Annotated in this window: 42 protein-coding genes and 1 tRNA gene (1 of these 43 only partly in view); 33 read left to right on the forward strand and 10 right to left on the reverse strand. The window is 67.9% G+C overall.

All coding sequences use genetic code 11. The features are described 5' to 3' along the window. From IEY58_RS22600 to IEY58_RS22610, 3 genes are all read right to left on the reverse strand, one after another. A protein-coding gene (locus IEY58_RS22600) for a glucan biosynthesis protein (protein ID WP_189050014.1) crosses the window boundary here: on the reverse strand, positions 1 to 93 show its start. 1,479 nt of this gene lie to the left of the window's left edge; the window shows 93 of its 1,572 coding nt (coding positions 1-93); it begins with the start codon at positions 91 to 93; its stop codon lies beyond the left edge, outside the window. A gap of 148 nt (positions 94 to 241) precedes the next feature. Further along, a complete protein-coding gene (gene mdoH, locus IEY58_RS22605) occupies positions 242 to 2,164 on the reverse strand; it encodes a glucans biosynthesis glucosyltransferase MdoH (RefSeq protein ID WP_189050016.1) in 1,923 nt (640 codons plus the stop codon). Positions 2,165 to 2,207: 43 nt separating this feature from the next. Next, positions 2,208 to 3,755 carry a glucan biosynthesis protein gene (locus IEY58_RS22610; protein WP_189050017.1) on the reverse strand — a complete coding sequence of 516 codons (1,548 nt, stop codon included), beginning with the start codon at positions 3,753 to 3,755 and terminating at the stop codon, positions 2,208 to 2,210. Between the two features lie 291 nt (positions 3,756 to 4,046). On the opposite strand from IEY58_RS22610, the gene otsB reads away from it, so the two are divergent. From otsB to IEY58_RS22705, 19 genes are all read left to right on the forward strand, one after another. After that, positions 4,047 to 4,826, forward strand: coding sequence for a trehalose-phosphatase (otsB, locus tag IEY58_RS22615; RefSeq protein ID WP_189050018.1), 780 nt, complete (start codon positions 4,047 to 4,049; stop codon positions 4,824 to 4,826). Between the two features lie 11 nt (positions 4,827 to 4,837). Next, complete coding sequence (locus tag IEY58_RS22620) at positions 4,838 to 6,700, forward strand: glycoside hydrolase family 15 protein (RefSeq protein ID WP_189050019.1); 1,863 nt, start codon at positions 4,838 to 4,840, stop codon at positions 6,698 to 6,700. Then, a complete protein-coding gene (locus IEY58_RS22625; protein ID WP_189050020.1) occupies positions 6,697 to 8,067 on the forward strand; it encodes an alpha,alpha-trehalose-phosphate synthase (UDP-forming) in 1,371 nt (456 codons plus the stop codon). The genes IEY58_RS22620 and IEY58_RS22625 overlap by 4 nt, the downstream gene beginning before the upstream one ends. A 64-nt stretch (positions 8,068 to 8,131) precedes the next feature. Further along, positions 8,132 to 9,703: a S53 family peptidase gene (locus IEY58_RS22630; protein WP_189050021.1), complete on the forward strand. Its 1,572-nt coding sequence runs from the start codon at positions 8,132 to 8,134 to the stop codon at positions 9,701 to 9,703. 75 nt (positions 9,704 to 9,778) lie between these two features. Next, complete coding sequence (locus tag IEY58_RS22635) at positions 9,779 to 10,603, forward strand: DeoR/GlpR family transcriptional regulator (RefSeq protein WP_189050022.1); 825 nt, start codon at positions 9,779 to 9,781, stop codon at positions 10,601 to 10,603. A gap of 326 nt (positions 10,604 to 10,929) precedes the next feature. Next, entirely contained in the window at positions 10,930 to 12,426 is a 1,497-nt protein-coding gene (gene glpK / locus IEY58_RS22640; RefSeq protein WP_189050023.1) for a glycerol kinase GlpK, read from the forward strand. A 78-nt stretch (positions 12,427 to 12,504) separates the two neighbouring features. Then, positions 12,505 to 13,230 (forward strand): MIP/aquaporin family protein, encoded by a 726-nt coding sequence (locus IEY58_RS22645; protein WP_189050024.1) that lies wholly within the window; start codon positions 12,505 to 12,507, stop codon positions 13,228 to 13,230. A 55-nt stretch (positions 13,231 to 13,285) separates the two neighbouring features. Next, the gene (locus IEY58_RS22650; protein WP_229743883.1) at positions 13,286 to 13,666 is read left to right on the forward strand and encodes a methylglyoxal synthase; all 381 of its coding nucleotides are present in this window, start codon (positions 13,286 to 13,288) and stop codon (positions 13,664 to 13,666) included. A 103-nt stretch (positions 13,667 to 13,769) separates the two neighbouring features. Continuing rightward, the gene (locus IEY58_RS22655) at positions 13,770 to 13,967 is read left to right on the forward strand and encodes a DUF3311 domain-containing protein (RefSeq protein ID WP_189050026.1); all 198 of its coding nucleotides are present in this window, start codon (positions 13,770 to 13,772) and stop codon (positions 13,965 to 13,967) included. Further along, positions 13,964 to 15,499, forward strand: coding sequence for a monocarboxylate uptake permease MctP (gene mctP, locus IEY58_RS22660; protein ID WP_189050027.1), 1,536 nt, complete (start codon positions 13,964 to 13,966; stop codon positions 15,497 to 15,499). The genes IEY58_RS22655 and mctP overlap by 4 nt, the downstream gene beginning before the upstream one ends. 100 nt (positions 15,500 to 15,599) lie before the next feature. After that, positions 15,600 to 15,770: a DUF6726 family protein gene (locus IEY58_RS22665; protein WP_189050028.1), complete on the forward strand. Its 171-nt coding sequence runs from the start codon at positions 15,600 to 15,602 to the stop codon at positions 15,768 to 15,770. Positions 15,771 to 15,920: 150 nt separating this feature from the next. Further along, entirely contained in the window at positions 15,921 to 17,228 is a 1,308-nt protein-coding gene (locus IEY58_RS22670) for an MFS transporter (protein WP_189050029.1), read from the forward strand. 130 nt (positions 17,229 to 17,358) lie between these two features. Continuing rightward, a complete protein-coding gene (locus IEY58_RS22675; RefSeq protein WP_229743884.1) occupies positions 17,359 to 17,808 on the forward strand; it encodes a MaoC family dehydratase in 450 nt (149 codons plus the stop codon). 30 nt (positions 17,809 to 17,838) lie between these two features. Beyond that, positions 17,839 to 19,098: a DUF445 domain-containing protein gene (locus IEY58_RS22680; protein ID WP_189050030.1), complete on the forward strand. Its 1,260-nt coding sequence runs from the start codon at positions 17,839 to 17,841 to the stop codon at positions 19,096 to 19,098. 135 nt (positions 19,099 to 19,233) lie between these two features. Beyond that, the gene (locus IEY58_RS22685; protein WP_189050031.1) at positions 19,234 to 19,701 is read left to right on the forward strand and encodes a hypothetical protein; all 468 of its coding nucleotides are present in this window, start codon (positions 19,234 to 19,236) and stop codon (positions 19,699 to 19,701) included. A gap of 83 nt (positions 19,702 to 19,784) precedes the next feature. Beyond that, complete coding sequence (locus IEY58_RS22690) at positions 19,785 to 20,423, forward strand: HD domain-containing protein (RefSeq protein WP_189050032.1); 639 nt, start codon at positions 19,785 to 19,787, stop codon at positions 20,421 to 20,423. A gap of 156 nt (positions 20,424 to 20,579) precedes the next feature. Further along, entirely contained in the window at positions 20,580 to 21,986 is a 1,407-nt protein-coding gene (locus tag IEY58_RS22695) for a cytochrome ubiquinol oxidase subunit I (protein ID WP_189050033.1), read from the forward strand. Beyond that, on the forward strand, positions 21,983 to 22,999 hold the full coding sequence (cydB, locus tag IEY58_RS22700) for a cytochrome d ubiquinol oxidase subunit II (RefSeq protein WP_189050034.1): 1,017 nt from the start codon (positions 21,983 to 21,985) through the stop codon (positions 22,997 to 22,999). The genes IEY58_RS22695 and cydB overlap by 4 nt, the downstream gene beginning before the upstream one ends. A 34-nt stretch (positions 23,000 to 23,033) precedes the next feature. After that, a complete protein-coding gene (locus IEY58_RS22705) occupies positions 23,034 to 23,789 on the forward strand; it encodes a substrate-binding domain-containing protein (protein ID WP_189050035.1) in 756 nt (251 codons plus the stop codon). A gap of 5 nt (positions 23,790 to 23,794) precedes the next feature. Here IEY58_RS22705 and IEY58_RS22710 read toward each other — a convergent pair whose 3' ends face one another. Beyond that, on the reverse strand, positions 23,795 to 24,688 hold the full coding sequence (locus IEY58_RS22710; protein ID WP_189050037.1) for a LysR family transcriptional regulator: 894 nt from the start codon (positions 24,686 to 24,688) through the stop codon (positions 23,795 to 23,797). Positions 24,689 to 24,805: 117 nt separating this feature from the next. Here IEY58_RS22710 and IEY58_RS22715 point away from each other — a divergent pair, with 117 nt between their 5' ends. The 3 genes from IEY58_RS22715 to IEY58_RS22725 are packed head-to-tail and all read left to right on the forward strand — an operon-like array spanning position 24,806 to position 27,498. After that, positions 24,806 to 26,032, forward strand: a complete 1,227-nt coding sequence (locus tag IEY58_RS22715) for an MFS transporter (RefSeq protein WP_189050039.1) — start codon at positions 24,806 to 24,808, stop codon at positions 26,030 to 26,032. A gap of 41 nt (positions 26,033 to 26,073) precedes the next feature. Then, the gene (gene pcp / locus IEY58_RS22720) at positions 26,074 to 26,715 is read left to right on the forward strand and encodes a pyroglutamyl-peptidase I (protein ID WP_189050041.1); all 642 of its coding nucleotides are present in this window, start codon (positions 26,074 to 26,076) and stop codon (positions 26,713 to 26,715) included. An 18-nt stretch (positions 26,716 to 26,733) separates the two neighbouring features. Next, entirely contained in the window at positions 26,734 to 27,498 is a 765-nt protein-coding gene (locus IEY58_RS22725; RefSeq protein ID WP_189050043.1) for a crotonase/enoyl-CoA hydratase family protein, read from the forward strand. A 6-nt stretch (positions 27,499 to 27,504) separates the two neighbouring features. On the opposite strand, the gene IEY58_RS22730 is transcribed toward IEY58_RS22725, so the two are convergent. Then, positions 27,505 to 28,257, reverse strand: a complete 753-nt coding sequence (locus IEY58_RS22730) for a phosphoadenylyl-sulfate reductase (RefSeq protein WP_189050045.1) — start codon at positions 28,255 to 28,257, stop codon at positions 27,505 to 27,507. Positions 28,258 to 28,580: 323 nt separating this feature from the next. On the opposite strand from IEY58_RS22730, the gene IEY58_RS22735 reads away from it, so the two are divergent. Then, complete coding sequence (locus tag IEY58_RS22735; RefSeq protein ID WP_407648427.1) at positions 28,581 to 29,126, forward strand: methylated-DNA--[protein]-cysteine S-methyltransferase; 546 nt, start codon at positions 28,581 to 28,583, stop codon at positions 29,124 to 29,126. Between the two features lie 21 nt (positions 29,127 to 29,147). Here the strand turns inward: IEY58_RS22735 and IEY58_RS22740 are convergent, their stop codons facing one another. Together IEY58_RS22740 and IEY58_RS22745 are read right to left on the reverse strand one after the other, a co-directional pair. Then, complete coding sequence (locus IEY58_RS22740; protein ID WP_229743885.1) at positions 29,148 to 30,728, reverse strand: DEAD/DEAH box helicase; 1,581 nt, start codon at positions 30,726 to 30,728, stop codon at positions 29,148 to 29,150. A 240-nt stretch (positions 30,729 to 30,968) separates the two neighbouring features. Continuing rightward, a tRNA-Arg gene (locus IEY58_RS22745) sits at positions 30,969 to 31,045 on the reverse strand. Positions 31,046 to 31,302: 257 nt separating this feature from the next. Between IEY58_RS22745 and gpt the strand changes: the two genes are divergently transcribed. Then, the gene (gene gpt, locus IEY58_RS22750) at positions 31,303 to 31,785 is read left to right on the forward strand and encodes a xanthine phosphoribosyltransferase (protein ID WP_189050047.1); all 483 of its coding nucleotides are present in this window, start codon (positions 31,303 to 31,305) and stop codon (positions 31,783 to 31,785) included. 258 nt (positions 31,786 to 32,043) lie between these two features. Continuing rightward, on the forward strand, positions 32,044 to 33,243 hold the full coding sequence (locus tag IEY58_RS22755) for a class I SAM-dependent rRNA methyltransferase (RefSeq protein ID WP_189050049.1): 1,200 nt from the start codon (positions 32,044 to 32,046) through the stop codon (positions 33,241 to 33,243). A gap of 18 nt (positions 33,244 to 33,261) precedes the next feature. Here IEY58_RS22755 and IEY58_RS22760 read toward each other — a convergent pair whose 3' ends face one another. Then, entirely contained in the window at positions 33,262 to 34,704 is a 1,443-nt protein-coding gene (locus IEY58_RS22760; RefSeq protein WP_189050051.1) for a sensor histidine kinase, read from the reverse strand. A 215-nt stretch (positions 34,705 to 34,919) separates the two neighbouring features. On the opposite strand from IEY58_RS22760, the gene lptC reads away from it, so the two are divergent. From lptC to ptsN, 6 genes are all read left to right on the forward strand, one after another. After that, entirely contained in the window at positions 34,920 to 35,603 is a 684-nt protein-coding gene (lptC, locus tag IEY58_RS22765) for an LPS export ABC transporter periplasmic protein LptC (RefSeq protein WP_189050053.1), read from the forward strand. Between the two features lie 32 nt (positions 35,604 to 35,635). Next, positions 35,636 to 36,670: an LptA/OstA family protein gene (locus tag IEY58_RS22770; protein WP_189050055.1), complete on the forward strand. Its 1,035-nt coding sequence runs from the start codon at positions 35,636 to 35,638 to the stop codon at positions 36,668 to 36,670. A gap of 28 nt (positions 36,671 to 36,698) precedes the next feature. Next, complete coding sequence (lptB, locus tag IEY58_RS22775) at positions 36,699 to 37,538, forward strand: LPS export ABC transporter ATP-binding protein (RefSeq protein ID WP_189050057.1); 840 nt, start codon at positions 36,699 to 36,701, stop codon at positions 37,536 to 37,538. A 15-nt stretch (positions 37,539 to 37,553) separates the two neighbouring features. Beyond that, the gene (rpoN, locus tag IEY58_RS22780; RefSeq protein WP_189050059.1) at positions 37,554 to 39,053 is read left to right on the forward strand and encodes an RNA polymerase factor sigma-54; all 1,500 of its coding nucleotides are present in this window, start codon (positions 37,554 to 37,556) and stop codon (positions 39,051 to 39,053) included. Positions 39,054 to 39,193: 140 nt separating this feature from the next. Further along, positions 39,194 to 39,796 (forward strand): ribosome hibernation-promoting factor, HPF/YfiA family, encoded by a 603-nt coding sequence (gene hpf, locus IEY58_RS22785; RefSeq protein WP_308422448.1) that lies wholly within the window; start codon positions 39,194 to 39,196, stop codon positions 39,794 to 39,796. A gap of 126 nt (positions 39,797 to 39,922) precedes the next feature. Beyond that, positions 39,923 to 40,387, forward strand: coding sequence for a PTS IIA-like nitrogen regulatory protein PtsN (gene ptsN, locus IEY58_RS22790; RefSeq protein WP_189050061.1), 465 nt, complete (start codon positions 39,923 to 39,925; stop codon positions 40,385 to 40,387). Between the two features lie 109 nt (positions 40,388 to 40,496). Here the strand turns inward: ptsN and IEY58_RS22795 are convergent, their stop codons facing one another. Both IEY58_RS22795 and IEY58_RS22800 read right to left on the reverse strand, forming a co-directional pair. After that, positions 40,497 to 40,718 carry a DUF1150 family protein gene (locus tag IEY58_RS22795; RefSeq protein ID WP_189050063.1) on the reverse strand — a complete coding sequence of 74 codons (222 nt, stop codon included), beginning with the start codon at positions 40,716 to 40,718 and terminating at the stop codon, positions 40,497 to 40,499. Between the two features lie 223 nt (positions 40,719 to 40,941). Beyond that, the gene (locus IEY58_RS22800) at positions 40,942 to 41,406 is read right to left on the reverse strand and encodes an Hsp20 family protein (protein WP_189050065.1); all 465 of its coding nucleotides are present in this window, start codon (positions 41,404 to 41,406) and stop codon (positions 40,942 to 40,944) included. 111 nt (positions 41,407 to 41,517) lie between these two features. Here IEY58_RS22800 and IEY58_RS22805 point away from each other — a divergent pair, with 111 nt between their 5' ends. After that, complete coding sequence (locus IEY58_RS22805; protein WP_189050067.1) at positions 41,518 to 42,162, forward strand: protein-methionine-sulfoxide reductase heme-binding subunit MsrQ; 645 nt, start codon at positions 41,518 to 41,520, stop codon at positions 42,160 to 42,162. A gap of 257 nt (positions 42,163 to 42,419) precedes the next feature. Then, positions 42,420 to 44,100, forward strand: a 1,681-nt coding sequence (locus IEY58_RS22810) for a DUF6600 domain-containing protein (protein ID WP_229743886.1), incomplete at its 3' end; no start/stop codon positions are given.

The raw sequence follows: 44,100 nt of genomic DNA on the forward strand, positions 1-44,100 counted from the left end.
GAAGGCGGCACGGAACGGCAGCGCCGGGCCGGCTGGACCGAAAGCCAGCGCCGCGAGACCCGCGAGGGCGTGGCGTCGGCTGAGCAGGGTCATGGCGGTCTTTCGTGCGGGAGGGCAGGCGGAAAAGGCAAAAGCGGCGCATGGGAGCGCCGCTTTCGACAGGATTCAAGAGAAAACTCGTCCCCGCGACGAAGGAGCCCGCTTGCGGAAAGGGCGGGCTGCCTTCGTCGGTATGCCCGGATCAGGCGATGTCTTGGACGCCGGCCTGTGGCAGCATCGGCTTCTTCTCCGGCCAGGACTCGTGGACCATGGCGACGCCGTTCTCGTCCGGCGTCAGGTGCGTCTCGTCGTGCTCGTCCGTTGCCGGCTCGACGGCCGGCTCCGGTGCCAAGCCACGGCTCAACGCCCGGCGCAGGCGCCGGAGCTCGGCCGGCGGCCGGGTCTCTTCCGGCGTCAGGAACAGGCCCCAGCGCTTGAGCTTGAGGCCGATGCTCGACCGGCTGGACAGCACCGACAGCGGGATCGCAACCGCGAGGCCGGCGAAGATCGGCGTCAGCCACCAGAAGAAGCCGGGCGCGATCCAGGCGACCGAGCCGGCCCAGGCGAGGCCCAGGAGGGTCTGCCCGGCATGGCGCTTCAGCCCCTCGCGCCAGCTCAGGCCGCGGTCGTCGCGCGGCTGCGCCTCCCAGGCGACGCTGCGGCCGGAGAAGGCGGCGCTCACGAACAGCGACTGGAACATCATCATGACGGGCGCCAGCAGGGTCGAGAACACAGTCTCGATCACCATGCTCGCCAGCAGGCCGATGAGGCCGCCATACGGGCGGCGGCGGGCCCGGCTGAAGGCGACCAGCAGCACGCCCATGATCTTCGGCAGGAACAGCGCCAGAAGCGTCATGGTCAGGAGCAGGTTGATCTGGAAGTCGGTCGCGACCGGCCAGTTCGGGAACAGGTTGAAGCCGGGCTTGAAATAGACCGGGCCCTGGATCGCCCGCTCGACCGCGTCGGCCGTGCTGAGGCTCAAGAGTGCCAGCCAGAGCGGCGAGGTGAGGTAGCTCGCCACACCCATGGTCAGGTGCAGCCGGCCCATCAGGCGCAAGCCCGGGAAGCTCAGGAGCCGGCTGTGCTGCAGGTTGCCCTGGCACCAGCGCCGGTCGCGCGTCGCATAGTCGATGACGTTCGCCGGCATTTCCTCATAGGAGCCGGCGAGCTCCGGCACGATCCATACCTTATAGCCGCCCTTGCTGATGAGCGCCGCCTCGACGAAGTCGTGGCTGAGGATCTCGCCGCCCAAGGGTGCCTTGCCCGGCAGGATCGGCAGGCCGCAATGGCGCGCGAAGGCGGCGATGCGGATGATCGCGTTGTGGCCGTAGTAATTGCCTTCGCCGCCGGTCCAGAAAGCCAGGCCCGAGGCCATCACAGGCCCATAGAGCCGGCTTGCGAACTGCAGGATGCGGGCGAACGCGGTCTCGCGGTTGGCCGGCACCGGCAGGGTCTGGATGATGCCCGAGTCCGGATGCGCCTCCATGAGCCGGGCGAGCGCCACGATCGTGTCGCCGGACATGACACTGTCGGCGTCGAGCACGACCATGTGGGCATAGGCATTGCCCCAGCGCTTGACGAAATCCTCGATGTTGCCGGCCTTGCGGCCGATGTTCTTCGGGCGGCGGCGATAGAAGATCCGTGGGCCGCCGGCATGGCGCCGGCGCAGGCCCTCGACCATGCGCCGCTCGGCCATGCCGTGCTCCGCGCTGCGCGTGTCCGACAGGACGAAGAAGTCGAAATGCGCGCCTTCGCCCGTGCGCTCCAGGCTGACGAGCGTCGCCTCGAGCCCGGCTGAGACGCGCAGCGGATCCTCGTTGTAGACGGGCATGACCACGGCCGTGCGCTGGCCGAGCGGCCGGGCCGCGTCCGCGGCGAGCGCTGCGGGATCGCCGCCGATCAGCCGGACGGCGAAGCCGAAGACCGCGGTCCAGAAGCTGATCGCGAGCCAGCCGAAGCTGATGGTGAACAGCACCACGCCGGCGAAGCCCAGGAGGCCGAGGCCGTGGGCGGCCATCACCTGGGACATCAGCGACGCCGCGATGCCGGTGCTGCCGACCGTGAGGATCAGCAGGGCCGCGCGGCGTATGAACAGGGTCAGCGTCTGGGTCTTGTGATCATGCATGGCAATGCCTCCGCACTGCACAACGGGCGAAACGGCATTTCATTCATTCGGCCGTCCAACGAAATGTCCAGGTCTCTGTGAGCGATTTGTCGCGCAGCTTGAGGAAGGCGCGCATTTCCGCATCCTTCCGCCCGTCGGGCGTGAAGGTGAAGGCCGCGCGCCAGACCGTCTCTTCGAGCTTTTGGCAAACAACATCATCGACTTTGCCGGTCGACACCGTGACGATCGCCTCGACCGGCAACCGGTCCGACAGAGATGGGATATCGGCGCCGGTGAAGTCCAGCCAAAAGCGCAAGGGAGCCTTGTGATCGTCTTTGGCCGCGTCGACCGGCACCACGGGGCCTGTGCGCGTGCCGACGGTGCGGCCGATGGGCGGCATGGGCGTCGCCCCCGGCAGCGTGGTCGCCCGATAGGCGAATGCCACGGGTACGCCGGCCTTGACCGGCGTCTCCGGCACCCAGTAGGCGGCCATGTTGTCGTTGATTTCCTCGTCGCTCGGGATCTCGACCAGCTCGACCCAGCCCTTGCCCCAGTCGCCCTCGGGCTCGATCCACAGGCTCGGCCGGCGCTGGTAATGCTCGATGACGTCCTCGTACTGGTGAAAGTCCGTCTCGCGCTGCATCAGCCCGAAGCCCTTGGGCGCCTGATCGGAAAAGGCGCTGACGCGCAGCGCCTTCGGGTTCATGAGCGGCCGCCAGACCCATTCGCCGGTGCCGGTGTGGAGCGCCAGGCCGTCGCTGTCGTGCACCTCGGGGCGCAGGTCCGAGAAGGGCCGGTTGGCGATCTTGCCATGCAGGTACATGGAGGTGAGCGGCGCCATGCCGAGCTTCTTGATGTCAAGCCGCGGGTAGAGCACGGCCTCGACATGGAGCCGCGTCTCGGTGTCGGGCGAGATTTCGAAGCGGTAGGCGCCGGTCGTGCTCTTGCTGTCCAGCAGCGCATAGATCACGAGGGTCGTGGCCTCGGGCGACGGCCGCTCGAGCCAGAACTTGGTGAAGGCGGGGAATTCCTCGCCCTGCGGGCTCGCCGTGTCGATGGCGAGGCCGCGGCCCGATAGGCCGTACTGCTCTCCCCGGCCGATCAGCCGGAAGTATGAAGCACCCTGGAACACGGCGAACTCGTCGAAATAGTCCGGCCGGTTCAGGGGGAAATGCAGGCGGAAGCCGGCGAAGCCCATGCTCTGGTCGAAATTGGTCTGAAACTTGTTCGGACCGAAATCGAACATCGACGGGCTGTATTCGACCTCGCGCACCTCGCCGCTCTCGATCGTATGGATCGTGACCTTGCGGTCGTACTGGAAGCCGCGATGGAACATCTGGATCTGGAACAGGCCGCCGTCGCGCCAGAGCGCCTGGTCCGTCCGGTAGTCGATCATCCGGAAATGCTGATAGTCGAGCGACTTCAGGGAATCCGGCAGCGGCGGGCTGCTGCCGTCATAGGGCTGCTTGGCGAGCTGGACTGCCTGGTCCTTGACGGTGTCGAACGTGAAGCCGGCGGAATCGGCGCGGGCCGGTGCGGCGGGGCGTGCGAGCGCGCCCGCGGCTGCGGTGCCGGCCAGGGTGGCGATGAAGTGGCGACGTCTCATCCGCATGGTCGATTCCGCATGGTCTAATCTGGGGTTCGCTCGGTGCCATGAATCCTTAGGGTGCGCAGCAGATATCGCACAGGTGCTTAACGCTTGGCGAGCGATGACCTATTGATGCCGGCATGGCTGCCTTGCGGTTCGCTCGGACCGGCCCTCGAATCCGGGCGCATTCGTCACCTTTTGGCCACATTGATGGATCGAAGGCCGGCGTTCCGTTGTTGATGAGCCTGATAGCAAGCCCCACCAGCACGTTCGGATGACCCCGCCGACGAGCCCGGACCCGGATCTCGCCCGGCCATGGCATGGGAGCCGGCCCTGGAATCCTCCATCGACCTCAGCCCACCGCCGGCGCGGCCGGGCTGGAGCTACTTTCTTGATTTCGACGGCACGCTGGTCGATTTCGCGCGGACACCCGGCGAAGTATCGGTCGACGCGAGGCTTCGCGCGCTGCTCGATGCGGTGCACCGGGCGGTGCACGGCGCGCTCGCGATCGTGAGCGGCCGGCCGCTGGTCGAGCTCGATCAATTCCTGGCTCTGCCGCATCTGCCGATGGCGGGCCAGCACGGGCTCGAATGGCGTGATGCGTTCGGCTGCGTCGCTCGCGTCCCGCGCCTCAGCCTCTCGCCGCATATCGTCCAGGCTGCGCGGCACTGGGCGGCGGAGCGGCCGGGCGCACTCGCCGAGGTGAAAGATTTCTCGGTGGCGCTCCATGTCCGCGGCAATCCTCCGCTGCTGCCGGAAGCGCTCGCCTTCGGCCAGCAGCTGGTCGCGAGCGATCCGAGCCGCCTCATGCTGCAGCCCGGCGCCTTCGTCGTCGAGATCCGCTGCCGCGGCGGCAACAAGGGCGACATCGTCGACCGCTTCCTGCGCGACCGGCCGTTCCTCGGCCGCCGCCCGGTCTTCATCGGCGATGACCTGACCGACGAGTACGGCTTCATCGCGGCGGCGCGCGGCGGCGGCTTCGGCGTCCGGGTCGGCGAGCCACGGGAAACGAGCGCGCGGCACCGGCTGCTCGATCCGGCCGCCGTGCGCACTTGGCTGGGTCCGCTCGCTGCCGCCGATCAAGGGACGCATTAGAGGGAGATGTAATGACGACCAGGACCGAGCTTTCGCCCAAGACCGACCTTTCGCTGGGTGTCGTCGGCAACGGCAGCTATGCGGCATTGATCGATCGGCAGGGCCGGGTCGTCTGGGCATGCCTGCCGCGGCTCGACGGCGATCCGGTCTTCTGCGCGCTGCTGCGCGGCGACGGCGACGGCGACGGTGATGGGCACGGGGCCGAAGGCGGCAATCAGCCGGTGGGCGACCGGCACGACGGCGCCTTCGCCATCGAACTCGCCGGCTGCGCGCGCATCGAGCAGAACTATCGCGGCCACACGGCGATCCTCGAGACCCGCCTCTACGACCAGGCGGGCGGCGCGATCGAGATCGTCGATTTCGCGCCGCGGTTCGAGCGCTACGGCCGCACGTTCCGGCCGGTGACGCTGATGCGTCATGTCCGGCCGATCTCCGGCACGCCGCAGATCACGATCCGGCTTCGGCCGCTTGCCGATTACGGGGCGACGCGGCCGGAGCGGACGCGCGGCAGCAATCATATCCGCTACCTCATCCCGGACGGGGCGATCCGGCTCACGACCGACGCGCCGGTCACCTACATCACCGACGAGATCCCGTTCGTGCTCGACCGGCCCTGCACGCTAGCGCTCGGCCCGGACGAGCCGATCATCGAGGCGCTGCCGGCGCTCACCGACGATTTCCTGGGGGCGACCGACCGCTATTGGCGCGACTGGTCGCGCTCGCTCGCCGTGCCGTTCGAATGGCAGTCGGCCGTCATCCGCGCCGCGATCACGCTCAAGCTGTGCAGCTTCGAGGAGACCGGCGCCGTGGTCGCGGCACTCACGACCTCGATTCCGGAATCGCGCAACTCGGGCCGGAACTGGGACTATCGCTTCTGCTGGCTGCGCGACGCCTATTTCACGCTGCACGCGCTGAACCGCCTCGGCAAGACCCGGACGCTCGAGCGGTACCTCACCTACATCACCAACCTGGTCGTGCGGCTCGACGGCAAGCCGATGCAGCCGGTCTACGGCATCGGCACCGAGGCGGCGCTGCATGAGCGGATCGTGGCACACCTGCCGGGCTATCGCGGCATGGGACCGGTGCGCGTCGGCAATGCCGCCTATGCCCAGGTGCAGAACGACAGCTACGGCGCGATCATCGTCGCCTGCGCCCATGTGTTCTACGACGAGCGGCTCGACCGGCCGGACCATCTCGACCTGTTCCGGCGCCTGGAGCGGCTGGGCGAAACCGCACTCTCGGTGTTCGACCAGCCCGACGCCGGCCTCTGGGAACTCAGGACGCGGGCTGCGGTCCACACGTTCTCGGCGGTCATGTGCTGGGCCGCGGTGGCACGCCTCGCCCGCATCGCGGGCCGGCTGGGCTTGGGCGAGCGCGCCGATTACTGGCGCGAGCACGCCCGGCGGCTCCGGCAAGAAATCGAGCGGCGTGCGTGGAATCCGACGCTCAACAGCTTCGTTGCGACGTTCGACGGCGACGATGCCGATGCGAGCCTGCTGCTGCTGTCCGAGCTCAATTTCCTCGAGCCGGACGACCCGCGGTTCGCAGGCACGGTCGACCATGTCGGGCGCATGCTGCTGCGCGGCGATTTCCTGCTGCGCTATGCGACGCCCGATGATTTCGGCGTGCCGGAGGTCGCGTTCACCGTCTGCAGCTTCTGGTACGTGAACGCGCTGGCCGTGATTGGCCGGCGCGACGAGGCAAGGGCACTGTTCGTGAAGCTGCTCGAGCACCGCAATCCGCTGGGTCTCCTCTCCGAGGACATCGATACCGAGACCGGCGAGCTCTGGGGCAACTTCCCGCAGACCTATTCCATGGTCGGCCTGATCCTGTGCGCGATCCGGCTGTCCAAGCCGTGGGATGAAGCGTTTTGAGCCGGCTCGTCGTCGTGACCAACCGGATCGCGCCGGTTGGCGAAGGCGGGCCGCCGCAGGGCGGCCTGGCGGTTGCCGTGCTCGAGGCGCTCAAGGAGCACGGCGGCGTCTGGCTCGGCTGGTCCGGCAAGATCGTCGAGACGCTGCCGGACAAGCCGCGCATCCGCCGGTACCGGAACAATCTCACCGTCGTCGAGCTCGACCTGACCCAGGCCGAATACGACACTTATTACCTGGGCTACGCCAACGGCACGCTCTGGCCGGCCTTCCATTACCGGCTCGACCTGATGGAGTTCTCGCGGCCCAATCTCGACGGCTATAGCGCGGTCAACCGGCGTTTCGCCCGGGCGCTCGATGGGTTGCTGCAGCCGGGCGACCGTGTCTGGGTCCATGACTACCACCTGATCCCGCTCGCGTCCGAGCTCCGCGCGCTCGACATCTCGCTTCGGCTCGGATTCTTCCTGCACACGCCGTTTCCGGTGACGCAGGTGCTGCTCGGCGTGCCGTGGCACCGGAACCTGGTCGAGCACCTGACGGCCTACGACGTCATCGGGTTCCAGACCGATCGCGACGTGGCGGCCTTCGCCGACTACCTCGCCTCCGAGAAGCATGGGCAGGTCGGTCCAGACGGCGAGGGCGAGGCGTTCGGCCGGAAGTTCCAGGTCCAGGCCTTCCCGATCTCGATCGAGACCAGCAGCATGATCAAGCAGGCGGTCGACATGGAGGATTCGCCCCAGGTCCGGCGCTTGAAGGCGGCGCTGCGCGGCCGCCGGCTGCTGATCGGCGTCGATCGGCTCGATTATTCCAAGGGCCTGGTGCGCCGCATCCGGGCGGTCGAGCGGCTGTTCGCGGTGCACCCGCAATTCCGCAGCGCCGTCACCTTCATGCAGATCGCCCCGGCGACCCGCGGCGAGCTGCATCAGTACGCCTCGATCCGCAGCGAGCTCGAGCAGCACGCCGGCCGGATCAACGGCGCCTATGCCGACTATGACTGGATGCCGATCCGCTACATCAGCCGGTCCTACTCGCGCCGTACGCTCGCGGGCTTCTACCGGGCGAGCGCCATCGGCCTCGTGACCCCGCTGATCGACGGCATGAACCTCGTCGCCAAGGAATATGTCGCCTGCCAGGACCCGACCGACCCAGGCGTCCTGGTCTTGTCGCGCTTCGCCGGCGCCGCCCAGGAGCTCGACGGCGCGTTGATCGTCAATCCCTATGATTTCGAAGCGGTCGGCGACGCGCTCGCAGGGGCGCTCGAGATGCCGCTCGACGAACGGCGCGACCGGCACCGCGTCCTCCTGGACCGGCTGAAGCGCTGGGACGTGACGGTCTGGCGCCGCGCGTTCGAAGCGGCGCTCGCCGCGTGAACCGGCGGACGCAAGCTGGGCGGGGCGCGAGCTACGGGCATAGGTCACTGGGGGAGATTGAGTAATGGCCGAAAGACGATACCTGCCGCTCGAGGGCTCCGTGCGCAAGGCGCCGACGGGGGCGACGCTGCTCGGCCCCGTCGATCAGACGCAGCTCTTGACCGTCAGCGTCTATCTGCGCCCGCACGCGAAGCCGCCCTTGGGCGCCCGTCTCGACCATGCCGGGTTCGCCCGGGACTATGGCGCGCGTCCTGCCAACGTCGCCCGCATCGAGCGCTACGCCGCCGACCACGGGTTGATGGTGGCCGACGTCGATCCGGCCCGGCGCCTGGTGCGGCTTGCCGGCACGGTCGACGCCCTCTGCCGCGCGTTCCGCACCAAGCTCGACCGCTACGGCGTCGGGGCTGGGGAGCATCGCGGCCGCAGCGGCCCGCTCTATGTCGGCGACGACATCGCCGACCTGGTGCTGGGCGTGTTCGGGCTCGACGATCGTCCGCAGGCGCGTGCGCAGTATCGCCTCGCCCCGGCTGCCGCGGCCGCGACCAGCTTCACCGCGCCCGAGATCGCCCAGCTCTATGACTTCCCGCCGGGCGACGGCAGCGGCGAGACGATCGCGCTCATCGAGCTCGGCGGCGGCTTCGTGCAGAGCGATCTCGACGGCTATTTCAAGGCGCTCGGCCTTGCGACGCCGACGGTCACGGCGGTGCCGGTCGATGCCGGCCGCAACACCCCGACCGGCGACCCGAACGGCCCCGACGGCGAGGTCATGCTCGACATCGAGGTCGCTGGCGCCGTCGCCCCTGGTGCCACGATCGGCGTCTATTTCGCGCCCAACACCGAGCAGGGCTTCATCGACGCCATCACCCAGGCGATCCATGACACGAAGCTGAAACCGTCCGTGCTGTCGATCAGCTGGGGTGCCCCGGAATCGACCTGGACCCAGCAGGCGGTGACCGTGATGGACCAGGCGTTCCAGACGGCGGCGAGCCTCGGCGTCACCGTCTGCGTCGCGGCCGGCGACGGTGGCTCGAGCGACGGGGCGACCGACGGTCTCGCCCATGCCGATTTCCCGGCGTCGAGCCCGAACGTGCTCGGCTGCGGCGGCACGCACGTCACGGCTGCCACGGACGGCACCGCAATCGCGAGCGAAACCGTCTGGAACGACGGTGCCCAGGGCGGCGCCGGGGGCGGCGGCATCAGCGCGCTCTTTCCGGTGCCGGCCTATCAGCAGGACCTGGCGCTGCCGCCGTCGGCCAATGCCGGCGCTGGTCCAGGGCGTGGCGTGCCGGACGTCGCCGGCAACGCCGACCCGCAGAGCGGCTATCAGGTGCTGGTCGACGGCCAGGCGACGGTAATCGGCGGCACCAGCGCCGTGGCGCCGCTGTGGGCCGGGCTCATCGCCCGCCTGAACGGCACGCTCGGCCAGCCGGTCGGCTTCATCAACCCGTTCCTTTACGCCCATGCCGCGACCTGCCACGACATCACGCAGGGCAACAACGGCGCCTACGAGGCGACCCAAGGCTGGGACGCCTGCACCGGGCTGGGCTCGCCCGATGGCAGCGCCTTGCTGGCCGCTCTGCAGGCGGCGGGCGCCACCCCCTCGCCGGCTCCGTCCCCGACGCAAGCGTCGGCATAGGCCGGCCGCATTCGGCATTGTTTCGCCCGTCCGCTCGTGCCAGCTTCGGAAACGAACATTGATCGAGGCCGAGGCATGAGCGAGACGGGGCCAAGCGAACGGGTGACCGGCGATACAGGGGCTGGCGAACGGCGGGGCGCCACGGCACGCCATCAAGGTATCGTGGCGCTCGTCCGGCAGCGCGGCTTCATGGCGATCGAGGCGCTCGCCAATCATTTCGACGTCACGGTCCAGACCATCCGCCGCGACTTGAACCAGTTGTCGGAAGAGGGCCGCGTGCTGCGCTATCACGGCGGCGCCGGCCTGCCGTCGAGCGTCGAGAACATCGACTATACCGCGCGCCAGGTCATGAACCCGGTGGAGAAGGAGCGGATCGCCCGGCTCGTCGCGACCGAAATCCCGGCCCACGCGTCGCTGTTCATCAATATCGGCACGACGACGGAGGCGGTCGCCCGCGCGCTCGCCGGGCACCAGGACCTGCGCGTCATCACCAACAACCTCAATGTCGCGGCAACACTCGCGCGCAGCACGGATTTCAAGATCATCCTGACCGGCGGCACCGTGCGCAACCGCGACGGCGGCATCGTGGGTACGGCGTCCAGCGACATGATCGGCCAGTTCCGCGTCGATTACGGCATCATCGGCATCAGCGGCATCGACGAGGACGGCACGCTGCTCGATTTCGATGCCGACGAGGTGCGCGCGGCCCAGGCGATCCTGCGCAACTCGCGCCAGGTGTTCCTGGTCGCCGACCATACGAAATTCGCCCGCCGGCCCATGGTGCGCATGGGGTCGATCACCGAGGTGACGGCGCTGTTCACCGACGAGCCGCCGCCGCCGGCGATCCAGCGGCTGCTCGGCGAGCATGATGTCGCGCTCAAGATCGCGCCGAAAGTTTAGTGTCGGTATCGAATATAAACATTTCGCTTGCGAACGTGCGGAACTGATCATACGGTTCTCGTCATGGGTGTGCGGCACATTCGCTCGACCGATGTCGAGCCCGGAAGGGCGGTGCGGAATGGCCGGGAACAGCCAAATCTCGAATAATTCTAAATTGAAGCGAACGGCGGATCGGCTTGTTGTGTCGTCGAGGCACGGCACGTATCGCTGAACCGGTTGTTCGTTTTCGAATATCGATCGACCGGACTCGGCGAAGCCGAGCCTGCCGCAGCCCATGTCGATTGCGGTAGGGCCGATCGAAGCAAAAAAGCGGAAGGGAGGATGTGATGTCACGATTCGTCGGCGCGCTCGATCAGGGCACGACCAGCACCCGGTTCATCATCTTCGATCGCCAGGGCCAGATCGTCGCCGTGGCGCAGAAGGAGCACCAGCAGATCTATCCGAAGCCCGGCTGGGTCGAGCATGATCCGCTGGAGATCTGGCGCAACACGCGCGAGGTCATGGCCGAGGCGCTGATCAAGGCGGACATCCGGCCGGCCGACCTCAAGGCGGTCGGCATCACGAACCAGCGCGAGACGACGGTCCTGTGGGACCGCCGGACCGGGCAGCCGCTGCACAATGCGCTGGTCTGGCAGGACACGCGCGTCGACCAGATGGTGGCGGGTTTCACCCGCGAGGGCGGCCAGGACCGCTTCCGGGCGAAGACCGGCCTGCCGCTCGCCAGCTATTTCAGCGGGCTCAAGCTCCGTTGGCTGTTGCAAAACGTCGAGGGTGCGCGCGAGAAGGCGGCGGCCGGCGACGCCCTCTTCGGCAATATCGACACCTGGATCCTGTGGAACATGACGGGCGGCCGGAACGGCGGGCTGCACGTGACGGACGTGACCAACGCGAGCCGCACCCAGCTCATGGATCTGGCGACGCTCGACTGGGACAAGGGCATGCTCGACACGTTCGACATTCCGCGCGCCTGCCTGCCGCAAATCCGGTCTTCGAGCGAGGTCTACGGCCAGGCCCATGGCGAGCTCGAGGGCGTGCCGGTCGCGGGCATCCTGGGCGACCAGCAGGCCGCCCTCGTCGGCCAGACCTGCTTTGCCCCGGGCGAGGCCAAGAACACCTATGGCACCGGCTGCTTCCTCCTGATGAACACCGGCGAGAAGCTGGTGCCGTCGACCTGCGGCCTGGTCACGACCGTCGGCTACAAGTTCGGCGACCAGCCGGTGCGCTACGCGCTCGAGGGCTCGATCGCCATTACCGGCGCGCTGGTGCAGTGGCTGCGCGACAATCTGGGCCTCATCCACTCGAGCGGCGAGATCGAGAGCCTCGCCGCCTCGGTCGAGGACAATGGCGACGTCTATTTCGTCCCAGCCTTCTCGGGCCTTTATGCGCCCTATTGGAAGGAAAGCGCGCGCGGCGTCGTCGCCGGCCTGACGCGCTTTGCCGGCCGCGGGCATCTGGCGCGGGCGGCGCTCGAGGCGACGGCCTACCAGACGCGCGACGTGCTCGACGCCATGGAGAAGGACTCGGGCATCGCCATCCGCGAACTGCGTTCCGACGGCGGCATGGTGGTGAACGAGCTGCTCATGCAGTTCCAGGCCGACATCCTCGACGTGCCGGTGGTCCGGCCGAAGGTGACGGAGACGACAGCGCTGGGGGCAGCCTACGCGGCTGGGCTCGCGACCGGCTACTGGCAGGGCGAGGACGACCTGAAGCGCAACTGGGGCGTCGACAAGACTTGGGCTCCGGCCATGGATGAGGGCCGGCGCGGCCGGCTCTACGCCTCGTGGCAGAAGGCGGTGCGCCGCTCGTTCGACTGGATCGACTGAGGTCCCACGACCTTCCCCGCAGCACATGCAACCCCGCGAACCCGGCTCGATCCGGGGCGGGTATCAGGGAGGGAAAACATGCATTCGGCCTTCATGGGCGAAATGTTCGGGACCATGATCCTGATTCTGCTCGGCAACGGTGTCGTCGCCTGCGTTCTGCTCCAGGATTCAAAAGGGCAGAATTCCGGCTGGATCGTGATTACCGCCGGCTGGGCTTTCGCGGTGCTGGCCGGCGTCTTCACGGCGCTGGCGCTCGGCAGCGACGGCCATCTCAATCCCGCGGTGACGATCGGTGTCGCGGTGTCGACCGGTGACTGGAGCAAGTGCGCAACCTACATCCCGGCGCAGTTCCTGGGTGCCTTCCTGGGAGCGACGCTCGTCTGGCTGCAGTACCTGCCGCATTGGAGCCGGACCAAGGACGAGGGGCTGAAGCTTGCCTGCTTCTGCACCGCGCCTGCGATCCGCAACCTGCCCTCGAACGCGGTGAGCGAGATCATCGGCACCTTCGTCCTGGTGTTCGTCGCGGCGGCGATCTTCTCCAAGCATATTGCCGCCGGCGGGCTGCCGCCCGGCGTCGGGCCCTACCTGGTCGGCGTCCTCGTCTGGGGCATCGGCCTCTCGCTCGGCGGCACCACCGGCTATGCGATCAATCCGGCACGCGATCTCGGGCCAAGGCTTGCCCACGCGCTGTTGCCGATCGCCGGCAAGGGCCGGTCCGACTGGGGCTATGCGCTGCTGCCGGTCATCGCGCCGGTGATCGGTGCCGGTGCCGCCGGCGTGCTGGTCAAATCCTTCGGGCTCTGATTGAGTGGGGTGCCGCCCGGGCGACCGGGCGGCGCACCCGAAACCGGAGGCTCGCTTGAAAATCGCGCTGATCGCCCATGACCGGCTGAAGCCGGCGTTCGTCGCCTGGGTCAAGAAGCACGAGGCCGTGTTCGCGCTCCACCAGATGGTGGCGACCGGCACGACCGGCAGCCAGATCAAGGCGGCCTCACCCGGGCTCGACATCCAGCTCGTCAAGAGCGGGCCCCTGGGCGGCGACCAGCAGATCGGCGCCATGATCGCCGATGGTTCGGTCGACGCCGTGATCTTCATGGCGGATCCCCTGACGCCGATGCCGCACGACGTCGACGTCAAGGCGCTGGTGCGGCTCTCGACGCTCTACAACATCCCGATGGCCTGCAACGAGGCGACGGCGGAGCTGATGGTAAGCTGGCTCGCCCGCATGGTCTCGCACTGAACGGACGGCTGCCCCAAGCGAAATTCCTATCTCGATCCGATGCTTTTCCCATGCTAGCGTCCGCGCACCGCCGCACGGGAACAAGCACCGGAGAAAAAAGATCATGGGGGAAAAGCCCGACAAATCCAGCGCGCCGTGGGTATGGGGTCTGCTCCTGCCCTATATCGCGCTGCTGTGGTTGCCGTTCTACAACGCGAAGGAACCGGCCATCGGCGGGTTCCCGTTCTTCTACTGGTATCAGTTCGCGTGGGTGCCGCTGACGTCGCTGCTCATCTACCTCGTCTATAGGAAGGTGAAATGAGCACCGATCAGATCAATTGGACGGCACTCGTCGTCTTCATCCTGTTCTTCGCGCTGGTTACGGTCCTGGGCTTCGTCGCCGCCCGCTGGAAGGCCGGCGATCTCTCGCAACTCCATGAATGGGGCCTGGGCGGCCGGCGCTTCGGCACGATCATCACCTGGTTCCTGGTCGGCGGCGACTTCTACACTGCCTATACGGTCATCGCCGTGCCGGCGCTCGTCTATGCGGTCGGCGCCTACGGCTTCTTCGCGCTGCCCTACACGATCATCGTCTATCCGCTCGTGTTCCTGGTCATGCCGCGACTCTGGGCGGTGTGCCAAAGGCATCAATACGTGACCGGCGCCGACTTCATCCACGGCCGCTACGGCAGCGCGTGGCTGGCGCTTGCGGTCGCCTTGACCGGCCTGCTCGCGACCATGCCCTATATCGCGCTGCAGCTCGTCGGCATGCAGGTCGTAATCGGCGCGCTGGGCTTGGGCGGCGAGGGCATCTGGGGCGAGCTGCCGCTGATCATCGCCTTCGTCATCCTGGCGGTCTACACCTACGCCTCGGGCCTGCGCGCACCGGCCATGATCGCCTTCGTCAAGGACGTGATGATCTACATCGTGGTCATCGCCGCGATCGCGATCATCCCGCTGCAATTGGGCGGCTACGGCGCCGTGTTCGATGCGGCCGACAAGGCGTTCCAGGCCAAGGGCTCGGGCGGGCTCATCCTGGCGCCGGGCCAGTTCGTGCCGTTCGCGACCCTGGCCTTGGGCTCGGCCTTCGCCGCCTTCATGTACCCGCACACCATGACCGGCGTGCTGTCGTCCTCGTCGGGCGACGTGGTGCGCAAGAACGCCATGCTGCTGCCGGCCTATACGGTGCTCCTGGGGCTCATCGCCATGCTGGGCTACATGGGCATCGCGGCCGGGATCACGGTCAAATCGCCGACGCAGATCGTGCCGGCCCTGTTCCTCAAGATCTTCCCGGACTGGTTCGTGGGCTTCAGCTTTGCCGCGATCGCGATCGGTGCGCTCGTCCCGGCGGCGATCATGTCGATCGGCGCCGCCAACCTGTTCACCCGCAACGTCTGGCGCACCTTCGTCAACCCGAACATCACGCCCCAGGCCGAGGCCGCATCGGCGAAGCTCGTGTCGCTGATCGTGAAGTTCGGCGCGCTGGTCTTCATCGTGGCCCTGCCCACGCAGTTCGCGATCGATCTGCAGCTCCTGGGCGGCGTGTGGATCCTGCAGACCTTCCCGGCGATCGTGCTCGGGCTCTACAAGGCGCGGCTCCGGCCCCAGGCCCTGCTCCTGGGCTGGGCGGTCGGCATGGTGCTCGGCACCTGGCTCGCCTCGCTGACCGGCCTCAAGCCGGTCTATCCGCTGGTGATCGGCGGCGCGACCTACCCGGTCTATATCGGTGTCATCGCCGGGGCCGTGAATATCGTCGTCAGCGTGGTCGCGTCCGCCCTGTTCGGCGTGCTCGGGCTCGGCCACGGCAGCGATCAGACCCAGCCGGAGGACTATCAGCTGACCAAGGCGTCCTGACGCCTTTCTGCATACCCTCTCGCGTGCCTGGGCGACGGGCGGAGCGATTATGCTCCGCCCGTTGTTCTTTAGCCGTCACCGCTTCGTGGGATTGGTCGCCATGATCCGCTTTCGGCTCCTCGCCCTGCTGCTCGCCGCTGTGTCGCTCGCCGGCTGCGGTGCGGCTGCAGCACCCTGCCGGATCACTTCGGCCGTGCTCGACATCGTGCCGATCGTGGGCCATGCCGCGGCAGCGCCCACCGACGCCTGCGCCACGGCGATCGACCCCTAAGCGATCGATCCTTGGCCTTGCTGCCGTCCTGAAGGCGGCGCCCAACCGTTTAGCCCTTGCGCGCGGGTGCGCTCTCGCCGCAGGCTGGCGACCCTACGGGAGGCGGGCCGAACCCGCCCCTGCCGCATCTTGGGGTTGGAGGCTGCCTTTATGGACGAGACGCTGGAGAAACGCACGATCGCCAAGGTGACCTGGCGGATCATTCCGTTCCTGATCGTTTGCTACTTCGTATCCTTCCTCGACCGCGTGAATCTCGGCTTCGCCGGTGCTGCCGTCAGCAAGCATTTCGCCTTCTCGGCGACCGTGTTCGGCTTCGGCGCCGGCATCTTCTTCATCGGCTATTTCCTGTTCGAGGTGCCGAGCAACATCCTGCTCGATAAATTCGGCGCCCGGCGCTGGATCGCGCGCATCATGCTGACCTGGGGCCTGATCTCGGGTGCCACCGCCTTCATCCAAGGCGAAACGAGCTTCTACGTCATCCGCTTCCTTCTGGGCGTGGCCGAGGCCGGTTTCTTCCCCGGCATCATCCTCTATCTCACTTACTGGTTCCCGGCGGCCTACCGGGCGCGCATCGTCGGCTGGTTCATGGTTGCGATCCCGGTGTCGAGCGTCATCGGCGCGCCCGTGTCGCAATGGGTGCTGAGCATGGACGGCGCCGCCGGCCTTGCCGGCTGGCAATGGCTGTTCCTGATCGAGGCGGCACCATCGGTCCTCCTCGCCTTCGTCGTGCTGGGTTTCCTCACCGACAAGCCCCGGCATGCGGCCTGGCTCGCGGCGGACGAGCGCGCGTGGCTCGACGCTACGCTCGAGGCGGAGCGCCGGCGTCGCGAGGCGGTGAAAAAGTTCGGCCTGCGCGAGGCGCTGACCAATCCGCGCGTGCTGCTGCTGTCGCTCGTCTATTTCGGCGACGTGGCCGCCCTCTACGGCATGGGCTTCTGGCTGCCGCAGATCCTGGGCCCCATGCACCTCTCGCCGCTCGCCAATGTGGGGGCGCTCGCCATTCCCTATGCGGTGGGTGCCGTCGGCATGGTGCTGTGGGTCCGGCGCTCCGACCGGAGCGGCGAGCGCAAGCTCCACACGGCGATTCCGGCCTTCGTCGCGGCTCTCGGCCTCGCCCTGGTGCCGTTCCTGAGCGATCCGGCCGCGGCCGTGGCGGCGCTCTGCGTCGCCGCCCTCGGCATCTTCGCCATGCTGCCGGTGTTCTGGACGCTGCCGACCGCGTTCCTCACCGGCACGGCGGCGGCCGGCGGTATCGCGCTCGTCAATTCGATCGGCAATCTCTCCGGCTATGTCGGCCCGCTGATCGTCGGCTGGCTCAAGGATCAGACCGGCGGCTATGCCGGCGGCATCTGGTTCCTCGCCGCCTGCGCCTTCTCCGCCGGCGTCATCGTGCTGCTGCTCGGTCACCGGCCGGAGTTCGAGAAGCTGCAGGCGCGCGGGGAGGCGGCGGCCGATTAGGCGCCGACGCCCGACGCATTACGATCTGGAGGGGGTGGGCGAAATCCCATCCCCTCTTTCTTTTTCGAGCGCGACCAGCCACTTGATTGCCTGAGTCCGAATGGATACGGGTTGCAAGAGGAGCGTACGCATGGACATGGCGAAGCTGGGCGACCGGATCGGGCAGGAACTGGGCGTCTCGCCGTGGCTGGCGGTCGAGCAGGACCGGATCGACCGGTTCGCGGAGGCGACGGACGACCATCAATGGATCCATGTCGATCGGGCGCGTGCCGCCGCCGGCCCGTTCGGCACCACGGTCGCGCACGGCTTCCTGACGCTCTCGCTGCTGGCGCCGACGGCGTACCAGGTGCTGGCCGACGCGTTCGCGGGTGCTACCGCCTTCAACTACGGGCTCGACAAGGTCCGCTTCGTGACGCCGGTTCGTGCCGGCGCCCGTGTGCGCAACCGCATCACGCTCCTCGCGATCGAGGAGAAGAGCCCCGGCCGCTGGCTCGTCACGACCGAAAACCAGGTCGAGATCGAGGGTGAGGCGAAGCCCGCGCTCATCGCCGTCAGCCTGGTCATGATCCTGCCGGGATGAGTGTTCACCTGGCATGAATTCTCGTTGGGCATGATCGATCTCGACCCCCGGCTCCGGGACAAGCGGCGGCGCCTCAGCCGCATGCGCTCGATTGCGACCGGGCTCCTCATCCTCATGCTGGGCCTGCTCGCCTTGGCCCTCGCCTTCCGGGCGCGCTGGCCGGCGCTCGACTGGCTCGCAGCCTTTGCCGAGGCGGCGACGGTCGGCGCCGTCGCCGACTGGTTTGCGGTCGTAGCCCTGTTCCGCCGGCCGCTCGGGCTGCCGATCCCCCATACGGCCCTCATCCCGCGCAACAAGGACCGGATCGGTGCCGAGCTCGGCCGCTTCATCGAGCAGCATTTCCTGACCCCGGAGAATGTCGCGGGCAAGCTCGCCGAGCTCGATCCGGTCGGGCGCGGCGCCCGCTGGCTGTCGCTGCCGGTTAATCGCCGTGGTGTGGCGGCGCGGCTCGGGGAGGCCTTGCCGAGCCTGCTCGCGGCGCTGGACGATGCCGAGATCGAGCGGCTGATCGGTGGCGCCGTCACCCGCCGCCTGGGCGAGATCGACTTGGGCCGGATCGCCGGCGCAGTACTCGATTTCCTGACCGAGGACCGTCGCCATCAGGTGCTGCTCGACCAGGCGCTGGCCTTGGTCGCCGGCTGGCTCGACCGCAACCGCGTGCTCATCCTGGCCAGGTTCAGCGAGCAATCCTCATTCACGCCGCGCTTCGTCGACGGCTATATCGTGAAGCGCTTCGTCGACGGCGCGATCGACCTGATCGGCGAGGTTGCAGGCACCCCCGACCATGAGCTGCGGCACCGGTTCGACCGGGCGGTGCGCGATTTCGTCGGCCGCCTCGCGACCGACCCGGCGTTCCGCGCCCGTGCCGAGGCATTGAAGCACGACGCGCTCCGCCTTCTGGCGCCGGAACAGTTCGTGGCGACGCTGTGGCGCGAGCTGAAGCGGCACCTGGCCGAGCCCGTGAACGGCGCGCCCTCGCCACTGGTGAACCAGGCCGATCGGGCGCTCGGCCATCTGGCGCGCTCGCTGCGCGACGATGTGGAACTGAAGGCACGCGTCGACCGGGCGGTGGCGCGGCTCGCGGCGGGACTGACCGGCCGCTTCCGCCATCAGGTGGCCGCGCTCATATCCGACGTGGTCCGTCGCTGGGACTTCCGCGAGGTCGGCGAACGGCTCGAGCTCGAGGTCGGCCGCGACCTGCAGTTCATCCGCCTGAACGGTACCCTCGTCGGCGGCCTGGTCGGGCTCGTCCTGCATGCGGTGTTGTACTGGACCGGCGTCGGCGGGTGAGGATTAAGTCCGCCCGTCATCCCCGGGGCTTGACGGTGGAAGGGTGCGGGGGGCTCTGGCCCGGGCCGTCGTGCAATTGGAAATAGGCGCGGCCCGAACCTATATTTGTCGGAGTGCTGCTTCGGGGGCTGATCCATGATGATGAGCCGGTGGTCTTTGGCATTCGTTCTGCTCGCGTGCGCCGCTCCGGCGCTGGCCCCGGCGCTGGCCGACGAGCTGCCCGGCAATTCGACCGTGCTGCAGCCGGGGACCACGCTTTCGGCGCCGTCCCCCACCGCGCCATCCACCACCACGCCCGGCAAGGGCGCGCCGCTCGTGGGCCTGCAGCAGGGCGGGGCCTTGTCGCTGGCGCCGCCCGGTTCCGCCGCGGCTGCGCGCAACGAAGGCTTGGCCGGGGCGCAGGGCGGCGTCGATCTGAGTTACGTGCCCGCGGCCGAGCGCGACAGCTACTTCAATTCCAAGGATTTCGCCGAGCATAACAACGCGATCTCCCGGCCTGCGCGACATCCCTCGGCCTTGAGCCAGCTGGGCGGCGTTGCCGAGGGCATGGCGATCAACGGTGCGCTCGGCGCCGGCTCCAGCCTGATCCTCGGCGGTCACTGACCCACCCGCATCCCCGCCCCGCTTGCTCCGATCCGGCCGCATCGCCATGATGCCGGCCGGATCGGGTATGGGAGTGCGGTACTGTGGAAGGCAAGGCGGCGAAGCATGAGGCGCGGGTGCCGACCCACGCGGAAGCGCCGCGGACGTTTCAGCGCATGCTGTCGGGACGCCGGCTGCATCTACTCGACCCGAGCTCGATCGATCTCGAGATCACCGACCTCCTGATCGGCATCAGCCGGGTCAATCGCTGGTGCGGCCAGACCGTGGGCGAGGTGGGATTCAACGTGGCACATCATTGCTGCGTGGTCGAGCGCGTGCTGGTCGAGATGGTCTGGCCGGCGGCCCCGCTCGGTGCCAGGCGCTGGGCACTTGCCCACGACCTGCCCGAGGCCGTCTATGGCGACGTGGTGACGCCGGTCAAAGCGGTGCTGGGCCAGCCCTATCGCGAGCTCGAACATCGCCTCGAGGTGGCGCTGTGCCTGGCGCTGGGCTTCGGCACGACCGTGCCCGAGGACTGGCGCCGCCAGGTGAAACGCGCCGATACGATCGCGGCGGTGAGCGAAGCGGTCCGGCTCGCCGGCTGGTCGGAGGCCGAGGCGCGCAAGCTCGTCGGCGGCGGCTATCGCGGGCGGCTGTGGGACGGCCCGCTCGAGCCCTGGGACGAGCGGACGGCGCGCAGCAATTGGCTCGAGCAGTTTCGTGCGGCCGGGGGTCGCGCCTGAAGCGCGTCGTTCTTGAAAAATGGTTTTCATGACAAACACTTGATGCGACAATCTGGCCCGGCGACGGTCGGTTGCGCCGGGGGCCGATCCCACTAGGATCGCGCGTCGAGGACGTCCCGCCGCCACGCCGAGGGCGCTTCCGAGAGGAGACATTGCATGAGTCTCGATCCCGTCGTCCTGTCGCGTATCCAGTTCGTCTGGGTGGTTGCCTGGCACATTCTGCTGCCCGCCTTCACGGTCGGCATCGCCTCCTACATCACCATGCTGGAAGGGCTGCATGTCTGGACCGGCAAGCCGATCTATCTGCGCGTCTCGAAATTCTGGATCCGCATCTTCGCGGTCTCGTTCGGCATGGGCGTGGTCTCGGGCATCGTCATGCCGTTCCAGTTCGGCACGAACTGGAGCCGCTTCGCCGACGCCACCTCGAACGTGGTCGGGCCGCTGTTCGCCTATGAAGGCCTGACCGCCTTCTTCCTCGAGGCGGCGTTCCTGGGCGTGCTGCTGTTCGGCCGCAAGCTTGTGCCGCCCTGGGCGCATTTCATCGCTGCCTTCATGGTCGGGTTCGGGACCCTGCTGTCGTCCTTCTGGATCCTCGCGGTGAACAGCTGGATGCAGACCCCGGGCGGCTACACGATGGTCGACGGCCGCTTCCTGCCGGCCGACTGGACCGCCATCGTCTTCTCCGCCTCCTTCCCCTATCGCCTTGCCCATACGGTGAGCGGCTTCTACGTCACGACCGCCTTCGTCGTGCTGGCGATCGGCGCCTATACGATCCGTTCGGCCAAGTTCGTCGAGGAGGGTCGGCTCATGCTGCGCATGGCGCTGGGCTTCCTCACCATCTTCGTGCCGCTGCAGATCGTGCTGGGCGACCTGCATGGCCTCAATACGCTCGAACACCAGCCGGCCAAGCTCGCCGCCATGGAGGGCCTGTGGGACGGCGGCAACGGCGTGCCGGCCTCGCTCTTCGGCATCCCCGACCAGAAGGCGGAGAAGAACGATCTCGAGATCGCCGTGCCCAAGCTCGGCAGCCTCTATCTCACCCACAGCTGGGACGGCGCCGTCAAAGGCTTGAAAGACTTTCCGCCCGACCAGCGGCCGCCGGTCATCGTCGTCTATTTCGCCTTCCGCATCATGGTCGGTATCGGCCTGCTGATGCTGGCGATCGTCGGCGTCGGCTGGCTCCTGCGCTGGCGCGGCCGGCTCTATGACACGGCCTGGTACCTGAAGGGCCTGCAATTGGCCCTGCCGCTGGGCTTCATCGCCGTGCTGGCCGGCTGGACCACGACCGAGGTTGGCCGGCAACCCTGGACGGTTTATGGCCTGATGCGCACGGCGGACTCGGTTTCGCCGTCCTTGACCGGCTTCGACGTGCTGCTGTCGCTCCTGCTCTACATGGCGATCTATCTGCTGGTCTATCCGACCGGCCTCGGCTTCATGCTGCGCATCGTGCGCCACGGGCCGCTCGATGATGATCCAGAGGTGGAGGTCGAGGTGGAAAGCGGCCGCCCGGCGCTGCCGGTCCACGCCCTGCCGTCCCAGCCCCCACACGGATGGCAGCCATGAACGGGCCGGTTCTCGATCTGGTCGGGATCTGGACAGTGATCCTGGGCCTGGGCGTGTTCTTCTACGTGCTGCTGGACGGTTTCGACCTGGGCGTCGGCATGCTCTACGGGCTGCAGCGCCACTCGGACTACCGCGGCATCATCATGAACTCGATCGCGCCGATCTGGGACGGCAACGAGACCTGGCTGATCCTGGGCGGGCTGGCATTGCTCGCAGCCTTCCCGCTTGCCTTCGCCATCATCATCCCGGCGCTCTATTTCCCGGTGCTGCTGATGCTGCTGGCGCTCATCTTCCGCGGCGTCGCCTTCGAGTTCCGCTTCCGCGACAAGGCGCACCGCGGCTTCTGGGACCATGCCTTCTGCTACGGCTCGGCCGTCGCGACCTTTGCCCAGGGCACGGTGCTGGGAGCCTTCATCCAGGGCTTCGAGATCGACGGGCGGCACTTCGTCGGCGGCTCGTTCGACTGGGTGACGCCGTTCTCGATCCTGACCGGCGTCGCGCTCATGGCGGGCTATTGCCTCTTGGGCGCTGGCTGGCTCGTGCTTAAGACCGAGGGCGAGCTGCAGGACTGGGCGCGCCGCCAGGGCCGGCGGGCCTTGATCCTGGTGATGCTGGCGATCGCGGCGGTCAGCCTCTGGACCCCTTACGCCGAGGCCGATATCGCCGAGCGCTGGTTCTCCTGGCCGAACATCGTCTTCCTGGCGCCGGTGCCGCTCGCGAGCCTGGTCCTGGCGGCGGCGGCCTGGACGAGCTTCGGCAGCGGGCGGCGCGAAGCGATGCCGTTCGTCTATTCGATCGGCCTGTTCCTCACGGCCTATATCGGGCTCGCCGTCAGCCTGTGGCCGAACATCGTGCCGCATCGCTATTCGCTGTGGGAGGCGGCATCCTCGGAGAGCACCCAGGCGTTCCTGCTGGTCGGTACCTTGTTCCTGCTGCCGGTGATCCTGCTCTACACCGGCTGGTCCTATTGGGTGTTCCGCGGCAAGGTCAAGGCGCACACGGGCTACCACTGAGAGGATCGCCATGCCCAATGTACAGGGGCGCAGTATGTGGGGCGCTGTCCTGGTCGCGGCGGCGATGGTGGCGGCGTGGCCGGCGGCGGCCAACGATGTCCATCTCCTGACCACCGGCGCCTATCGCCAGGTGGCGCAGGCGCTCATCCCGCAATATGAGGCGGCGAGCGGCAACAAGGTCGTGGTCGAGAGCGATACGGCCGGCGGCATCATCCGCAAGATCGAGGGTGGCCAGCCGTTCGACCTGGTCGTGCTGACGACCCAGGCGGTCGGCGACCTGGTGACCGAGGGCAAGCTCTTGTCCGACAGTGCTACGGACCTCGCCAAGGTCGGCATCGGCGTCGCGGTCAGGACCGGCGCGCCGCATCCGGACGTCGGCAGCGTCGACGCGTTCAAGCACATGCTGATCAAGGCGAAGTCGATCGCCTATATCGATCCCAAGGCCGGCGGCTCGAGCGGCATCTATGTGAGCGGCCTCATCGAACGGATGGGCCTGACCCGAAAGCTCCGGCGCCGGACCGTGCTGGTCAACGGCGGGCTCGTCGCCGACCAGGTCGTGAACGGCAAGGCCGAGGTCGCCCTGCAGCAGATCAGCGAGTTGGCGAACTACCCCGGCGTCGACTTGGTCGGCCCGCTGCCGCGCGAGATCCAGAACTACACGGTCTATGGCGCCGGCGTGAGCCAAAGCGCGGCGGAGCCGGGTGCCGCCCGGGCACTCCTCGCCGTGTTCGCCGGCCCGAACGCCGCGCCGGTGCTTGAGGCGCGCGGCATGCAGCCGCCAGGGGCGTGAGCCGATTAATCAGCCACCGTCTCCTCGACTAGTCGGATGAAGGCGCGGACGGCGCCGGCTGTCTCGTCACGGCGGTGGGCGAGCAGCACGGTGCTGGCGGCGAGCGGCGTGTCGAGCGGACGATAGACGACGCCCTCGACTTGGACGCGCCTCAGCGAGTCGGGCAGGATGGTGATGCCGAGGCCGGCCGCGACCAGGCCGATGAGCGTCGGCGCCTCGCGCGCCTCCTGGGCCACGGTCGGGCTGAAGCCGTGGTCGGCGCAGATCGCGACGACCTGGTCCCAAAGCCCGGTGCCGGCGTCGCGCTCGAACATGATGAAGGGCTCGTTGGCGATGGCGGCGACCGGCACGACCGGCAGTGCTGCCAGCGGATGCTCGGTGCGGCACACCAGCATCAGCCGGTCGGCGACGACGGTGAGTGCCGCGACTTCGGGCGGGATCGGCGCGAAGGGCGAGCGGACGAAGGCGAGGTCGAGCTGGCGGGCGGCGAGGGCGGCCAGCTGCTCGCGCGTCGTCATGCCGACCAGCTTCAGATGCACCTCGGGAAAGCGCCGGCGGAAGGCATAGATCACCTGCGGCATGACCGGGGTAAAGGGCGAGGAAGCGGTGAAGCCCAGGCGGATCTCGCCGATCTCGCCGTCGCGCGCCCGGCGGACGACCGCGACCGCGCGCTCGGCCTGCGCCAGCGTCGCGCGCGCCTCGACGAGGAACAGCGCGCCGATCGGGGTCAGCGCCACCTTGCGCGAGCCGCGCTCGAAGAGCCGCGCGCCCAGCTCCTTCTCCAGCGCCTGGATCTGCTGGCTCAAGGGTGGTTGCTGGATGCCCAACCGCTCGGCGGCGCGGCCGAAATGCAGCTCGTCCGCGACGGCTACGAAATAGCGCAGGTGCCGCAGGTCCATCGACTGATATCTGATCCCTATCGAAAAACATGAATCGATATATTAGACACCGAAGGACGGCCTGCCTACCTTTGGTGTACGCCCGGTTGTGCGGGCGGTTCGCAGAAAGCTCGTCCCATGTCCACCCTCCCGCTCGCCGACGGGGTATCCACGCGCATCCTCGGCGGCACGGCGCAGTTCCGCCGGACCAACCTTGCCCTGTTCCTGGCGGGTTTCTCGATCTTCGCGCTGCTCTATGGCGTGCAGCCGCTGATGCCGGTGTTCGCTCAGGAATTCCACGTCAGCCCGGCGACGAGCAGCCTCACCATCTCGCTTACGACCGGCGCGCTCGCGGTCATGATGCTGTTCGCCGGCGCGCTGTCCGACGCGATTGGGCGCAAGCGCATCATGTGCCTGTCGATGACGCTCTCGGCGCTGCTGACGCTTGGCGCCGCCTTCGTCGGCGACTTCACGCAGCTTATGGTGCTTCGCCTCTTGATGGGCGTCGCCTTGAGCGGCGTGCCGTCGATCGCCATGGCCTATCTGGGCGAGGAGATCGACCCGCGCTCGGTCGGGCTCGCCATGGGCCTGTTCATCGGCGGCAGCGGCTTCGGCGGCATGGTCGGCCGGGTCGTGACCGGCGCCTTGACGGACTATGCCTCCTGGCGCGTGGCTTTGCTGGTGCTGGGTGGCGCCGGCCTTGTCGCCGCGGTCGCGTTCTGGCGCAGCCTGCCGGAATCGCGCCATTTCATACCGCGTTCGTTTCATCCCTGGCGCCTCGTCACGGGCCTGGGTGAGCCCTTCGCGATCAAGGGCCTGCCCTGGCTGTTCGCCGCGGCGTTCCTGCTGATGGGCAGCTTCGTGACGCTCTACAATTACGTGGGCTTCCGCCTGATGGCGCCGCCGTTCAACTTGAGCCAGACCGTGACCGGCAGCCTGTTCACCGTTTATCTGGTCGGCATCTGGGCCTCGGCCTGGATCGGCGGCCTGGCCGACCGGTACGGCCGCCGGCGCATGCTGTGGATCGCCGTGCTGATCCTGCTGGCTGGTGTCGAGCTCACCCGGTCCCATTCGCTGGCGGTGATCGTGCTCGGCATCGCCACCGTCACCTTCGGCTTCTTCGGCGGCCATTCGATCGCGTCCAGCTGGATCAGCCGGCGCGCCATGACGTCCAAGGCCCAGGCGTCGTCGCTTTACCTGTTCTTCTACTACACCGGGTCGGCGCTGGTCGGGTCCTACGGCGGCGTCGTCTGGTCCCAAGGCGGCTGGACCGGCGTCGCCAACCTGCTCACGCTGCTGCAGGTCGCGGCCCTGCTGGTGGCGCTGCGCCTGAGCTTCCTCAAACCCCTGTCGGTCGCCCCCTGACATTCGTATGATTCCGTACGGAAAAATGAGGGAGGCGGGCGATGCGCATACTGGTGACCGGTTTCGATCCCTTCGGCGGCGAGCCGGTCAATCCGGCGCTGGAGGCGCTGAAGCGGCTGTCGGCCACCCTCGGCCCGCACGCGATCGAGCGCCGGCCGCTGCCGACCGTGTTCCATCGATCGCTCGACGTGCTGGGCGATGCGGTACGCACGCTCCGGCCGGATCTGCTGATCGCCGTCGGGCAGGCCGGCGGCCGAACCGAGATCTCGATCGAGCGCGTCGCGATCAACCTCGATGATGCACGCATCCCCGACAATGGCGGCCAGTCGCCGATCGACCAGCCGATCGTGCCGGGCGGACCGGCGGCCTATTTCACCAACCTGCCCCTGAAGGCCATGGTCCGGGCGCTCGGCGATGCCGGCATCCCGGCCAAGGTCTCGAACACCGCCGGCACCTTCGTGTGCAACCATGTGTTCTACGGCGCCATGCATCTGGTCGCGACCGAGTTTCCGCGGATGCGCGCCGGCTTCATCCATATCCCGTTCCTGCCGGAACAGGTGGCGCGTCACCCGGGGCAACCGTCGATGGCGGTCGAGACGGTCGTCGCCGGCCTGACCCTCGCCATCGAGACGGCGGCCGGCCGCACGGACGACATCGCCGTCGCCGACGACGCGACCCACTGACCTGAGGGGGTTACGATCATGACCATCCGCTTCGAGACGGACGGCCCGGTCGCGATCGTGACGATCGACCGGCCGGCGCGGCGCAACGCGGTCGACCGGGCGACGGCGGCGCTGCTGACGGAGGCGTTCCGACGCTTCGATGCCGATCCGGACCTGTCGGTCGCGATCCTGACCGGCGCCGGCGAGACGTTCTGTGCCGGGGCGGACCTGAAGGCGATCGCCGAGGGGGATCTGAACGATGTTAAGCCGGAGGGCGACGGCCCGATGGGCCCGACCCGGCTCCGGCTCGGCAAGCCGGTCATCGCCGCGATCGAAGGCCATGCGGTCGCGGGCGGGCTGGAACTGGCGCTGTGGTGCGATCTGCGCGTCGTCGCGCGCGATGCTGTACTGGGCGTGTTCTGCCGGCGCTTCGGCGCGCCGCTCATCGACCTCGGCACGGTGCGCCTGCCGCGTCTCATCGGCCAGAGCCGCGCCATGGACCTGATCCTGACCGGGCGGGCGGTGGCGGCCGACGAGGCCCATGCCATCGGGCTCGCCAACCGGCTGGCTGACCCGGGCCAGGCGCTCGCGGCGGCGCTGGCGTTGGCGCGGGAGCTCGCGGCCCTGCCGCAGACCTGCCTGCGCCATGACCGATTGTCGGTGCTGGAGCAATGGGATCTCGATCTCGACGCCGCCACGCGCAACGAGATCGCCCATGGGCGTCAGAGCCTCGATGCCGGCGAAACCCAGGCCGGTGCCGCGCGTTTCCGCGACGGCGCCGGGCGGCATGGCACCAAGGAGTAGATGGCGTTAGGACGCGACGGACAGGGCGTCGGTCTCAGCCGGCTGCGCGGGCTGCAGGCGCCCGGCGCGATGGATGCCGCATTCGGTCCTGACCTGGCCGGCCCAGCGGCCGGCGCGCGGGTCCGCCGCGTCCCCCGCCGGGATCGTGCAAGGCCGGCAACCGACCGAGCGATAGCCGCGCGCAATCAGCGGGTGGCGCGGCAGATCGAGCGCTTCGAAGGCCTCCTCGACCCGTTCGGGCGACCAGTCGGCAATCGGGTCGACCTTGATCAACCCGTCGACCGCCTCGGCGCGCGAGATGAACTGGCGCAGCGCGCCGTGATAATGCTTGCGGCCGGAGATCAACACGTCGAACTCGCGGATCGCATGCTGCAGCGGCTCGACCTTGCGCAGGCTGCAGCAGGCGTCCGTGTCGAACTGCCAGAGCTCCGCGTCCGGGTCGCGGTCGGCGAGCGTCGCGTCGGCGGCCTTGACCGTCCGGAGGCCCGTCAGGCCCAACCGACGCTGCACCAGGTCGCGATAGGCGAGCGTCTCGGGGAAATGATGGCCGGTGTCGAGGAAGATGATCGGGATGTCCTGCCGGACGCGGGCCGCGAGCGCCAGCAGCAGTGCTGATTCCGTGCCGAAGGACGACACGATCGCGACCCGTCCGGGAAATTCGTCTTCGATGATGGCGCGGAGGAATTCTTCGCCGTCGACGCCCTGATACTGACGATTGAGCGTTACCGCGCGCTGGCGTGCCGCAAGGTCCAGATCCATGATGCCCGTCCGATCGAACTAATACCGCAACCGTCGGGGCGTCTCTGAAGGGCGTCCCGCTTTAGCCGCATTTGTTAAGCGCCCGCAAGCTGATGCTCAAATCGGCGCTGTGGTTCGGATATAATTCCACACAGAATGCATGTCAATAATCGATATTCACATTTTGGCAACGTCAAAAAAGTGGCATGCCCGCTGTTGCATCTGTGCATCGTCGGACGTGGCGGAATTCGGACACCGAAGCGAGATTCCCCAGCGGCGCCGTGGCGCCCTGCGCTAAACTGGCCCGCTCGATCGTGGCCTCAGGGACACCGGCGGATTTCACAATGATGGATTGGAGTTTTGCCCCCGAAGCCCCGGCCGAAGCCGAGGCGCTGAGCGTGACCGTGTCGAGCCCGCTCGGACCGCTGACCGTAACCGAGGTCGCGGGGGCGATTGTCCGGCTGCGCTGGCGCGGCCGGGGTGGGAGTATGCCGCCCGCGACGACACCGCCGACGCCGCTCCTCGCCGAGGCGGCGCGCCAGCTCGCGGCCTATTTCGACAAGCGGCTTAAGGATTTCGATCTGCCGCTGCGGCCGGACGGCTCGCCGTTCCAGCAGGCGGTCTGGGGCGCCATGTGCCGTATTCCGGCGGGTGCCACGCGCACCTATGGCTCGGTCGCGGCCGAACTCGACGTACCGGCCCGGGCGGTCGGCGGCGCCTGCGGCACCAACCCCATCCCGATCATCATTCCGTGCCACCGCATCCTGGCGGCCGGCGGCTCGCTCGGCGGCTACAGCGGCCAGGGCGGCGCCGAGACCAAGCTGTTCCTGCTGGCGCTCGAAGGGGCGGAGGCGCCGGACGCCGACCCGCGGCAGATGAAGCTGCTGTAGCGGGCCGGCTTTCGCGGCACCTTAGCGGCGGCGGCGCTGCTCGCGGTGCTGCGCCTCGCGCGGGGCGTCCTGTTCCTCAGGTGCCGAGCGGGCGCCGAGGCCCGCGACCAGGTCGCCGAACGAGCCCAGGCCGCGCGAGGCACCCGCCGGCCGCGACTCCGCGCGGACCGGGGCGTGGTGCTGGCCTTGACGCTGGCCCTGATGTTGGCCGTGGGCGGGCTTGCCGTGTGCCGGTTTGTGCGGGTTTGCCCGATGCGGGTCGGGCTTGCCTGGGGCGGGGCGGCCGTGGGGATGGGCCGCGCGCGGCGCCGGCACTTTTTCCTGACCCTGACCCGTCGCCTGGCGCTGGCCCTGGTCCCGGCCTTGCTCCCGGCGTTCGCCGTTGCGCTGGGGGCGCGGTCCGCGGCTCTGCTGCGGGCGTGGCGGCCGCTGGTCGAAATTGGCCTGGATCACGACCGGCGCCGTCGCCGGCGGGCGCGGCAGGACCTCGACCGGCTGCCGGGTCAGCCGCTCGATGTCGCGCAGATAGGCCCGCTCCTCGCCGTCGCAGAACGAGATGGCGCTGCCCTCGGCCCCCGCACGCGCGGTGCGGCCGATGCGGTGGACGTAGCTCTCGGGAATGTTCGGCAGCTCGAAATTGACGACATGGGTGATGCCGTCGATATCGATACCGCGCGCCGCGATGTCGGTTGCGACGAGCGCGCGTAGCTTCCCGGCGCGGAAACCCTCGAGTGCCGCCTGGCGGGCAGACTGCGACTTGTTGCCGTGGATGGCGGCGGCGGTGATGCCGGCCTTGCCCAGGAACTCGGTCACCTTGTTGGCGCCGTGCTTGGTGCGGGTGAAGATGATGACGCGGCTCAGGGCCGGGTCGGCCAGGACGTCGGCCAGGAGCTGCCGCTTTTCCTTCGTCTCGCAGAAGATCACGCCCTGGGCGATCTTCTCGGCCGTGGTCGCGACCGGCGTCACCTCGACGCGCACCGGATCCTTGAGGAGCCGCTGGGCAAGCTGCGCCACCTCGCCCGGCATGGTCGCGGAGAAGAAGAAGGTCTGGCGCTCCGCCGGCAGCTTGGCGATGACGCGCTTCACGTCATGGATGAAGCCCATGTCGAGCATGCGGTCGGCCTCGTCGAGCACGAAGGCCTCGAGATTGTCGAACCGGACGAAGCCCTGGTTCATGAGATCGAGCAGGCGGCCCGGCGTTGCGACCAGGATATCGACGCCCGGCTTCATTGCGTCGGTCTGCGGCTTCTGGCCGACGCCGCCGAAGATGACCGTGTGGGTGAGCTTCAGGTTGGCGCCATAGGCTTTGACGCTCTCGCCGATCTGGATCGCGAGCTCGCGCGTCGGCGTCAGCACCAGCGTGCGGGCCGTGCCCGGCGCCCGGCGGCGATCGGACGTGCTGAGCCGCTCGAGGATCGGCAAGGTGAAGGCCGCGGTCTTGCCGGTGCCGGTCTGGGCGATGCCCAGGAGGTCGCGGCCCTCGAGTGCGTGCGGAATGGCCTGGCGCTGGATCGGCGTCGGGCTTTCATAGCCCTGGGCGGCGAGCGCTTGCTGGATTTCCGCGCGGAGCGCCAGCTCGGAAAATTTCGTGATTTCGGTCATGGCTTCTTCTGGCGCGAGCGGCCGCCGTCACACGGCGGACAAGGCTTCGCGCTTGTCGTCCCTCGCCGCGCGCGAAGCCGGTGGGACGGGATCATAGAGGAACGTCTCGAGATGCTGCGGCGCGATCGTCTGAGGATGCTGCCGTTCGGCGCGATCTGCGAAACGGGAAGAAACGCCCCAACGGAGCTAAGGCCTTGAACCAGCCTTCTTGAGAGCGTTGGGAGCCCTCGAGAGAGTGAATGGCGCGCCCGAAGAGATTCGAACTCCTAACCCCCAGATTCGTAGTCTGGTGCTCTATCCAGTTGAGCTACGGGCGCGCAATCGGCGGCGGAACCGCCGTTCGAGGTCGCGGACACTAGTCGATGTCTTTCGAGCCCGCAAGGCTGAAAGGATGGCCGATGCCGCGCTCGGGCGAAAGCGGGCCATGCGTCTGATGCAGAGCCCGAGCCGCCGCCGATGCGCCCGAAATCGGGACAGCCCTGCTGCCAGCCTCCTCTGCGTGCGCTTGATTTGACCCGCGCGCGATCTCGCGCTAATGCCGTGAAATACCCGATTTCCTTGGAACGGCTGCATCATGACGACGAAGAGCGCGCAACGGACCTTCCCGGTGTCGTGGGAAGAATTGCACCGCAATGCCAAGGCGCTGGCCTGGCGCCTCATCGAGAGCGGGCCGTTTACCGGCATCGTCGCGATCACGCGCGGCGGGCTGGTGCCCGCGGCGATCGTGGCGCGCGAGCTCGAAATCCGGCTGGTCGACACGTTCTGCGTCGCCACTTACGACGACCGGACGCTCGGCCAGCCGCAGATCCTCAAAGGCATCGAGGGCGACGGCACGGGCTTGCTTATCATCGATGATCTGGTCGACACGGGCGTCACCGCGCGGCTCGTGCGCGGCCAGCTGCCCAAGGCGCATTTCGCGACGATTTATGCCAAGCCCGCCGGCCGGCCGCTCGTCGATACGTTCATCACCGAGGTGAGCCAGGACACCTGGATCCTGTTCCCCTGGGATACCGAGCCGCAGTCGGCCGTGCCGGTCGCGAAGCAGGTTTTGCGCTGACGTAACGAGTGAAACATTCACCGTCATTCCCGCGTAGGCGGGAATCCAGAAAGAGCCGCGTCTGCGGCGACATCACTCTTTATCCGCGCTGTCGCGCGTAAAGGACTGGATCCCCACCTCCGCGGGGATGACGGCTAAAGAATGGAAATGGCGCGGCTTTGCTGGCAGACCTGCGCGCGGCCGGGCTTCCCTTGTCGCGTGGTCCATGTCATGACCGCCGATCTTTTCGATTGAACGGCCTCGAGGAGCCTTTCGCCCGTGCGTGACGATCCCACGACCCGGCCCCAAGTGACGCTCGCCGCGGGCAAGCACCGGCGCGCCGAACACGGCCATCCCTGGATCTATTCGAACGAGGTCGTGCTCGACGCCGCGGCCAAGGCGCTGCCGGCCGGCAGCCTCGTCACCGTGCGCACGGCCGAGGGCCGCTCGCTCGGGGTTGCGACCTTCAACGCCCATCCGCTCATCACCTGCCGCGTCATCGCGCGCGATTGGAGCCTCAAGATCGATCGCGCCTTCCTGGCAAAGCGGATCGAACGGGCGCTTGGGCTGCGCGACCGGCTGTTCGCCGAGCCCTATTACCGCCTGATCCATGCCGAGGCCGACGGACTGCCGGGCCTGATCGTCGACCGCTACGGCACGGCCCTCGTCTGCCAGCTCAACACCGCCTGGGCATCGGCCATGGAGGCGGAAATTCTTGCCGCTCTCGACGCGGTGCTGGCGCCCGAGCTCATCGTGCTGCGCAACGACAGCCCGGCGCGGGCACTTGAGGGCCTGGCCGGCGAGACGCGGGTTGCGAAGGGCAGCCTTTCGGGTCCGCTGCCCGTGCGCGAGAACGGCGCCAATTTCCTGGCTGATCTCTCGGAAGGGCAGAAGACCGGCTGGTTCTTCGACCAGCGGCCGAACCGGGCGTTCGTTGCCGCCCTCGCCAAGGGCGAGCGCGTCATCGATTGCTACAGCTTCTCCGGCGGCTTCGGCATCCAGGCCGCGGTCGCAGGCGCGAGCGAGGTGACGCTCGTCGACCGGTCGGAACCGGCGCTGGCGCTGGCTGAGCAGGCCGCCGCGCTGAACGGCGTCGCCGACCGGGTGAAGGTCGCGCGCGGCGAGGTGTTCGAGACGCTCGAAAAGCTGGCTGAGGCCAAAGAGCGGTTCGGCGTCGTCATTCTCGACCCGCCGGCCTTCGTTAAATCCAAGAAGGACCTGGGCCCGGGCAGCCGCGGCTATCGCAAGATGGTGCGGCTCGGCGCCGCCCTCGTCCAGAAACAGGGCATCCTGCTCGCCGCCTCCTGCTCGCACAACATGCCGCTCGAGCTTTTTGCCGAGGCGGTGCGCCAGGGGCTCGACGACGCCGGCCGGACGGGCCGCATCCTCTATACCGGCGGCGCCGGGCCCGACCATCCGGTCCATCCGGCGTTGCCTGAATCGGCCTATCTCAAGGCCCAGGTGCTGGCCATCGACTGAGCTGGAATTCGCCGGCGCTCAGCCGGCGAACTCGCTTACGGCGGCGCCCTCGACGGAGCCCTGGGGCAGGGTCAGTCGGAACATGGTGCCGGTGCCGGCACTTTCGACGAGCATCAGGTCGCCGCCATGGGCGCGGGCGATCTCGCGGCCGATCGCGAGGCCGAGGCCCGTGCCGCCGGGCCGGGCCGAGCCCGCGAACGGCTTGAACAGGTTCTCCCGCGCCTTGGGTGCCAGGCCAGGCCCGTCGTCCGCGATGTCGATCGCGATGCCGCGGACGGCGCCGGGCGCTACCTGGAACCGAACATGCTCGGCGCCGGATTCGGCAGCGTTGCGCACGAGGTTCAGCAGCAGGCGATAGAGCTGGTCGCGGTCGGCGCCGACCACGGCGCCGTGCGTCTCGTCCTCGATCGCGAACGGCTGGCCGTCGCGCTCCGGCAGTGCTGCCGCGACCTCCTCGATCAGCGGCGACAGCGGGAACCGGACGAGCGTCAGCGGCGGCGCGCCCTCGCGCGTATAGGCGAGCGTGCCGGTGCACAGCTTGGTCGCGCGCTCGATCGCGTTGACCAGCGCCGGCGCCATGCGGCGGATCTCCGGCGTGCCGGTCTCGGCGATCCGGTCGGAGACTACGAGCGCCGTCGACAGCATGTTGCGCAGGTCATGGTTGACCTTGGTGACGGCGGTGCCGAGGGCGGCCAGCCGCGCATGCTGGCCGATCGCCCGGCGCACGGCCTCCTGCATGTGGGCGAGCTCGCGCTGGGCGACACCGATCTCGTCGCGCCGCCGGCCGGGGCGGATGACGCGCGAGGCGTCCTCCGGGTCCATGCGGAACGCGATCATGTTCTCGCTCAGTTGCCGCATCGGCCGCACCAGTAGCCATTGCAGCGTCACGTAGAGCAGCGCCGCCGTCATCGCGGAAATGATGAGCGAAATCTGGAACAGGTTGCGGGCAAACGCGATCATCGCCTCGCGCAGGGGCCGCTCGGGCAGGGTCACGTCGAGCGCGATGTCCGGCTCGTGCGGCGATTGGCCGATCACCATCATGACCCGGTCGCCGCGGCGGAACAGCACCATGAGGGCCGCGCGCATCTGGTCGATCGGCGACTCGGCGCGCAGGTCGACGACGCGCTGCACCTCCGGCGGCATCTCGAGCGCCAGCACGCCCTTGAGCTTGGACGAGGAGAGGCGCCCCATGTCCTCGGGCATGGCCGAGAAGGCGCCGACATTGTGCAGGAGCTGGTCCGCCAGTTCCTGGCTCACCATGTTGTCGGGCGTCGCTTCGAGCGCCAGAAGGGCGAGCGTGCCGGCGGCGAGCTTGTCCTCGAGATAGCTCATGCGGAAGTGGGCCAGCGACGGCACGAAGATCAGCACCTCGCTGAGCATCACGAAGGCGACGGTGAGGACGAAAAGGCGGGCCGACAGGCTTCGGGCAAGCGGCGGCAGCGGGAGAATTGGGCGGTTCATCGTGCGTCAATCTAGCATGACCGCCCCGCGCGGGACGGACATGCGTTGATCCCACACGAAATTGTGCGCATATGACAAGCGCCAACGTGCTGCCATGATCGTGTGGTCATGATTGGGACACCAGGGCGCAGGCCGGCAGGCCCGCGCCGTCCGGCGAATGACGTTGTGGTTGGCCCCGAGGGGGCGATGAAGCGGGCCCGAGGCGGGAGTACTGCATGACCGATCATCCTCGATCGAGCGCCGGCGAGACGCCGACGATCGGTCTCGGCACGCGCCGCAGCAGCGGCCAGGTTCAGCGCCATGCCGTCCGGTACAGCCGGTTCGTCGGCTGGGCGAAGCTCGTGCTGCCGATCGGTGCCGGCGGCTTGCTGCTGGCGCTCGCCGCATGGCCGTATATCTCGCAGGGCGTCAATCGGCTGAAGTTCGTGTTCCCGAAGCTCGACAGCGCCCAGGTGCGCGACCTGCGCATGGTCAATCCGCGCTTCAGCGGCGTCGACAAGGAAAAGCGGCCGTTCACGCTGACAGCCGACACGGCGCGCCAGAACCAGGAGAACGCCGACCTGATCGGGCTCGAGGTGCCGAAGGCCGACATCATGACCAAGGAAGGCGCCTGGGTCGTTGTCACCGGCAAGACCGGCGTCTATCAGCCGAACAGCCATTTCCTCGACCTCTATAATGATGTGACCCTGTTCCACGACAAGGGATACGAGTTCCATACCCAGCAGGCGCGGGTGAACCTCGACGCAGGCTCTGCCGAGGGCGATCAGCCGGTCGACGGCGTCGGCCCCGCCGGCACCATCACCGGCCAAGGCTTCAGGATACTCAAGAAGGGTGAGACCGTGCTATTCACCGGCAAATCCAAGCTGGTGATGAACGCGGCAAGCGGCGAGGCCAAGTGAGCCCCAAAGATCTTCTCCCCAAATCCGTTGGTTTGTTCGTTGCGGTCGCGCTGCTCGGCGCCCCCCTCGCCGTATGGGCGCAGGACCAGGGTGGCCAAACCCAGCCGCAACAGGCGCCTCAGTCTCAGCCGGCCGCCAAGCCGAAGAAGCCGCCCAAGCCTCCGAAGCCGCCGGCCCCGGCCGCAGCGCCCAACGCCGCCGCGCCCAACGCCGCAGCACCCAATGCCGCTGCCACGACTGGCTCGGCCGGCACCGCGGCCACGAAGGGCGGCACCGGCTCGACCCTGCTCGGCGGCCGCAGCCAGGGGCCGCTCGAGGTTACGAGCGAGAACGGCATCGAGTGGCAGCAGGACGTGAAGGCCTATATTGCGCGCGGCAACGCCGTGGCGAAGCGCGGCCAGACGACACTCTATGCCGACGTCCTCACCGCCTATTACCGCGACATCCCGAACTCGAGCCAGACCGAGATCTGGCGCGTGGTCGCCGACGGCCATGTCCGCATCACGACGCCGACCCAGGAAGTGGTGGGCGACCATGGCATCTACGACGTCGACCAGACCGTCGTCGTCATGACCGGGCAGGCCCTGAAGCTGACGACGCCGCAGGATGTGGTGACGGCGCGCGACTCGCTCGAATGGTACGACGGCAAGCAACTGGCAGTTGCGCGCGGCAATGCCGTCGCGGTGCGGGGCGACCGCCGGCTCCGCGGCGACACGCTGGTGGCGCAGGTCACCCAGGCGCCGGGCGAGGACTCGCGCATCAGCCGCGTCGACGGCAAGGGGCACGTCATCGTGTCAGGCCCCAACAACCAGGTCGGCACCGGCGACAGCGGCGTCTACAACGCCGATACCGGCATCGCGACGCTCGTCGGTCACGTCACGGTCGCGCGCGGCGACGACACGGTCGTGGGCCAGTACGGCGTGGTCGATCTCCAGAACGGCGTCAGCCGAATCCTGCCCCGTCCGCCCACCGCCGAGGACACAACGCGCGGTCGGGTTCAGGGCATCATCATTCCGCGCGGCAAGGGCCCCAATTCCGCGGCATCCGACCAAAAAGCGCAGCCGTAACGGGCGAAACCGCGCTAGAGTAGCCCCCATGAAGATCCTGTCGACGTTGTTCAGCGAGCCTGAAGCGCGGAGTGAAGAACCCGCAGCAGACATTCCGGCTCCGGAACAATCCACCAATGATACGAGGCCCCGTCTTGTCGCGAGCAAGACCGGCTTGGTTGCGACCAACCTCGGCAAGCGCTTCCAGCGCCGGCCGGTGCTGCGCGACGTCTCGATCTCGGTGAAGCGGGGCGAGGCGGTCGGCCTGCTCGGCCCGAACGGCGCCGGCAAGACGACCTGCTTCTACATCATCACGGGGCTCATCAGCGCGGACGTCGGCTCGATCATGCTCGACGGCCACGACATCACCGGCCTGCCGATGTATCGCCGGGCCCGGCTCGGCATCGGCTATCTGCCGCAGGAAGCCTCGATCTTCCGCGGGCTCTCGGTCGAGCAGAACATCCGCGCCGTGCTCGAGGTGGTCGAGCCCGTGGTCGACGCGCGCGAGGCTATGCTGGACGAGCTCCTCGCGGAATTCTCGATCAGCCATCTCAGGCGCACGCCGGCGCTGGCGCTGTCCGGCGGCGAGCGCCGCCGTGTGGAGATCGCCCGTGCGCTCGCGACCCAGCCGCATTTCATCCTGCTCGACGAGCCGTTGGCCGGCATCGATCCGATCGCGGTCAACGACATCCGCGAGCTGGTCCGGCATCTGAAGAACCGGGGCATCGGCGTGCTGATCACCGACCACAACGTGCGCGAGACGCTCGACATTGTCGACCGGGCCTACATCCTTCACGACGGCCGGGTCCTGATGGAAGGCCCGCCCAGCGAGATCGTTGCCGATGTGAACGTGCGCCGGGTCTATCTCGGTGAGAGATTCAGTCTTTAGGGTTGGTGTAGGACAATGGCGCTCAGTCAGAGACTCGATCTCCGACAGTCACAGTCCCTCGTCATGACGCCGCAGCTGCAGCAGGCGATCAAGCTGCTGCAGCTCTCGAACCTCGAACTTTCCGATTTCGTCGAGCAGGAGCTTGAGCAGAACCCGCTGCTCGAGCGGGACGAGAGCGATCCCGAGCCCGCGATCGCGGCCGATGCGCCGAACGGGGCGGAGGCGGCGCCCGAGATTGCGGACAAGCCCGCGACGGCGCTCGACGGCGAGCAGAGCTTCGGCGGCGAGGACGCGGACCTGTGGAACGCGTCGGCCGGGACCGAGGGCGAGGGCGCCATCGATTATACCGGCGACGCCGACGCCTGGAAGACGCCGAGCACGCGCGCCGGCGGCGACGACCTGCCAGGCCTGGAGGAGACGCTCCGGCAGGATATCACGCTGCGCGAGCATCTGGCGGGCCAGCTCAATTGCGACCTCGAGGAGCCTGCCGAGCGGATGATCGGCCTGTTCCTGATCGACCTGGTCGACGAGGCCGGCTATCTGACCGCTGACCTGAACGAGGTGGCGGCGACGCTCGGCACCGATCTCGCCACGGTCGAGGCGGTGCTGGCCCGGCTGCAGCGCTTCGATCCGGTCGGCATCTTCGCGCGCAACCTCGCCGAGTGCCTGGCGATCCAGTTGAAGGAGCTGGGTCGCTTCGACCCCTGCATGGAGAAGCTGGTCGCCAACCTGCCGCTGCTCGCCAACCGCGAGATCGGGGCCTTGATGCGCGTGTGCGGCGCCGATGCCGAGGACCTGGCGCAGATGGTCGCCGAGATCAAGGCGCTGAACCCGAAGCCGGGCCTCGCCTTCGACGGCGTGCCGGCTCAGCCGGTGGTGCCCGACATCATGATGCGCCCGCAGCAGGGCGGCGGCTGGATCATCGAGCTCAACAACGACACGCTGCCGCGCGTGCTGGTCAATACCCGCTACTACGCCCAAATCAACCGGAGCCAAGCCGGCAAGCTCGATCGCGACTATCTGGCGGAAAAGCTGCAGTCGGCCAATTGGCTGGTCAAGTCGCTGCATCAGCGGGCGACCACGATCCTCAAGGTTGCGACGGAAATTGTGCGGCAGCAGGAGGCATTCTTCGCCTACGGCGTTTCCCACCTGAGGCCGCTGATCCTGCGCGACATCGCCGAGGCAATCGGCATGCACGAGAGCACGGTCAGCCGGGTCACGACCAACAAGTACATGACGACGCCGCGCGGCCTGTTCGAGCTCAAGTACTTCTTCACCTCCGCGATCCCCGCTGCCGATGGTGCTGCCTCGCATTCCGCCGAGGCAGTCAAGTTCCGCATCAAGGCGCTGATCGACGCGGAGGGGGCCGACGGCGTGCTGTCTGATGATCGAATCGTCGAGATCTTACGTGAGGATGGAATCGACATCGCCCGCAGAACGGTGGCGAAATACCGTGAAGCGATGCGGATCCCGTCTTCCGTGTTGCGGCGACGCGACAAGTCGCTGGGCATGTAGAGCACCTGCATATCCCTCCGTCGGCGCCAACCCGGCCGGCCGGAGGGGATCATGGACATCCCGAGGGCGAGCGTCCATCGGGGTGCCGCTCGCCCGGGTCCTGCAGGGCTCGGGCGTGACCAAAGCAAGGGGAGTTCATCATGGCGATGCAGTTACGCGTCACGGGCAAGCAGATGGATGTGGGCGAGTCGCTTCGAACGCACATCGAAGGCACGCTCACCACGCTGGTCGGCAAGTATTTCGGCAATGGCATCGAGGCCCATGCCGTAATCTCGCGCGAGGCCCATCGCTATACGTGCGACCTGCAGGTCCATGTCGGCCGCGGCATCCTCATGCAAGCGAGCGAGAAGGATTCGGACGTCTACCAGGCCGCCGACCGGGCGGCGGAGCGGATCGCCAAGCGGATGCGCCGCTACAAGCGCCGCCTGACCGCGCACAACGTCAACGGCAAGGACCGGGTCGAGCAGGCGATCGAGGCGCGTTCCTACGTTCTGGCGCCCGAGCCGGAAGACCATGACGACACGGCGCACGAGCATCTCGATGGGCAGCCGGTGGTGGTCGCCGAGATGGCGACGGAGATCCCGACGCTCACCGTCGGCGAGGCGGTGATGCGCATGGACCTTGCGGAATTGCCCACTTTGATGTTTAGGAACTCCGCCCATGGCGGACTCAACGTCGTCTATCGCCGGAACGACGGTCATATCGGCTGGATCGATCCACGACAGAACGGCGCGTCCGCCTGAGAGCGCTCATCGCCCGGATGGGAATCCGGGCGATGATTAGCACGAGCGCAGTAATTTTGGAGCATGGTCCGATTGCATACGATCGGGCCGTGTTCCGGGCTGAATAGGCGTCACCAGGATCTATCGATGATTATCGCCGATCTGATCACGCCGCAGAGCGTGATCGCCAATTTCCGCGTCGCTAACAAAAAGCAGGCGCTGCAGGAGTTGGCCAAGAAAGCCGCAGTACTGGTCGGCCAACCGGAGAAGCTCGTGTTCGACGTCTTGTCCGAGCGCGAGCGATTGGGCACGACAGGCGTCGGGCTCGGCATCGCCATCCCGCACGGCAAGGTACCCGGCTTGAGCAAGATGACCGGGCTGTTCGCCCGGCTCGACAAGCCGGTCGATTTCGAGGCGATCGACAATCAGCCGGTCGACCTCATCTTCCTGCTGCTGGCGCCCGAGGACGCCGGGGCGGACCACCTGAAGGCGCTCGCGCGCGTGTCGCGCCTGCTCAGGGATCGGGCGGTCTGTGCCAAATTGCGCGGCACGGACAGCGCTGATGCGCTCTATGCGCTCTTGACCGAGGATCAGGCGTCCAACGCGGCGTGAGGGCTGCGCCGGACGCCCTTCGTGGGAGAACGGGCCGGCGGAAGGATTTGGCCCGGGGGATTTGGCCGGAGGGATTTACCCGAGGAACCTACTCCGGCCGGTTGTCGCTTCAGTGGACGCTGACGGGCTCCAGCCCATGCTGGCGCACCGCGGCGAAGGCGACGTCGCGGTCGGTGACGACCGCCATCTGAGTGCCGTCGGCCGCGTGGATGGCATAGCCGACTTCGTCATTGATCGAGACCGGCTTGATGAAGGCCAGGTCCTGCACGCCGAACGCGGCCAGATCGCGGTCCGACATGTGGCGGGGATTGATGATGCTGCTGTCGTTCATGGTTCTTACCTCCGAACCGGCGGCGGGGGCATCTCGGCCCTATCCAGCCCGACCGGCTCTCTCCAGCGGCCTCGCGTGCCCGTCTCGAGCTCTCCCCGTGTCCCTCTGCATTGCGCGTGCCGGATGCTTGGGGCGCGGATCGATCTCCTGACGAGAACGTGATTGGTCGCGATTGCGTTCAGATCCGATATGTGTCCCGTCCGATGGATGGGTGGCGGATAGGTCAGGCTTTCTCCGTATCGGCGCCGATATCGATGGGTTGGTGGGCAGGGCTCTTGCCGTTCGCGCGGATCTCGACCCGGCGGACCTTGGGCTCGACGGTCGGGCGCACCAGATCGATATGCAGCAGGCCGTTGTCGAGCGAGGCGCCGGTCACCTCGATCCCTTCCGCGAGAACGAAGGAGCGCTGGAATTGGCGGGCCGCGATGCCTCGATGCAGATAGAGCCGCTCGCGATCGTCGGTCTGCTTGCCGCGGATGACGAGCTGGTTGTCTTCGATCTGCACGACGAGGTCATGCATGGTGAAGCCGGCGACGGCGAGAGTGATGCGAAGCCGGTCGTCGCCGGTCTGCTCTATGTTGTACGGCGGGTAGCCGTCGGTCGACGCTTTCGCCACGCGGTCGATCGCGCGTTCGAAATGGTCGAAACCCAGGAGCAGCGGCGAATTGAACAGGGAAATGCGGTTCATGGCGTGGTCTAGAGCCTCCTCCTCACGCAATCGAGCGAGCAGACAACCCGGGCCCGACTTCGGCACCCGGAGATGACGGCGACGCGCCGTCGAACATCTATCAGGTGGTAAATGACCCTCTCTAATCAAGAGCGTTCTCGGCGGACCAAGCAGCAGCTCGCCTACTGGCTCCGCCGGGTCGGCGAACCGCTCGTCATCCTGGCGCTGGCGATCCCGGCCATCGAGCTCGCCTACGATTCCTTTTGGGGTGCGTTCATCGCCGACCCGTTCCCGCCGGCGACGCGGATCACAGGCATCTGGGGCCTGCGCCTCATGGTTGCGGGCCTCCTGGTGACGCCGATCGCGCGCCTTTCAGGCCTGCCGACGGTGATCCGCTTCCGCCGGCCGATCGGCCTCTGGGCGGCCGCCTATTCAATCGGCCATTTCGCGATCTGGAGCTGGGACTACGGCTTCGATCCGGGGATCATCACCCATGAGGTCCTGCGCCTGCGTTATCTGTTCGTGGGGTTCGTTGCGACCGTGCTGCTGGTGCCGCTCGCCGCGACCTCGTTCAACGCAGCGATCCGCTGGCTCGGTGGCCGCAACTGGCGCCGGCTGCATTGGCTCGTCCATCCGGCGGTGCTGCTGGCGCTCTGGCACATGGCAACGGCCGGCCGCCTCTCGGGTGTCGATTTCACCATCATGAGCCTCGCAACCGGGCTCGCCATGCTGTGGCGTATCGTGCGGGCGTTGCCGAAGCCAGCCCCGGCGCGCTGAACCCCCGGCGCGCTGAACCCCCAGCAAGCTGAACCCTGCCCGCAAAACGCGCATTTCTGGGGCAAATTTGCGACCTCTCTCCATGGCTGGATCGTGCCGGATGGGAACGAAACCCTTGGTTCTGGCGTAAATTTCGACATCGCTCGCCGACCGGGGACAGCTTCCGGGCGGCGGTCGATGCGGAATAGTCCACGCGAGCGGGGCGTTATCGGAATAGTCCAGGCGCCCTCGCGTCATCTCGTCAGGAGTAGGGTTAAATGCCCAATCATCGCCGAACCGTCCGCAGCAGGTCCCTGCTTGCGGTGGCGTTGGTGGCCCTCTCGGCCTTCGGCTTCGGTTCGACCGCCGGTGCGTTCGCGCAAGATGCCCCACCGGACAGCGGCCCGGCCCAGGACCCACCGTCGCGCGTCGGCTATATCTCGCTCATCGAGGGCACGGTCTCGATGCACCCGAGTGCCAACGATCCCTGGGCACCCGCCTCGCTCAACTATCCGATGGTCCCCGGCGCCTCGCTGTGGACCGAGCCGGGCTCCAAGGCCGAGATCCAGATCGGCGCCGCGCGCGTCGATCTCGACGGCGGCACCGAGGTCGACATCGTCGCGGTCGACGATCAGAACGTCGACATCAGCGTGCCGCAGGGCCGCGCCGACGTGCATCTGCATGGCAGGCAGCCGAACGAGACCTATGAGGTGACGGCGCCGCGCGGCACAGTGGCGCTCAACGTTGACGGGACTTACCGCATCATCGCCGGCGACGATCAGAACCCGACAATGATCGGCGCGCTTTACGGCAACGCCCAGCTGCTCGAGCCGAACGGCACCGTGCCGGTCGAGACGAACAACGAGCTGGTCGTGAGCTCCGGCGATCCGCTGCAATACACGCAGCAGCCGATCCAGGACGACGGGTTCGATCATTGGGTCGCCGACCGCATGCACTGGTTCGAGCGGCCGGTCGCCCATCGCTATGTCTCGCCGCAGGTGGTCGGCGCCGACAATCTCGACCAGTACGGCACCTGGCAACAGACGCCGCAATATGGCGCGGTCTGGACGCCGTCCGCCGTCCAGGCGGACTGGGCGCCCTATCGCGAGGGCCATTGGTCCTGGGTCGCCCCCTGGGGCTGGACCTGGGTCGACGCCGAGCCCTGGGGCTTCGCGCCATTCCACTATGGCCGCTGGGCCGAGTACGAAAACCACTGGTGCTGGGTCCCGGGCGAGGTCGTGGAGCGCCCGGTCTATGCGCCGGCCATGGTCGCCTTCGTCGGTGGCGACCCGGGGCCGGGGATCGGCGTCGGCGTTGCAGTCGGTATTGGCGTCGGCGTCGGCATTGGTGCCGCCATCGGCTGGATCCCGCTCGGGCCGCACGAGGTCTATGAGCCCTGGTACCACCACAGCGACAATTATATCCGCAACGTCAACATCACGAACGTCTCGCGGACCGAGATCAACAACATCACGGTCAACAAGACCGTGAACAACATCAATAACGTGAACAATGTCACGAACGTCACCAACGTAACCTACGTCAATCAGCACGCGGTCACGGCGGTGAACCACGACACCTTCGTCAACGCCCAACCGGTGCGTCAGGCGGCCCTGCCGCAGGCGCAGGCGGCGAAATTCACCCGGCCGATCGTCGCGACCGCAGCAGCCCCTGCAGCGGCCCCTGGCCGTCCCGGCGGCGCGCCTCAGGGTGGTGCCCCGGCGGGCGGCGGCCTGCCGCAGCCGACCGTCGCAAGCCGCGTCGGCGCGCAGGCGGCGGCCCATCCGGTGCAGGCACCGCCGCAGGCGAAGCTGCAGATGCCGGTGACGCGCCCGAACGCAGAGGGCCATCTGGTGCCGACCGCCGTGCCGGCACCGGCCGCGGCCCGGCCGGGTCCCTCCCCGGCGCAGAACGGCGCGCCGCAGACCCACGGCCCGACGCCGGCCGTGGGGCAGCCCC

The sequence above is a fragment of the Aliidongia dinghuensis genome, from assembly GCF_014643535.1.
Classification (GTDB): domain Bacteria; phylum Pseudomonadota; class Alphaproteobacteria; order ATCC43930; family CGMCC-115725; genus Aliidongia; species Aliidongia dinghuensis.

Bases quoted from the DNA above. Each gene is read 5' to 3' on its own strand.
- mdoH (WP_189050016.1), bottom strand. From the start codon at position 2,164: ATGCATGATCACAAGACCCAGACGCTGACCCTGTTCATACGCCGCGCG.
- IEY58_RS22610 (WP_189050017.1), bottom strand. From the start codon at position 3,755: ATGCGGATGAGACGTCGCCACTTCATCGCCACCCTGGCCGGCACCGCA.
- otsB (WP_189050018.1), top strand. From the start codon at position 4,047: ATGGCATGGGAGCCGGCCCTGGAATCCTCCATCGACCTCAGCCCACCG.
- IEY58_RS22620 (WP_189050019.1), top strand. From the start codon at position 4,838: ATGACGACCAGGACCGAGCTTTCGCCCAAGACCGACCTTTCGCTGGGT.
- IEY58_RS22630 (WP_189050021.1), top strand. From the start codon at position 8,132: ATGGCCGAAAGACGATACCTGCCGCTCGAGGGCTCCGTGCGCAAGGCG.
- IEY58_RS22635 (WP_189050022.1), top strand. From the start codon at position 9,779: ATGAGCGAGACGGGGCCAAGCGAACGGGTGACCGGCGATACAGGGGCT.
- glpK (WP_189050023.1), top strand. From the start codon at position 10,930: ATGTCACGATTCGTCGGCGCGCTCGATCAGGGCACGACCAGCACCCGG.
- IEY58_RS22645 (WP_189050024.1), top strand. From the start codon at position 12,505: ATGCATTCGGCCTTCATGGGCGAAATGTTCGGGACCATGATCCTGATT.
- IEY58_RS22655 (WP_189050026.1), top strand. From the start codon at position 13,770: ATGGGGGAAAAGCCCGACAAATCCAGCGCGCCGTGGGTATGGGGTCTG.
- mctP (WP_189050027.1), top strand. From the start codon at position 13,964: ATGAGCACCGATCAGATCAATTGGACGGCACTCGTCGTCTTCATCCTG.
- IEY58_RS22665 (WP_189050028.1), top strand. From the start codon at position 15,600: ATGATCCGCTTTCGGCTCCTCGCCCTGCTGCTCGCCGCTGTGTCGCTC.
- IEY58_RS22670 (WP_189050029.1), top strand. From the start codon at position 15,921: ATGGACGAGACGCTGGAGAAACGCACGATCGCCAAGGTGACCTGGCGG.
- IEY58_RS22675 (WP_229743884.1), top strand. From the start codon at position 17,359: ATGGACATGGCGAAGCTGGGCGACCGGATCGGGCAGGAACTGGGCGTC.
- IEY58_RS22680 (WP_189050030.1), top strand. From the start codon at position 17,839: ATGATCGATCTCGACCCCCGGCTCCGGGACAAGCGGCGGCGCCTCAGC.
- IEY58_RS22685 (WP_189050031.1), top strand. From the start codon at position 19,234: ATGATGATGAGCCGGTGGTCTTTGGCATTCGTTCTGCTCGCGTGCGCC.
- IEY58_RS22695 (WP_189050033.1), top strand. From the start codon at position 20,580: ATGAGTCTCGATCCCGTCGTCCTGTCGCGTATCCAGTTCGTCTGGGTG.
- cydB (WP_189050034.1), top strand. From the start codon at position 21,983: ATGAACGGGCCGGTTCTCGATCTGGTCGGGATCTGGACAGTGATCCTG.
- IEY58_RS22705 (WP_189050035.1), top strand. From the start codon at position 23,034: ATGTGGGGCGCTGTCCTGGTCGCGGCGGCGATGGTGGCGGCGTGGCCG.
- IEY58_RS22710 (WP_189050037.1), bottom strand. From the start codon at position 24,688: ATGGACCTGCGGCACCTGCGCTATTTCGTAGCCGTCGCGGACGAGCTG.
- IEY58_RS22715 (WP_189050039.1), top strand. From the start codon at position 24,806: ATGTCCACCCTCCCGCTCGCCGACGGGGTATCCACGCGCATCCTCGGC.
- pcp (WP_189050041.1), top strand. From the start codon at position 26,074: ATGCGCATACTGGTGACCGGTTTCGATCCCTTCGGCGGCGAGCCGGTC.
- IEY58_RS22725 (WP_189050043.1), top strand. From the start codon at position 26,734: ATGACCATCCGCTTCGAGACGGACGGCCCGGTCGCGATCGTGACGATC.
- IEY58_RS22730 (WP_189050045.1), bottom strand. From the start codon at position 28,257: ATGGATCTGGACCTTGCGGCACGCCAGCGCGCGGTAACGCTCAATCGT.
- IEY58_RS22735 (WP_407648427.1), top strand. From the start codon at position 28,581: ATGATGGATTGGAGTTTTGCCCCCGAAGCCCCGGCCGAAGCCGAGGCG.
- IEY58_RS22740 (WP_229743885.1), bottom strand. From the start codon at position 30,728: ATGACCGAAATCACGAAATTTTCCGAGCTGGCGCTCCGCGCGGAAATC.
- gpt (WP_189050047.1), top strand. From the start codon at position 31,303: ATGACGACGAAGAGCGCGCAACGGACCTTCCCGGTGTCGTGGGAAGAA.
- IEY58_RS22760 (WP_189050051.1), bottom strand. From the start codon at position 34,704: ATGAACCGCCCAATTCTCCCGCTGCCGCCGCTTGCCCGAAGCCTGTCG.
- lptC (WP_189050053.1), top strand. From the start codon at position 34,920: ATGACCGATCATCCTCGATCGAGCGCCGGCGAGACGCCGACGATCGGT.
- lptB (WP_189050057.1), top strand. From the start codon at position 36,699: ATGAAGATCCTGTCGACGTTGTTCAGCGAGCCTGAAGCGCGGAGTGAA.
- rpoN (WP_189050059.1), top strand. From the start codon at position 37,554: ATGGCGCTCAGTCAGAGACTCGATCTCCGACAGTCACAGTCCCTCGTC.
- hpf (WP_308422448.1), top strand. From the start codon at position 39,194: ATGGCGATGCAGTTACGCGTCACGGGCAAGCAGATGGATGTGGGCGAG.
- ptsN (WP_189050061.1), top strand. From the start codon at position 39,923: ATGATTATCGCCGATCTGATCACGCCGCAGAGCGTGATCGCCAATTTC.
- IEY58_RS22795 (WP_189050063.1), bottom strand. From the start codon at position 40,718: ATGAACGACAGCAGCATCATCAATCCCCGCCACATGTCGGACCGCGAT.
- IEY58_RS22800 (WP_189050065.1), bottom strand. From the start codon at position 41,406: ATGAACCGCATTTCCCTGTTCAATTCGCCGCTGCTCCTGGGTTTCGAC.
- IEY58_RS22805 (WP_189050067.1), top strand. From the start codon at position 41,518: ATGACCCTCTCTAATCAAGAGCGTTCTCGGCGGACCAAGCAGCAGCTC.